53 protein-coding genes and 1 pseudogene (2 of these 54 running past the window's edge) are annotated in these 57,671 nt (G+C 63.6%); 31 read left to right on the top strand and 23 right to left on the bottom strand.

Annotated features, from left to right (window positions below):
- From IE307_RS21180 to IE307_RS21155, 7 genes are all read left to right on the top strand, one after another.
- On the top strand, positions 1–281 hold the 3' portion of the coding sequence (locus IE307_RS21180; RefSeq protein ID WP_191300202.1) for an NAD(P)-binding protein. Its footprint begins 100 nt before the window's first position; only the last 281 of its 381 coding nucleotides appear in the window; its start codon lies off the left edge, out of view; it ends in the stop codon at positions 279–281.
- A gap of 207 nt (positions 282–488) precedes the next feature.
- On the top strand, positions 489–665 hold the full coding sequence (locus IE307_RS21175; RefSeq protein ID WP_191300201.1) for a CsbD family protein: 177 nt from the start codon (positions 489–491) through the stop codon (positions 663–665).
- Between the two features lie 167 nt (positions 666–832).
- Positions 833–961, top strand: coding sequence for a hypothetical protein (locus tag IE307_RS47310; RefSeq protein WP_268250394.1), 129 nt, complete (start codon positions 833–835; stop codon positions 959–961).
- Between the two features lie 104 nt (positions 962–1,065).
- Complete coding sequence (locus tag IE307_RS21170; protein WP_191300200.1) at positions 1,066–1,548, top strand: hypothetical protein; 483 nt, start codon at positions 1,066–1,068, stop codon at positions 1,546–1,548.
- Between the two features lie 658 nt (positions 1,549–2,206).
- Positions 2,207–2,476 (top strand): hypothetical protein, encoded by a 270-nt coding sequence (locus tag IE307_RS21165; protein ID WP_191300199.1) that lies wholly within the window; start codon positions 2,207–2,209, stop codon positions 2,474–2,476.
- A 207-nt stretch (positions 2,477–2,683) separates the two neighbouring features.
- On the top strand, positions 2,684–2,908 hold the full coding sequence (locus IE307_RS21160; protein ID WP_191300198.1) for a hypothetical protein: 225 nt from the start codon (positions 2,684–2,686) through the stop codon (positions 2,906–2,908).
- Positions 2,905–3,537, top strand: coding sequence for a hypothetical protein (locus IE307_RS21155; protein ID WP_191300197.1), 633 nt, complete (start codon positions 2,905–2,907; stop codon positions 3,535–3,537). The genes IE307_RS21160 and IE307_RS21155 overlap by 4 nt, the downstream gene beginning before the upstream one ends.
- Before the next feature lie 1,040 nt (positions 3,538–4,577).
- Here IE307_RS21155 and IE307_RS21150 read toward each other — a convergent pair.
- The 9 genes from IE307_RS21150 to IE307_RS21110 all read right to left on the bottom strand — a co-directional run bounded on the left by IE307_RS21150 (position 4,578) and on the right by IE307_RS21110 (position 14,803).
- Positions 4,578–4,883, bottom strand: a complete 306-nt coding sequence (locus IE307_RS21150) for a hypothetical protein (RefSeq protein WP_191300196.1) — start codon at positions 4,881–4,883, stop codon at positions 4,578–4,580.
- 143 nt (positions 4,884–5,026) lie between these two features.
- A complete protein-coding gene (locus tag IE307_RS21145) occupies positions 5,027–5,707 on the bottom strand; it encodes a hypothetical protein (protein ID WP_191300195.1) in 681 nt (226 codons plus the stop codon).
- A 712-nt stretch (positions 5,708–6,419) separates the two neighbouring features.
- The gene (locus tag IE307_RS21140; protein WP_191300194.1) at positions 6,420–6,908 is read right to left on the bottom strand and encodes a hypothetical protein; all 489 of its coding nucleotides are present in this window, start codon (positions 6,906–6,908) and stop codon (positions 6,420–6,422) included.
- A 446-nt stretch (positions 6,909–7,354) separates the two neighbouring features.
- Positions 7,355–8,602: a pentapeptide repeat-containing protein gene (locus IE307_RS21135; protein ID WP_191300193.1), complete on the bottom strand. Its 1,248-nt coding sequence runs from the start codon at positions 8,600–8,602 to the stop codon at positions 7,355–7,357.
- 175 nt (positions 8,603–8,777) lie between these two features.
- On the bottom strand, positions 8,778–9,527 hold the full coding sequence (locus IE307_RS21130) for a hypothetical protein (protein ID WP_191300192.1): 750 nt from the start codon (positions 9,525–9,527) through the stop codon (positions 8,778–8,780).
- Positions 9,528–10,063: 536 nt separating this feature from the next.
- Complete coding sequence (locus IE307_RS21125) at positions 10,064–11,701, bottom strand: GmrSD restriction endonuclease domain-containing protein (RefSeq protein WP_191300190.1); 1,638 nt, start codon at positions 11,699–11,701, stop codon at positions 10,064–10,066.
- Positions 11,702–11,800: 99 nt separating this feature from the next.
- Positions 11,801–12,625 (bottom strand): pentapeptide repeat-containing protein, encoded by an 825-nt coding sequence (locus IE307_RS21120; RefSeq protein ID WP_268250399.1) that lies wholly within the window; start codon positions 12,623–12,625, stop codon positions 11,801–11,803.
- 728 nt (positions 12,626–13,353) lie between these two features.
- Positions 13,354–14,028 (bottom strand): YdcF family protein, encoded by a 675-nt coding sequence (locus IE307_RS21115; protein ID WP_191300186.1) that lies wholly within the window; start codon positions 14,026–14,028, stop codon positions 13,354–13,356.
- 13 nt (positions 14,029–14,041) lie between these two features.
- A complete protein-coding gene (locus IE307_RS21110) occupies positions 14,042–14,803 on the bottom strand; it encodes a GntR family transcriptional regulator (RefSeq protein WP_191300184.1) in 762 nt (253 codons plus the stop codon).
- A 152-nt stretch (positions 14,804–14,955) separates the two neighbouring features.
- Here IE307_RS21110 and IE307_RS21105 point away from each other — a divergent pair, with 152 nt between their 5' ends.
- The 19 genes from IE307_RS21105 (at position 14,956) to IE307_RS21015 (ending at position 30,039) form a co-directional block, all read left to right on the top strand.
- Positions 14,956–15,216 carry a hypothetical protein gene (locus tag IE307_RS21105; RefSeq protein ID WP_191300182.1) on the top strand — a complete coding sequence of 87 codons (261 nt, stop codon included), beginning with the start codon at positions 14,956–14,958 and terminating at the stop codon, positions 15,214–15,216.
- Complete coding sequence (locus IE307_RS21100) at positions 15,213–15,542, top strand: WhiB family transcriptional regulator (RefSeq protein WP_191300180.1); 330 nt, start codon at positions 15,213–15,215, stop codon at positions 15,540–15,542. Before IE307_RS21105 ends, IE307_RS21100 begins: the two co-directional genes overlap by 4 nt.
- Positions 15,542–15,928: a hypothetical protein gene (locus IE307_RS21095; protein ID WP_191300178.1), complete on the top strand. Its 387-nt coding sequence runs from the start codon at positions 15,542–15,544 to the stop codon at positions 15,926–15,928. Before IE307_RS21100 ends, IE307_RS21095 begins: the two co-directional genes overlap by 1 nt.
- Complete coding sequence (locus tag IE307_RS21090; protein WP_191300176.1) at positions 15,928–16,137, top strand: hypothetical protein; 210 nt, start codon at positions 15,928–15,930, stop codon at positions 16,135–16,137. The genes IE307_RS21095 and IE307_RS21090 overlap by 1 nt, the downstream gene beginning before the upstream one ends.
- A complete protein-coding gene (locus tag IE307_RS21085) occupies positions 16,137–17,492 on the top strand; it encodes a DUF2637 domain-containing protein (protein ID WP_191300173.1) in 1,356 nt (451 codons plus the stop codon). Before IE307_RS21090 ends, IE307_RS21085 begins: the two co-directional genes overlap by 1 nt.
- Before the next feature lie 27 nt (positions 17,493–17,519).
- Positions 17,520–17,939, top strand: a complete 420-nt coding sequence (traA, locus tag IE307_RS21080; protein ID WP_308436381.1) for a plasmid transfer protein TraA — start codon at positions 17,520–17,522, stop codon at positions 17,937–17,939.
- 52 nt (positions 17,940–17,991) lie between these two features.
- Entirely contained in the window at positions 17,992–19,971 is a 1,980-nt protein-coding gene (gene traB / locus IE307_RS21075; protein ID WP_191300169.1) for a plasmid transfer protein TraB, read from the top strand.
- Positions 19,972–20,161: 190 nt separating this feature from the next.
- A complete protein-coding gene (locus IE307_RS21070) occupies positions 20,162–20,650 on the top strand; it encodes a Pycsar system effector family protein (RefSeq protein WP_191300167.1) in 489 nt (162 codons plus the stop codon).
- 16 nt (positions 20,651–20,666) lie between these two features.
- Positions 20,667–21,137, top strand: a complete 471-nt coding sequence (locus tag IE307_RS21065) for a hypothetical protein (RefSeq protein ID WP_191300165.1) — start codon at positions 20,667–20,669, stop codon at positions 21,135–21,137.
- Between the two features lie 25 nt (positions 21,138–21,162).
- A complete protein-coding gene (gene ssb, locus IE307_RS21060; protein WP_191300163.1) occupies positions 21,163–21,615 on the top strand; it encodes a single-stranded DNA-binding protein in 453 nt (150 codons plus the stop codon).
- Positions 21,616–21,702: 87 nt separating this feature from the next.
- On the top strand, positions 21,703–22,332 hold the full coding sequence (locus tag IE307_RS21055; protein WP_191300161.1) for a GGDEF domain-containing protein: 630 nt from the start codon (positions 21,703–21,705) through the stop codon (positions 22,330–22,332).
- Positions 22,332–23,351 carry a DNA cytosine methyltransferase gene (locus IE307_RS21050; protein WP_191300159.1) on the top strand — a complete coding sequence of 340 codons (1,020 nt, stop codon included), beginning with the start codon at positions 22,332–22,334 and terminating at the stop codon, positions 23,349–23,351. Before IE307_RS21055 ends, IE307_RS21050 begins: the two co-directional genes overlap by 1 nt.
- Before the next feature lie 40 nt (positions 23,352–23,391).
- Entirely contained in the window at positions 23,392–24,288 is an 897-nt protein-coding gene (locus IE307_RS21045; protein ID WP_191300156.1) for a bifunctional DNA primase/polymerase, read from the top strand.
- A gap of 32 nt (positions 24,289–24,320) precedes the next feature.
- Positions 24,321–24,671, top strand: a complete 351-nt coding sequence (locus tag IE307_RS21040; protein WP_191300154.1) for a hypothetical protein — start codon at positions 24,321–24,323, stop codon at positions 24,669–24,671.
- A gap of 84 nt (positions 24,672–24,755) precedes the next feature.
- Positions 24,756–26,336 (top strand): YfjI family protein, encoded by a 1,581-nt coding sequence (locus tag IE307_RS21035; RefSeq protein WP_191300152.1) that lies wholly within the window; start codon positions 24,756–24,758, stop codon positions 26,334–26,336.
- 273 nt (positions 26,337–26,609) lie between these two features.
- Entirely contained in the window at positions 26,610–26,864 is a 255-nt protein-coding gene (locus tag IE307_RS21030; RefSeq protein WP_191300149.1) for an excisionase family DNA-binding protein, read from the top strand.
- Positions 26,865–26,932: 68 nt separating this feature from the next.
- The gene (locus IE307_RS21025) at positions 26,933–28,096 is read left to right on the top strand and encodes a tyrosine-type recombinase/integrase (RefSeq protein ID WP_229904930.1); all 1,164 of its coding nucleotides are present in this window, start codon (positions 26,933–26,935) and stop codon (positions 28,094–28,096) included.
- A gap of 557 nt (positions 28,097–28,653) precedes the next feature.
- Positions 28,654–29,454 carry a hypothetical protein gene (locus IE307_RS21020; RefSeq protein WP_191300145.1) on the top strand — a complete coding sequence of 267 codons (801 nt, stop codon included), beginning with the start codon at positions 28,654–28,656 and terminating at the stop codon, positions 29,452–29,454.
- A 324-nt stretch (positions 29,455–29,778) separates the two neighbouring features.
- Complete coding sequence (locus IE307_RS21015) at positions 29,779–30,039, top strand: DUF4333 domain-containing protein (RefSeq protein ID WP_191300143.1); 261 nt, start codon at positions 29,779–29,781, stop codon at positions 30,037–30,039.
- Between the two features lie 60 nt (positions 30,040–30,099).
- Here IE307_RS21015 and IE307_RS21010 read toward each other — a convergent pair whose 3' ends face one another.
- The 3 genes from IE307_RS21010 to IE307_RS21000 all read right to left on the bottom strand — a co-directional run bounded on the left by IE307_RS21010 (position 30,100) and on the right by IE307_RS21000 (position 33,886).
- The gene (locus IE307_RS21010) at positions 30,100–31,050 is read right to left on the bottom strand and encodes a DUF2726 domain-containing protein (protein ID WP_191300141.1); all 951 of its coding nucleotides are present in this window, start codon (positions 31,048–31,050) and stop codon (positions 30,100–30,102) included.
- 67 nt (positions 31,051–31,117) lie between these two features.
- A complete protein-coding gene (locus IE307_RS21005) occupies positions 31,118–32,740 on the bottom strand; it encodes a hypothetical protein (protein WP_191300138.1) in 1,623 nt (540 codons plus the stop codon).
- Positions 32,741–32,758: 18 nt separating this feature from the next.
- Positions 32,759–33,886: a hypothetical protein gene (locus IE307_RS21000; RefSeq protein ID WP_191300135.1), complete on the bottom strand. Its 1,128-nt coding sequence runs from the start codon at positions 33,884–33,886 to the stop codon at positions 32,759–32,761.
- Between the two features lie 717 nt (positions 33,887–34,603).
- On the opposite strand from IE307_RS21000, the gene IE307_RS20995 reads away from it, so the two are divergent.
- A complete protein-coding gene (locus IE307_RS20995) occupies positions 34,604–38,680 on the top strand; it encodes a hypothetical protein (protein ID WP_191300133.1) in 4,077 nt (1,358 codons plus the stop codon).
- Positions 38,681–38,717: 37 nt separating this feature from the next.
- Here the strand turns inward: IE307_RS20995 and IE307_RS20990 are convergent, their stop codons facing one another.
- The 4 genes from IE307_RS20990 to IE307_RS20975 all read right to left on the bottom strand — a co-directional run bounded on the left by IE307_RS20990 (position 38,718) and on the right by IE307_RS20975 (position 46,081).
- Complete coding sequence (locus IE307_RS20990) at positions 38,718–42,383, bottom strand: YobI family P-loop NTPase (RefSeq protein WP_191300131.1); 3,666 nt, start codon at positions 42,381–42,383, stop codon at positions 38,718–38,720.
- A 379-nt stretch (positions 42,384–42,762) separates the two neighbouring features.
- Positions 42,763–45,192, bottom strand: a complete 2,430-nt coding sequence (locus IE307_RS20985) for a hypothetical protein (protein WP_191300128.1) — start codon at positions 45,190–45,192, stop codon at positions 42,763–42,765.
- A gap of 152 nt (positions 45,193–45,344) precedes the next feature.
- Positions 45,345–45,557: a hypothetical protein gene (locus IE307_RS20980; protein ID WP_191300126.1), complete on the bottom strand. Its 213-nt coding sequence runs from the start codon at positions 45,555–45,557 to the stop codon at positions 45,345–45,347.
- Between the two features lie 218 nt (positions 45,558–45,775).
- A complete protein-coding gene (locus IE307_RS20975) occupies positions 45,776–46,081 on the bottom strand; it encodes a hypothetical protein (protein ID WP_191300124.1) in 306 nt (101 codons plus the stop codon).
- A gap of 159 nt (positions 46,082–46,240) precedes the next feature.
- On the opposite strand from IE307_RS20975, the gene IE307_RS20970 reads away from it, so the two are divergent.
- Entirely contained in the window at positions 46,241–47,260 is a 1,020-nt protein-coding gene (locus IE307_RS20970) for an aldo/keto reductase (RefSeq protein WP_191300122.1), read from the top strand.
- Positions 47,261–47,684: 424 nt separating this feature from the next.
- Here the strand turns inward: IE307_RS20970 and IE307_RS20965 are convergent, their stop codons facing one another.
- Positions 47,685–48,371: a hypothetical protein gene (locus IE307_RS20965; protein ID WP_191300120.1), complete on the bottom strand. Its 687-nt coding sequence runs from the start codon at positions 48,369–48,371 to the stop codon at positions 47,685–47,687.
- A gap of 184 nt (positions 48,372–48,555) precedes the next feature.
- Positions 48,556–49,638 carry an AbiJ-related protein gene (locus tag IE307_RS20960; protein ID WP_268250398.1) on the bottom strand — a complete coding sequence of 361 codons (1,083 nt, stop codon included), beginning with the start codon at positions 49,636–49,638 and terminating at the stop codon, positions 48,556–48,558.
- A gap of 520 nt (positions 49,639–50,158) precedes the next feature.
- Here IE307_RS20960 and IE307_RS20955 point away from each other — a divergent pair.
- Positions 50,159–50,371: pseudogene (locus IE307_RS20955) on the top strand (sporulation protein); the annotation flags it as partial.
- Positions 50,372–51,132: 761 nt separating this feature from the next.
- Positions 51,133–52,266 carry an NmrA family NAD(P)-binding protein gene (locus IE307_RS20950; RefSeq protein ID WP_191300118.1) on the top strand — a complete coding sequence of 378 codons (1,134 nt, stop codon included), beginning with the start codon at positions 51,133–51,135 and terminating at the stop codon, positions 52,264–52,266.
- A gap of 56 nt (positions 52,267–52,322) precedes the next feature.
- Here the strand turns inward: IE307_RS20950 and IE307_RS20945 are convergent, their stop codons facing one another.
- The 5 genes from IE307_RS20945 to IE307_RS20925 all read right to left on the bottom strand — a co-directional run bounded on the left by IE307_RS20945 (position 52,323) and on the right by IE307_RS20925 (position 57,197).
- The gene (locus tag IE307_RS20945; RefSeq protein WP_191300116.1) at positions 52,323–52,790 is read right to left on the bottom strand and encodes an SRPBCC domain-containing protein; all 468 of its coding nucleotides are present in this window, start codon (positions 52,788–52,790) and stop codon (positions 52,323–52,325) included.
- Positions 52,787–53,869 carry a saccharopine dehydrogenase family protein gene (locus tag IE307_RS20940; RefSeq protein WP_191300114.1) on the bottom strand — a complete coding sequence of 361 codons (1,083 nt, stop codon included), beginning with the start codon at positions 53,867–53,869 and terminating at the stop codon, positions 52,787–52,789. The genes IE307_RS20945 and IE307_RS20940 overlap by 4 nt, the downstream gene beginning before the upstream one ends.
- A gap of 34 nt (positions 53,870–53,903) precedes the next feature.
- Positions 53,904–54,758, bottom strand: coding sequence for an oxidoreductase (locus IE307_RS20935; protein ID WP_229904929.1), 855 nt, complete (start codon positions 54,756–54,758; stop codon positions 53,904–53,906).
- Entirely contained in the window at positions 54,755–55,318 is a 564-nt protein-coding gene (locus IE307_RS20930; RefSeq protein WP_191300112.1) for a TetR/AcrR family transcriptional regulator, read from the bottom strand. The genes IE307_RS20935 and IE307_RS20930 overlap by 4 nt, the downstream gene beginning before the upstream one ends.
- Before the next feature lie 115 nt (positions 55,319–55,433).
- Positions 55,434–57,197 (bottom strand): right-handed parallel beta-helix repeat-containing protein, encoded by a 1,764-nt coding sequence (locus IE307_RS20925; RefSeq protein WP_268250392.1) that lies wholly within the window; start codon positions 57,195–57,197, stop codon positions 55,434–55,436.
- 321 nt (positions 57,198–57,518) lie between these two features.
- On the opposite strand from IE307_RS20925, the gene IE307_RS20920 reads away from it, so the two are divergent.
- On the top strand, positions 57,519–57,671 hold the 5' end (the start) of the coding sequence (locus tag IE307_RS20920; RefSeq protein ID WP_191300107.1) for a LacI family DNA-binding transcriptional regulator. The gene runs 900 nt beyond the window's last position; the window shows 153 of its 1,053 coding nt (coding positions 1–153); the start codon lies at positions 57,519–57,521; its stop codon lies beyond the right edge, outside the window.

Here is a 57,671-nt window from a genome sequence, read left to right as displayed (position 1 = left end):
ACCCCGACCCGCTCGCCCTGATCGGCGCGATGGCCAACGGCGCCAGGGTCGCACGAGGCAACGGCAGAGACCTCGACGCGCTGCGGCGGGCAGACGTACCCTCCGCGACACGGGTCATCATCGCCGTTCCCATCGACTTGGACGGGCTGCTGATCACCATGGCCGTGCGCCAACTCAACAAGACCGCGACGATCGTCGCCGCGGCTCGCGACCGCGGCAGTCAAGGCCTGTTCACCAGACTGGGCGCCGACGAGGTCTTCGTGCACGCCGGTTCAGCCTGACAACGAGCGGCAGAACGCCGCGAACGGCCCCGCGACGGCGTCGTTCCACCTTCGTGCCGTGCTTCCTGTTGGTGCTCCATATGCAGAACGTCTGCGCGACAACGGCGACCTCATGCGGGCGGTGAGGTATTCGAGGATTGATGTTCGCCCGCCCTGGGCATCCGGGTGCTCGTAACACCTGCGAACACAGTCGTTGAGGGAGGACCCATGGGCACCGACGACAAGATCGACGCCAAGGCTGACCAGCTCAAGGGCAAGGTCAAGGAAGGCGTCGGCGCCGCGACCGACGACGAGGGCCTGGAGGCCGAGGGCCAGGGCGACCAGGCCAAGGGGCACCTGAAGGAATCCGTCGAGAAGGTCAAGGACATCTTCAAGAAGGACTGACCTCACTCATCACTTCGCATGGGCGCGCACTTTTTCGGTGCGCGCCCATGGCGATGTCTGAACAATGTCGTGCCAACGCCAGGCTTTGCCGGCGTAAGAAGAAAGTCGGAACCATGCAAACGCAGCACTCTTTGGCACATGGCGCACATGACCTTGGTGCAGACTCAGTGCACGGGCTGTTCAGCCACCTGAGCGCGGATCACGCCGAGACGAGGCCCGGTGTGCCCGTCGGCCAGCGGTCGTACACCGACCTCTTCCGCGAACCAGTCGCGTCGCCGCAGAGCATCAGCACCTGATCTCGTGGCTCGAGCAGTCCAGTCACCGGCGATCCCGATTCGCCGGGAACTCGTCGGTGGCTTGGTACAGGAGCAGGAACCTCGCGGAGTCGTCCCAGACGGTCATGATCGAGGTTCGAGCGGTGCACGTGAACCGATACCAGCTGATCGGATCCGCCGCGGCCGACACCCTACGTGCGACTGCCTTCGGCGACTTGCACCTCGTCTACTCGGTGGCGAACGGCGTTGAAGTTCTGAACTTGGACATCGTGTCTGCGCGGCCTGCCGACGGGTGGCATGGCGTGATTCTTGCGAGCGCGGCTGACCTGCCGGAAAGCTTGATCCAGCCGTGGGCCGAGGAGACCATGGCCGAAGGCGCCACCGATACGTGGAACGACTCACTAGGAATGCGTGCGGGAGAACGCGCCGTCGTGCGCATCAGTCGCGGTGACCGGAGACAAGTCGAGCGGAATCTGCGCCTGCTGGCCCTTGCCAGATTCGCATCGGACCTGCGCTTTCTGAAAGACCCCACGACCGGCTTGCGGTGCCTGAAGCGGTGTGGCACGGTCTGCTCTCCGATCACCAACTGCGCATCACGCCGTTCCTGAATCCAGGTGACGAAGGTCGACGTGGTCGTACCGGACTAGGCCTGCCCCTATCGGTGCTCGCCTCAGTGCAGCTCTACACGGCGAGCCTCGGTACGTTCGTAGGGAAGGGACATTCGCCGTATTGCAGCGACGCAGGACGCCGAGGGGGCGTCAGCGCGTCAGATGGCCTCTTCACCTTCGCCGACCTCGTCCGGATGCGTGGCCGCGATCACGAGTGCTGTCTCTCGCCTGGACGAGCTGGCGAAGAAGCAGCCGGACGACCAGGCACACAGATTCGCCTCCGACAACGAACGGTGGCATCAGGCGGTGGACAAAGCAAGAGACAGAGCCGTGCGTTTGTTGGAGTCCAACAGCGAGTGATCCGTAACGCGGTCACGTAATCGGTGAACAGCGGCTCACTGTCTGTCGGCCATCATGCACTGAGCAGCAGTCCTTCAGCGTGGGCAAGCCAACTCAGACGTCACCCAACGGTGCAGCGGACCCGATCCACTGTTCGCAAGGCTCGTCTCGTGTCGCCCGGTCGGGACGTTTGTCACTGACTCAGGTGCCTTTGGGCGCGGTCTTGCGATAACTCCGGTCTGGTTGCCGGTACTGCGCTAGCTTGACTGCTGCTGATGCCTGAGGAAGCCGCACGGTTCGGGCTGGACGGGGAGGGCCGATGACTGGTTATCAGGTGGTGACCTCGGCGGTGCGTGAGGAGGCCGCCAAGTGGGACGAGTTCGCCTCCGAAATGAGCACAGTACGTGGTGCGCTGTCCGGACTCACTCTGTCTCCGCTGGCGTTCTTCGCCGCCGACGCGATCACGTTTGCCGTTTTTCCGCTGAATCTCCCGACCCCTCCGGAAGAGCTGCAGCGTTCGTACGAGGACATGCGCTCCTACATCGAGAAGCTCGCTTCTGAGGCGGAAACCGAGTTCAGGGATCGTTGAAACCCTGATCAAGATAGCCGATACATATGAGCGGAACGAAGAGATCGTCGAGCTTGACCTGGATCAGGTCTACTAGGTTCGGGGAACCGGGGGCTATGAGCAGTCCAGCAGGAGCAGGCCGCCATCGGCCGGCAGCTGCGCGAAGCCCGCGAGAACGCGGACAAAGTGTCACACGAGGTGACGGCACTACGCAGCCCGTATGGCCTCGTGACACTGCAGATCCGCAACAACGCCCTGGTCGGCCTAACGGCGAACACCGCCGCGATCTCGCAGGCCGGCGTCGGACAGCTGCAGCAGGACCTGTGGGAAGTGTTCGGCGATGCCGAGCTCACCTCGGATCGAGGTACGGCCCCGGTGAACCCGTCCCGGCGTCGTCCGCGTGCCCAGGAGGATCCGGAGGAAGACTTGTGGAAGGGGTTGGGGGCGCAGTGAACCGATCCGCCGGGATCGTGGGTGCGGTTGTGTTCGCGTTGAGTGTGACGGCGTGCACCGGTGGCGGAACGGTGACCGGCAGGCCGGAAAGCATGTCGATCGCGCCGCCGACGTCCACCACAACGTCCACGCTCATGCAAGCCAAGTACAAAGCACTTCCGACCTGCCAGCAGGTGGCCGACAAAGTGACGGGCCTGCCGCCGTTCCGGTCAGGCAACGAGAAGCCTTCAGCGTCCGACATGCTCACTGGCTGCGAGTTCCAGCGCATTCCGGACTGGCCGCGGGTGAACCTGCAAGTGTCGGCGTGGCGAGACGACGTTGGGGACATCTCGTATCCGGCCGGTGCCGGCCGGGGCGCGCTCAAGGCGCGTGAAGCCTACGACGCGCTCTCCAAGCCGGGCTCCGACCCGGCCGACGACGGCACTGCCGAGGACGTGCGGGTCGGCGAGAAGGCGAAGTGGCTGACACCGAAGGACAACGGCAGCTGCACCCTGATGATCCTCGATCAGAACGCCGTGCTGCTTCTCGAGTACAAGCCCGCCGATAAGACGGCGCCGAGGTCGCTGGAGTGCAGGGAGCCGCTACGTGAACTCGCGAAGTCGTTCTACGACGTAGTCCAGACGCAGTAGGCGCCGCGAGGACCCCGGCCGAGATCACGGCCATCGTCTCCTCTGCCGTGGCAATCGACCTGGCGTGACGCATACAAGCGCTTGAGCTGCCAACGGTTCCTCCCGGCGACAGCCAACGCTGGCTTGTCGCTGCCCAGCGACGAACGCCGCAACTGGGCACATCATCCGGCCGACGGGGGGCCGTGGCGCTGGCAGGACAGCTCGCTCACCGGCTGGTGCCACGCCTTCGACACCGGACAGGTGTGGATCGGCTACTTCGGACGTGCATGGTTCCGTGTCCTGCCACCGACCAGCTGGACTCAGATTCGGTCCTCGGCTGCGCACTGGTCCATCGCCACCCGGAATCTCCTGATGGACCTCTCGAGAATGTCGGCAGTCTCGCACAGGTCAGATTTCTCATCCGTGATCGTGACGGCAAGTAGCCCAGTGCAGGCCTCAGGAACGCGTTCGACTCAGGTCGTGTTGGCCTGCTCGGTACACGTTCACGGCTTTGAAGCCGATGCTGCCAAGGCAGTGATTGGTCTGCTTCGGATGCCCGCGTCGACAGGGCTGATGTGACGTGCAGCGAGGCGGTTCTGCTACCACTTTTACTACCGAGGCTCCGAGAGTAGAGAGCGATGGGCACCGAGAGACCTTCGATCTAACCTAGTGACCTCTTCGGTAGTGGCGAATAGATCACGGGCTGGATGGGTGACAGGTCGCTGGCTTGCGGATTCGTAGTCCGCAGACCTGAGGTTGGCAGGGCAGTTCTGCCCTGCCAACGCAGACGGCCTGCCGATGGAATCCATCGGCAGGCCGTCTGACCAAGGTAAACACACTATGGGCGATACTGGGATCGAACCAGTGACCTCTTCGGTGTGAACGGCACCGGCCACGTCCCAGTACCCCAACTAGCGCTCAGGCGTGACGCGCTGAACTGGAGTTTTGTGTTAAAGCGTCTCGCTGTTTCTCGCTAAGCCCATCCTGGCGCCTGCTGTTCTGGCTACCGTTTCGGACGCAACTGTTGCCACGCGCAAGGTGGTTGGGAGACCGAGCATGGTCTAGCCGAGCTGTATCGGCTCGTTGGCGTCATAGCCCTGGAGGATCACGTACGCGACAGTTCCGGCTGCCTGCGTCCAGTGATGGATTACCTCGGCAGCCGGTGCGTGCAGGGTGTCTTCCATCCGCGCTGGTCTGTCGATCACGACGTGTTCGCCACCTGGGGCTTGATGCCACCACCTGGGGCTTGATGCCACCACCTGTGAGGGTTCATAGCTCAGTTCCCTGCTACCTCGGACTTCTTGCCAGACCGGTGTCACCGCCGTGCCTTCCGCCAGCAGCATCATGATGGACGCCTCCTCGGACATATCATCCGTCCTTCAAAGACACCGGCCACCGCTTACTAATTCTTCAGATCCTTAGGCGATCAGGTGAGTGCGGACTTTAACTCGCACACGAGCGGAGGGGATTCAAGATGCATACCGGCCGGATCAAATATTCCTTAGGTCGACTAATTGCATTTCTTTCGCGGGGTCGCACTGAGGAATCTCACTAATTCTTCCGATCTCAATGTCTTTGGCGTGTCCTTCATTGCCGCTAGCGACAGGCCGATTTCACGGTTTCGTTTTGCGTCGGCTAGTACATTTGAGTTACCGAGATCATATGGAGGTGGACTTGAAGGCTCGCCAAAAGTTTCGCTAGGTTCGTGGTTAGGGTTGGTCAAAAAAAGAAACGGCCCAGCCTCGACCGGGGCGATTTCGTCGCCGTGATAAATGCCAATCTTTGCTTCAACAACGCTTAGGATGCCAACGCCGCCCCTCAAGTTTCTTATGTTAGCTGTGACGGTGAACCGATCAAATTGTCCCGGTTCAACGCCTTGGTTAATCTGGTCGAAAAGGAAGTCATTCGGTACCTTCTCCAGATCGATCGCGACGTTATAGTTTCGGCTTACTTCTATTGGTCTGCCGGTGGCGCCCTTTCCGCCGCAGGTGGCCTTGAGGTGCCAGGTGTTGAGAATCGAGAGATGAATTCCCCTGATTGAACTCCATCCCTGCTCGTTGTTCTTGACTGTGACGTCGAATCTTACGCAACCCGAGCCTTCGGCGGAACTCGTTTCCTCAACTATCAACTTCTCCAATTGTAGCTTGCCTCCGGCGTTTGCCCGTTTTGAGAAATCTTGCGGAGAGCCCACGATCGATTGCCCAATTTTCCTGAGGCTAGCTGTGCAAACTTCCGTCGGCGGACCTGGTTGATTAAAGTGACTCCAAAGGCCAAAAATTGAGGCTGGAACAAAGACTAGGATAGCCGCAATAGATGCCAGTTGGCGTGAAAATGTTGAGGGCAGTAAGGCGAAGAGGAGATGGATGAGGCAAGGTAGTAGCACTAGTAGTACAATGGCAATTCCTAGTGGGCGCCACCACGTGGAGCTAGACCAAAGTATCGCGGCCACTGGGGTAAGAATGGCAAGCGTCGCTAAAGTGATAGTTCTACTATCTGTAGATGGAGCTCCTGAACTTGACTCCTGGTTCCCGGTCATCTGTCTCCTGCTTGCTTATAGAGAGCTTGAGGGTGTGTGTGAGCAGCAGATTCCCTGTAATCACGCCTCGCCGTGACTTTGATACGAATCTGCACGCCAGCATTGGGTCTAGTCGGTCACGATCGTTGGACCCTCGTTAGCCCGTCGCATTTCAAAGCGCAGAACATCGTTGATCAACGCGCGAAACTGATCCACTTGCTGTCTATATGCAGCAGGCGCTCCCTCGTTACATCCGGCTCTTTGTGGACTTTCGCCATCGTATGCGAGGATTATAGTGGGACCTCGATCTTGCTCGCTCGGCAACTGCCGTGCAACACTCTTGCCAGTGAAAAGATCGGCGGCGTACCTCAGGCGATGGTCTATTACCCTACCTATTGAGGTCTGCCAATAGGTAAGGCACGAGCTCTCGAAAATTCTTCCGGTGAGATGTTCCACCCAGCAGAGGCAGCGTCAGCGCTTCAAGCTGCCCCTCATAGCGCAGGGTGAGGACTGAATCAGCCGGCCACTCGGCTCCCCAGTCACGCGCCCAATCAGCGTCGGTGTTGACTCCCAATACTTCGCTGGAATCGATGCTGGCCATTACAAGCGCTCGACGTGACCACGTCTCAACAGTCACCGTCGATTGGCGTGCAACTCTTTGCCTTGGGGTTGACCACTGAGCGCGGATCACGCGCGTCGCTGTGATCACGACGCCAATTCCACCGACCGTGTCGTCGCCCCTCACGTGACGTACATCGACGAAGATTTCATCCTCGTGTCCGAGAAGAGCCTCAATCCTCCACACGACATCATTGGATGGTTGATCGACGCCAGTGGACAGGCCATACAGGATGCGGGTAGCTCGATCATCGCTCATGCCAGCTCCCTCGGTGACGCGGTCAACCTGTCGTGCGGATATGCCTGTCGAGCACAACCCATATCGCCGCACCCACGAAGATCGTCACGAGGTCACTTCGGTGTGAACTCTCGGCATGTTGGTCAACCGCAGTCTTTGTCGAGGTCAGACGCACACTGCTAGTCGCTCGTGGTTGCCCTGGATCAGCCTGGTTGCTGTACTTCGCTGCTGTACAGCTGCTGCGCAGCGCTTCCACCGACCATCGCACTGCCCGACAAGAGCAGGTTCACCGCTCACCGGTGTTCACCTCAGTGGTTCTTGTTTCACGTCTAGTCGCACCGCCCAAAATTCTTGTCTACCAAGGTAGTACACGTGGCTCTGTGACTTGCGGTCCGCACGTACAAGCCGTGTTGCTGCTTCCGTCGGAGGCTAGGCAACCGGCAAGACCTCACCCGGCTCCGGCGCCCTTATTCCTCGCTAGCTTGACGGATCACGTAGGCCCAACGTCCTTCAGTGCCGGAGTCTCGCGCATCGGGCGACTCCAGCTCGATGTATCCGGTTGGCCATTCTCGTTGAGTGTCAAGATCCACGCGTGCGCGAGCCTCACGGAACTTTGCTTCTCCAGCGATCCTGCAATCGCTGAAGGTGACTTCTGAGGCGAATTGTCCTCCCGAAAATGCGCAACCGAGGCTGAAGTGTGCGCCGCTGAATCGGGTTGGCCCATCGAACTCGGCATCTCCAAACATGGCGTATCGCTCAAAACTAGTCCGGCTAAATTCCGCCTCCCGACTAAACCGAACTGAACCGAACCCCGCATGGCCGTCAAACCTTGCATCCTTGAACCCGGCGTAGCCGCTGAACCACGCTCCATGGAACCGGCCAATCCCGATGCGACATCGCGTAAGATCGAAGTCAAGCAAGGTCGCGCCAATTAGCTCAAGATCTATATTTGACCAGAAATTCTCATTCGGGAAGCCATCCTCGCCTACGGGACGTAGGTGGTCTGAGAGAATGCGCTGCGCAGTCAGGCGGACTTGTCGTTCTTGGTGACACCGTTCGTCCTCGGCTTGATTCGTCTTACCTGACGGCTCTGTCTCGACGTTCCGACTTGCGCTCGGAGGTGGTGCGGGTACAGCCGCGTCCTTACCTGTCGAGCTGCGCAGAGCCGGAGGCAGGTATGGCATGCGCAGGTAGGCACACAACACATTGACGATAGTTTGCCGCTGCCCCGGCACGTTCTGCGCCAGGCGTTCCAGTGCATACATCCCGCCGAGCCGTATTGGAGCCTTTTCCGACCCAAGTTGCTCTACTGCCCTTGTGTAGAGTTCAGTGACACGCCGTTCGGCAGCGTCGTGTTCGCTCTGGAGCGCCACCCGTTCTTGGTGCGCTTGCGTCGCTGCGGCCACCGCCTCCGTGTGTGCCGCGACCCGCTCTTGGTGAGCTTGGTCTTTGTCCTTCTGGCGGAGCGCGATCTCTGATGTCTGTTGCCGGCGGGCTGCCAGCCACAGTGCGGCAGCTCCTCCGGTGCCGACAACGATCGTGCCCGCAGTCTTGATCGCTTCCAGGCGCGCTTTGTCAGCGTCCGTGCCACCGCCGTACGCCAGCAGGAGCCACGCCGCCAAGCCAACTCCGACGACCATCAAACCCACCGCGGCCCACACGATCGTGCGCGTCGACAACACCCGATAGGCCGGGAAATTCTGCTTATCGCTCACGAACCTCCAATCGCCGGCGCTGCGCTGCGAGTTACGCCATCACGTAACACCGCAGCGCTTGAGCTCCGCCGCGTAGCGATGCGAGAAGCGCCCTTGAGGTTGGAAGGGCGACTAGCCGCAGTGCGCACCCCACTGTCTCCGATGATGGGAGGATTTGGCGCTGGCAAGCACACCGTTATCGGCGCTCAGGGCCCACATCCTTGAACCCCGGCAGAGGGAGTTGACTGGGGTCCCCGGACGCTGGCGGCGCCTCATCGTCACAGTATCGGAATAAGGGCTCTTCCGGGAACTGCGCGCGGTTCTCCATCACCATTTCAGCCATTAGCATCATGCTTCTTGAGGATCGCGCATATACTGTCAGGAGAGCTGGTCGATGTGGGTCTATTGCAAACCCGCATCCTGCCTTTGAAGCAATTGGCTGTAGAACCTGAGCGCGCGCCTTGTCTGTTGCAAAGAACACCACCGGATACGTTGCCCACGCGTGTTCTGAGATGTGGCCCCGGCAGCTTGCGGCCGTGAGAAAGCCAGCGGCATTGAGTGCCAGAACTGCGCTGTAAACGCCGAGTTCAAGTCCCTCAAGTGGCGTGGGCTCCTCGTCTGACATTTCTGGTACCAGCTCTTGCAGGGTCGAGATGGTAGGCCGTGAGAGCATATGGCGAGGTAGCTCACTGATTGAGCATGATTCCACCGCTGCGGCGATCTCTTCGTACTCCTCGATATTGGCCGAAAGGCCGGATACTGCCTCTAGTAGCTCCCGTTCGGTCTGAAGGGCGGCTAGGGCTTCCTCATTCCAGACATCTGATATGAGCCAGGTATTTCTGAAGAAACCAAACCCTTCATCAGAGACATCGTCCTGAGTGGGTACCCAATACGCAGCTTGATCGGGAACCCTCGGGTCTATTTCCACTTCGAACTCAGGGATCATCCTTCCTCCTACTCTTTAGATGATCGTCTGCCCGCAGGTGCCCAAGAGCAATGCCTCATACGGGTGCTGCTGGGAAGCGCAGGTGCTGCCGGGGCGGTTGAACACGAGTCCGCCTGCGGGGCCAGGGTGGCGCAGTCGGGTCCCTGACTTACCAAGCAGGCTCAAGCACGGCTGGCTCATAGATGCCCCGACACGGCACAGTGATGAGAAGAAGAAGCTCTGAGCACCTGCTTCGGGGTGAACGGCACCGGCCGCGTGAGGCGTTCCACCTCCACCTTTCCTCGTTCCGTCTCGGCTGCTGCGCGACAGGTCGTGACTCGTCGGGGTGCGAAGCCCGAGAGCCTTCGGATCCTCGCAGGAATGAAGGCTCTCGGGTTTTAGGCGGTGCTGGGCCAGCCTCGCGTGGCTCCCGAGGCTTAGTCGACGTGATCACGAAGAGGAGTGCGAAGCGCACCTTGGGTAATACAATGCGCTAAGTTGGACTATCCAAAATGGAAATTCATCGAAGTTCCCAACGTTCAGTTAGTACTGGCATGCTAGCCACGTTGGCTTTCTTTATATCCTGAGTTGCAATACGGATGGGTAATCTGAGCGTTCGAGGGATTTCCTCCGCCTCCGTCTTCGCGGCGCACGATATGATCTACGGTCATTGCCCGGAGATGAAGTCGAGCTTTGCAGATAGGACATGTCGGAGCGCTATCTAGCGCGGTCTTGAGGGCAACGGAGTTCTTTGTTTCTCCAGAAAAATTTCTGCCGTGCTTTCTGTCCTCCTCGGTGATGATCTTAACGGGCAGACGCGGAGTGGAACTAGCCTGCAAGGTTTGGATCACTTCTTGTTCACTGAGTCCGTTTGTTGTGGACGCTAGGGCGATCCGGTAAAACTGAAGTATCGATGGAACCGATCTTTGGAGGCTTCCGTAGGCCTGGACAATTTGGTTCACGAAATGCTTGTACTTTACGAGGAAGTCTTCGAAGTCTTTGCGATGCTCGGTGAATTTTGGCAAGTGGCGCTTTTCGTTTAGTTCTTGGGTGAAGGCTACTGCCGCTAGAAAGGCGGCCGGTTGAAATCGTCCTGTGGCACTGTAGAAATAGACCGCAGGGTGCAGGCCCAATGACCCTGGTGAGTTTCCTGCGATTCTCTCTGCGGCTCGTTTGACCGCCCTCATGAAGTTTGTGGTTGTTGTTCCATTTGGGTCGTCAGACAGAACCTCGCCCGTAGGTTGTGCTGCTGCTTTAGGGCGGCGTGGCTTCTTGTCTTCGTGACGCCAGCTCTCGGGTTGAAGGCCGTTCACGAAATTCACTAACTCGAAAACCATCTTGAGGCTATCTGCCGAGTATCCTTTTCCTGCTACAGGTAAATCGGAAGACCTGATAGATAGGTCTAGGGTGGGTTTGAACAGGAGATTGTATACGTCTTCGGCTAGCTCTTGAATCGTGTTCTGCACGCTTTCATTGAACGAAGACCAGTACTTGTGTCCTGTTCCCGCTCGGATAAATGCGCGAGCTGCCATCGCGTTAGGCTTCCGGCGCGCCTTTATTATGTCTAGCTCTGTCGGATCGATGGGGGTGGCTTCTTGATTAATTCGATAGAAGGAGGTCTCGGCTTTCTCGGACTCACCATTAACCCATTGAAGCTGGAGCGCAAAGGCACTGAGATTACGAGCCAGGCGTAGTTGTTCTTTAGAGGCAGTGTCGGAGTTCTGCAGGGCAAGCTTCAGGTCGGCGAATGATCCAACTTTGCTCTGGATTAGGTCCCGCGTTGCCTTTGCGGCCTTCTTCTGGTCATCTGGTATTATGCCGTCGAAAAATTTTAAGGATTGATACTTGTCTCCGTAGTCATCATGCACCCAAGCGACCAACGCGCTTAGTCTGTGGGCGCCATCAATAGCGAAGATATTCCCACTCTTTGGTGAGCGCCACAGAATTATTGCAGGAATCAAGTCGCCTTCGAGGAAACTCTGTACGAGGGCGGCAACTTTCTCTGGAGTCCAGTTTGCCGTTTCGCGCTGAAAGTCAGGCTTCCGCAAAACGTTGTACATAAAGGCGTCCGGCGTTAGATCTTTAACGCCAAGATTGGCCATGAGTCCCGATGTCTGCGTTATCACGTCAGGACTGACGGACTCAAAGTCTTCGCGCGGAATCAGCGCATCTAGGTTGACCATATACTTCGGCACTGCAGCTCCAAGGTTCTTCTGCTCCGCCCTCTTGGTGGATCTGGGCCTGATCCCACCCGCGATGGCTCTTTTGTGACGATTGGACTAAGTCAAGCCGAATTACGTTGGATCGTATTCTTTCCAGTCAACGTTTCCTTCAGGCAGTCTGACTGGCGTTGTTGCTGGCGGTATGTCTATCTTGTCAATGAAGACCGCCTGGTGAATTTGCTCGGGTGATAGATTTGTCTCTTCTGTTTGTTTCGTTGTCATCCATGCATACGTCAAGTCCGCGCGATCGAACGTGACTCCAGAGAGGCTGGAATCGCGCAGGTCGGAATCTCTCAAATTTACCTGATCAAACTTTGTACCCTGCAGATGCGCTCGCCTAATGGAGGCGTGCTGCATCTGTGCGCCGAAAAACTGCGCGCGTTGCAGCTGGGCATCGACTAAGTTCGCATGCTGCAATTGTGCTCCCCATAGCTGCGCGTCCTGTAGATCTACGGAAGCCAAGTCGCCATGTTGAAGATGTGCGCCTACGAGTCTGGACGACTGCAGGCGTGCGTTGAAAAGTTTTGCGCCCTCCAAATGTGTACCTTCGAGGTTTGCTGATCTTAGTGTGGAATGGGCGAGATCTGCGTTGCGCAGTTGCGCGCCGGAAATATTTGCGAAGTCCAAATGCCCTGAACTGAAATCTGTGTCTTCTAGTTGCGCCTCGCTCAAATTGGCATAGGTCAGTCGCGTACTGCGCATGGTGGAATTCCGGAGATTCGCCCCCCTTAGATTTGCTCCGTCAAGTCGGCCGGAGCTAAGCATCGCTCCGCGAAGATGCAGATGTGAAAGGTCAATCTGAGGTTCTTGCTTAGTTGTTGGGGGGCGCTGTAGTAGGGCAGTGAGCGCTGCCTGAACGTCCGGAGTCGGCTCTGCGGGCGGTTCAACCGGCTCCATTCCAATGGGTGGATGGATCCATTGTTCATGTGCCTGGATATGAACTGAGTGCCGAGGCGCTTGATCGCGTATGAATGCGACGAGCACTTGGATTACGTCGGCGTGGTGTTCGGGTGAGTCGCGCATAATGCGTTCTAGGGCGAGCACTCCGCCTATTCGCACATATAGCTCCTCGGAGCCGAGTCTTTCTAGCGCCTTAGTGAATCGCTCCGTGGCCTGACCTCGGGAGGCAAGTTGATAGTTGCGCGCAGTGTAGAGGAGGCCAGCAAGAACGACCAGTGCGCCGCCAATGGATATTGCGACGAGTCGCGAGTTGTGTTCTGCGGTTAGCTGCTGCTCGACTGCGGCTCTTTTTAGAAGGTCTTGATTTACGAGGAATTCCGGGGCTTTCCAAATGATGATTGCGTACAGCGCGACTAAGGCGCTTCCGGCCAGTGAGAGCTGTATCTTTCTTGATCCTGCGACGTAAGTGCGAATCGCCCTGAAAGGCGCGGTTGCGCGGGTGCGTGCAGCTGACCACATGCCAGGGTGTCGTCCAGGAGGTCGCAACCGTTACAGTAGCGACTGCGGGTGTTCCCAGCATGGCTATATTTCGGTGGAGATTTGCTTAATTCTGAATCTTGATACTGGTTGAGGAGTGTCGTCTGGCGGTGCTTCGGGTGATCGCCGTATTGACTTTTGGTTCACTATTGCGCCCAGGTTCAGGTAGATATCCGAGTGGTCATAGACTAGGAATGTTTTGGTATGTGGATGAGGCGTTGGGTGTATCCAGCTTTAACGAGCTTGCTGAAGGCATCCCTAACCTCGGTCGGGACTTCCTGCGGAATCGCGTAGCCGGCCTCCGCGAAGAGCTCGATGCGCTGTGTATCGCCAACCAGCATGCTGATCACGAAAGCGGCATCGCCGATCCCCGTGACGTACTCATCGATTGGAGGCCGACATGAGGTGCAGACGATGTCCAGCTCGGGCCAGAGTTTCTTGCACGTCGCGTACGACCGCCGCTCCTGGTAAGGGCGTGAGACAAGCAGGGCAGATGAGACCTCGATTCCGTTCGAGGTCAGCACCGTCTTGCTCAGATTGAAGTTCTCTGCTGTGTTAGTCGCGTGCGTTTCGACCAGGATGCTCTCGTCCGGTACGCCGTGGTCTAGGGCGTACTCCCGGTAGTGCACAGCTTCGCCGCGGGGGAACCGCTTGATCGTTGTCGGCGCGTTGGCACCGGTGAACAGGAGTCGTGGAGCGAGGCCTGCGTGGTAGAGCTCAACCGCGCGCACGGCCACGCCGATGTCGTGACTGCCCAGTCCGATCGCGATGTCGGCCGGGCGGACCTCATGGCGCATGTTGTGGTAGTTCCACAGTGTCAGCACGTCGTCGCGGACGTCGGCGGGGATCGTCTGGGATGTCATCGATGTGGACACCTCACTCGGGCATTGGGAAGCTATATGACCATTCGAAGCGGCTGGCCGCGTGCACGCCGCGGGCGAACTCGATAGGCACGTCGTCCTTAGTGAACGTTCGCCGTTTGAGGATCATCACCGGCTCGCCGGCGGGCAGTTCTAGCGTCTGGACCTCGTCAGGCGTTGGCATCCGGGCGTGGAAGCTCTCGGTCATGTGGTCTGGTTCAAGGCCTTGCAACGTGAGCACCGCGAAGCCGCCGCCAGGTGTGGCTGGGCCTGGCTTCGGGTCGACCAGCGGCGTTCCCTCGACGTGGACCGGGTTGTAGTAGCTCGTGAGGGTGTGGGTCGGCTTATCGGCGTCTTTGACCAGCCGGGCTCGCTCGTACACCTTGGTGCCTGGCTCAAGGTTTAGGGCTGCGGCGATCTCTTTGTCGGCCTGCACTTCGCGGACGGTGTTCGTCTGGTCGCCGGGCTTCCACTGCCGTCCGGATGCTTCTCGGTCCGCGGCGAACGCGACGAGGCCGAACTTCCACTTGCTCTTGGCGTAGCGCTCGACTCCGAGGCGCTTCATCGGAGGGCGCTCGCGGACCACCGTGCCGCGCCGGCGGACGGAGTCGACGAGGCCCTCAGCTTCGAGCACGGCGACGGCCTTGCGGACGGTGTTGATGTTCACGCCGTGCTCGGTGGCGATGTACTCCTGCTTGGGCAGCGTGGCGCCAGGCGGGTAGTCGCCAGCGTGGATCGCTTCCCGCAGAACAGCGGCCAGCTCGCGGTAGCCGGACAAGCACACCTCCTCGGTGGGGACGGATAACTCTATCTCTACCTAACTCTGACCTGCGACTTCGTATATTAGAGCTATCTCTATTGACAAGACCTCGCGAGCCTGCCCTAATAGAGATAGTTCTAAGTGGTTCTGGTCAGTCTCAGGAGGTAGCCATGACGCTTCGGTCTCTCGCGGACGTACTGCGGGCCGATCAGCTGTCACTAATCCAGCCGGACTTCGACGGCAACGAGGGGTCGCTGTCGGACCTTGAGCTGCTGAGCGACGCGCTGGCGCAGGCCATCGCGGCGCACGAGAGCGGGCACATCGTCGGCCCCGGGGTTGACGAGTTGGCGTTGCGTCGGGCCGAGCGCCAGGCGCGCCGTGCGGACGCGCGTCGGATGCTCGCGGTTCACGTTGTTGGAGGTGCGGCATGACGACCGCCCGCAAAGTTCAGGTGCTCCGCGCGGCGCACTCGTTGGTCCGGTACGACGGGCTGTACCAGCTGCTGACGACGCTGCCGGGCACGAACTTCGGCGGGCACCCCGCGTGCGCCGACGAGGACCCCGAGCTGTTCTTCCCCGAGCCCGGCCAGGTGGGGCAGGCCCGCGAGGCGAAGAAGGTGTGCGCGGCCTGCCCGATCCGCATGCCGTGCGTGTCCTACGCGCTGCGGCACGGCGTGACGGGTGTGTGGGGCGGGACCACCGAGGACGAGCGTCGCGAGATGCACCGCGCGGACCGGACCCGGAAGGCGGCGGCCTGATGAGCGTGGAGGTCACTCCGGCGTTGCGGCAGGCCGCGCACCTCATGGTGTTGGCGCAGCACCTGACGAGGAACCCCGACCTGGCGCCGGTCAACGTCCACGAGCGTGGCGGCGACGAGGCGCAGCAGCTCCAGGTTCGTCGCGGGTCCGCCGCCCGCATGTTGGTGGAGTGGGCGGACAGCTTGATCGAGCCGCACGCGTGTGTCCGGCGCATCGAAGACGAGGCGTTCGTCTACGTGTCGGGCGGAGCGCCGGCGATGCAGGTGGAGGTGTGGACGACCGTGCCGGGACTGCTCGAACACCTCGGCTGGAAGCCCGACGAGAAGACCCGCCTGGTTGCGGTGGAGGAGCTGCGGATGTTCGCCGCGGTCGAGGGGGTGGCGTGATGAGGTTCTTCGCGACGTTGCCGTTGGGCGCGTTCTGGACGTTGGTCAAGCTCGTGTTCTGGGCCGTGGTGATCGGCCTGTTCTGCTACCTGGCGTTGCCGGAGTCGTTGCTGCCGTTGGCTTTCACGGGTCTGGGCGGTTTCGTGCTGGCGATGGCTCTGGTGCTCAAGGCGGTCACGAAGTCGCGCTCGGGGCGGGGTGAGCGGTGATGACGCTGCTGGACCGCAAGGCCGTGCGGATCGCGGCGAGTACCGAATCGGAGATCCGCCGTGCGGACGCCGCGGCGACGCGGTCGCTGGAGGCGCAGCGCGCGGAGATCGAGCTGGCCCGTGAGCGTGCGGCGGACGAGCGTGCGGAACGCCTGGCGCGCAACGAGGACCGGCGTGCGGACCGCGCTCGCAAGCACGCAGAGAGCCAGGAGCGCAAGGCCGAACGGCTGGTGCGGGCTGAACAGCGCCGGGTGCAGCGTGCGGCCTGGTCGGCTCGTGTGACCGGGTGGCTGGCGGACCGGGTGATCGTGGTCCCGATCGTGCTGGCCATGGTCGGCGCGTGGTGGGGGCAGTTCCAGCTGTTCAGCCAGCGACTCGGCTGGCCGGCGCCGCTGGCCGCCGCCGCAGCCACGGGTATCGAGTGCATCGGGTTCGTGTGCGGCCGGTTGGCACACGTCGCCCGGCAGCCCGTCGAGGTGGCGGGCGGGGTTGCGGTGACGCGGGATGACTCCGCGTGGGTGGAGCGCCTGGTGATGTGGCTGGTGGTCGGCTACGCGGCTGGGTCGAACTGGGCGCACTCGGGTGACCCGACGGTGGGCGTGCTGTCGATCGTGGGTGTGGCCGTGTGGGAGACCCGCGAACGCCGTGCGCACCGCCAGGCGCTCGCGGTGGCCGGTCGGCTGCCGGCGCGGCGCCCGCGGTTCGGCGCGGTGCGGTGGGTGCGCTATCCGATGTGGACGTGGCGGGCATGGTCGGTCGCCCTGCGGCACGGCCTGACCGACGCGACCGACGCTCTTGCCGCCGCTGACCGCGAGACGACCGAACAGCGCGCCCGCCGGACCGCGAACAAGGCACTTGGCTGGAGGGCACGGCGCCGGTTCGGCCGGGTCGTGGCCGCCCGGCTCAAGGCGACCGACGAGGAACGGCGCCGCGCGGCCGAACAGGTCATCCGCGAGGCGGAGCAGGTGACCGGGGCAGCGGCGCTGCTGTTCGGTCCGGAGACCCTTCGGCAGCGGGCGACCGACGCGGCCGGGCCGCGACCGACCAGCGACAACACCGCCGATGACCGCGAAGACGAGGGACGCGGCTGGTCGCGTCGGTTCGGGTGGCTGCGGGTGGCCGGTCGCGGCGACGGCGAGGCAGCCGAGAGCGCCGACAGTGAGCCGGTGGTGATCGACGGCGTGGACATCACTGACCTGATGCCCGCCGCCCGCCAGGCCGCGACCGAGCTGGGCGACCGGCTCTCCCGCGACGCCCTGTGCGACGCCCTGCGCGCGGCCGGGTTGTCGGTCGGGGGCAAGCGCCGCAAGGCCGTCTATGACGCGGTGCTGGCCGAACGCGACCGGGCTGCATGACCGGCAGGGTGCGACACCCACACCGCGGTGGGTGCCGTGCCCGGCAGGCCAGAGCAGTCGGCAGGCCACAGTCCCGAGAAGGGGAACGACATGAGCAAGCAACTGACCTTCGGTGAGCCGGAGTTCTTCGCCAGCTCCCACATCCACGACTACTGCAACAACGTGCGCGGCCTGATCCGCCCGCTGGTGAGCGAGCTGCACGTGAGCGCGGAGGAGCTGGAAGCGGCGCTCAAGCACGTGAAGTCGGTCAACCCCAAGGTGTTCGGGCTGGACTCGCGGGTGCGGGCCAAGCTCGTCGCCGCGCACATGCGCCGCGCGTCGGAGGCAGCGGAGGTGATCTGCGCGTCGGCGGTGCGCACCTACCTGAGCTTCCGCAAGCACTACGTGGAGGAGATCGACATGACCGCCGCGAAGCAGCGCGCCAAGAGCTTCCAGTTCGACAAGTAGGCGTCGCGTAACCGTTGGTACCGCGAGGAAACCGCACGGAAGGGAGAGATCAGTGGGAAGCAGGCGGATGGCAGGCGGCGACCTCGCGGCCAGTAACTCCGAGCAGGGCTACTACGTCCCGCGCAACTACGTGGGCAGCAAGGTCGCCCCGTACCTCGGGCAGTGGATGCTCATGCTGCTCGCGTGGCCGATCGGCGCGCTCACGCACTGGATGATGGCCGACTCCGCACAGCTGCCGTGGCTGACGCCGGGCCTGGCCGTGATGGGCGCGGTTCTCGCTGGTGTGGCGTGGAAAGCGGGCGGCACCCGGTCGCCGATCACGCAGACGCACGCCGCGGTGACGGTGCTGATCGGCACGGGCTGGATGGTCGCCTGCGCGATCACCGCGCCGTGGTCGAACCCACTGTTCGGACTGTGGCTCTACGGCGGTGCTGGTCTGGCGATCTCGTGGAACATCCGCCGGGCCATGCGCGGCGGCGGTGACGGGGACTCGTCGGGCGGGCTGTTCGAGAAGGTCAAGCTGGCCGGGGTGAGGACGAAGGCGATCGAGGTGGCCCCGAACAAGGTCACCGCCGCTCTCGCCCTGCCTGCCGGGGAGATCGCGGTGGAGGACGTGCAGGGCGCGGCGAACAAGCTGGCCGGCGCGCTGCGGCTGCACAAGGGCGCGGTGCGGATCAGCGGCGACCCGGACGACCTGTCGCAGGCCACGATGACGATCGTTCCGAACGACGTGCTGCGCCACCCGCAGGCCTGGCCTGGCCCATCGGCGCCGGGCGGGTCCATTGTGGAGCCGCTGGTTCCGGGGCTGTACGAGGACAACGAGCCGGTTCAGCTGTGGTTGCCCGGTGACAAGAAGACTGCCCGCCAGCTCACCCACGTGCAGGTCAACGGCATGAACGGCTCGGGTAAGTCGCACGGCGCGAAGATCGCGTGGACGGAGATCGCCACTAGGCGGGACGTGGTGCTGATCGTGCTCGACCCGTCCAAGGGGGAGCAGACCGTGGGGTTCCTCGGGGACAACGTGCACACCGTGACCGGGCACAAGGAGTGCGCGCAGTTCATCACCCGTGTTCCTGCGGTCATCACCGAGCAGGCCTCCCAGCTGGGCAAGTGGGGCTTTGACCAGTGGGTTCCGCAGGCCTACGACGAGCACGACCTGCCGTTCATCGTGCTGTGGATCGAAGAGGCCTCGCGGGTGCTGGAGGACGCCGCGACGCTCACGACGATCGCCGAAGAGGCCCGGTCCGCGGGCATCTCGGTTGTGTTGTCGCAGCAGAAGTCGAGCTTCCGCCGCATGAGCACAGACATCCGTTCGCAGCTGGGCGCGGGCTGGTGCTTCGGCGTCAACGAGGCCGCCGACGCCGGGTTCTGCCTGTCCGACGAGGTCATGGAGGCCGGCGCGGCGCCGGAGCGGTGGAAGAACCGCCGGGCCGGGGCGTTCTACCTGGAGGCGCCCGGTATCGAGGAGGACCGGATGGTCATGCCCGCCCGCACGTTCGCCACCACCGACGCCGACATGTCCGCCGCTATCAGCGACTGCCGCGACGTGCGCGCCGCGCTGTGGCCGCGCACCGCCGAACTGCTCGGACTGCCCACCCGCCCGGCCGGCGCTACCGCCGCGCCCGCGGGCATCCGCAAGAACTTCACCCCGCTGCACAGCCTGGAGGGCATGCCCGACATCACCGACGAGGAGGCATCCACCCCGCTCGCCCTGCCGTCCGACCCCGAGTCCGATCTGGACGGCGACATGGACACCGAACTGCCCGACGACATCGGTATGGACCTGCCGACCGGGCGCCCGCCGCGCCGCGTGGCACGCGATCGCCTGCGCCGCATCGTGGAGAAGCTCGTGGCCGATGGCAGCCAGGAGATCACCGTCCGGGACCTGCCCGACCCCGAGACCACCTTCGGCCGCGGCCGCTCGTGGGTCTCCGGTGAGCTGGCCGCCCTGGTCCGTGACGGGGTGCTGGACGAGGTCGGCACCGACGGCAAGGCCACCGTCTACCGCCCCGCACGCGACCACGCAGCGTGACACCTAGCGGGCACCTGACGTCGCAGCACGTCACCTGACGTCAGGCGCCCGCACTCCCGCCCAATGCGCGCGGGTGCACGCGTGCGCGCGAAAACCCATGCATAACACCGTTTCTGACAACAGCTGACGATACGTCGACCTGGTTCCGCACACCCAAAATCAGCTACGTAGAGTCACCCTGGAGGGCATCGTGAGCAGCACCGAGTTCATCGCAGTCCCCGTCGAACAGCACGACACCGCGGCCGTAGTCGCTGCGGAGGTGGAGGTGCGCGACGAGCTGCGCCGCACCGACACCAAGGCCATCGGCCTGCTCGGACTGTTCGGCGTCACGCTGGCCGGCCTGCTCGCGCTGATCGCCGCGAACCCCAGCACGTTCGCCACCGTCCTGCTGCGACTCGCGGCCGGACCCATCGGGGCATCGGTGGTGGTGTTGCTGCTCGTTCTGCGCCCGGTGATCCTGCGCGTTGGCGCCCACGGAGTCCCGCGCTGGTCGACCTACCGCAAGCAGCCGGAAGCGCTGCTCGAAGACCTGACCGCGCGCGGTTCCCTGCTCTGCCGGGTCGACGTCCTGGCCGACCTGTCCGCCGTCCTGATGGCCAAGTACCGGCGCATCCGCCTGGCGGTGCACCTGCTGCTCACTGGCCTCGCGCTGCTCTCGCTCGCGTCGTTCGCGGCCTGAGCACAGGGGAATGGCCATGACGACGACCACCGCACAGCAGGCCGTGTTCGAGATCGAGACCCTGGCGCACCACGAAGCCGCGCACGCCGTGATCGCCCTCGTCGGCGGCGGCACCGCTCCGAAGGTGCGGATCTGGCAGGCCAGCCCGACCCGCTGGCGGGGCTGGACCGACATGACGTTCGACGAGACCCCCGAGGGCGACCAGGCCGCCGCGCTCGCGCTGCTGGCCGGCGTCCCCGCCGAACAGTTCTGGCTCGAAGCCCACCACGTTCCGCGCGACCGCTGGCCGCACGACGTCGAGAGCAGCGGCGCCTACGACCGGCAGATGGTTCACGAGTGCCTGGCCCGCATCCCGCGCGACCAGCGCCCCGCCTTCCACGCCATGCAGAGCAAGGCCGAACGGCTCGTCATCGCGCATTGGGACCGCATCACCGACCTGGCCGCCCGCCTGGTCACCGACAACACGATCCACCACGTCACCCGCTGACAGCCCAACGAAAGGGAGCACGATCATGGCCGGTCTTCCCGAGGTCACCGTCGCCGGAACCCTCACCGCGGACCCCGAGTTGCGGTTCACGCAGTCCGGTATCGCGGTCGCGAACTTCACCGTGGCGTCCAACGAGCGCCGCCGCGACCCGCAGTCCGGGCAGTGGGTCGACGGCGATGCCACGTTCCTGCGTTGCACGCTGTGGCGCCAGCCCGCCGAGAACCTCGTCAACTCCGTCGGCAAGGGCGCGCGGGTCCTGGTCACCGGGACGCTGCGGCAGCGCAACTTCGAGCACGAGGGCCAGAAGCGCACCGTGCTGGAGCTGGACGTCACCGAGGTCGGTCCGTCGGTGCGCTGGGCTACCGCGAAGGTCACCAAGGTCACCCGCACCGACGCCGGGTCCGCCCCGGCTGCGGACGCCTGGGGCAGCGCCCCGCCCGCGAACGGGTCCGGGTTCGCCGACGAGCCGCCGTTCTGATCGGGCCGGTGTTGCGGGGCGACGCCGGCAAGCACCCGCCCCGCAACTCCGCTCTCCCACCGCGTCCACGGTTTCGAGGAGCCACCCATGAGTACCACCAACACGATCCTGCTCACCACCACCGTCACCGCGACCGCGGGCTACCTGGCCACCAGCGCCTACGCGGTCCACCTGTTCGGCCGCCTGCACATCGACGCCCTGACCGGCCTGGGCAACCGCGAGGCGCTCGGCATCCTGGCCCGCCGCACGGGCTCGCGCAGCCCCGGCGCGGTGGGCTTGCTGCTGCTGGACGTCGACAACTTCAAGGCCGTCAACGACACCCACGGCCACGAGGTCGGCGACCACGTGCTGAAGGTCATCGCCGCGCGCCTGGACTCCCTGCGGCTGCCGGGGGAGCGCGCGGTGCGGCTGCACGGCGACGAGTTCGTGCTGTGGCTGGGAAACGTGCCCTCCGACGAGCGTGGTCGCCAGGCCGCCGCTCACCGCGTCGCCGCCGTCCGAGCCGCGCTCACGAAACCGATTGTCGTGGACGGCTTGCCGTTGCACCTCGCGGTCAGCATCGGCGCGCAGACCCTGCCCCGGCGCGGCGTGCAGCTCTCCGCGCTGCTGGCCGGCGCGGACGCGGCGATGTACGCGGACAAGCACGGCCGCCGCCTGACCAGCCTGCCCACCGCCGGCCGTCTGCGCGACCACCGTCCTGGACGGGAGAGCGCCTGATGAGGACGGGCAGCCTGTTCACCGGCTTCGGCGGTCTCGATCGCGCCGCCCACAACGTGTTCGGTGGTCAGCTGGCGTGGGTCTCGGACAACCACCCGTCCGCCACCAAGCTGCTCGCCCACCGCCTCCCGCAGGTGCCCAACCTCGGGGACATCACCGCCATCGACTGGCACCAGGTCGAACCGGTCGGCCTGCTCGCCGCCGGTTTCCCGTGCCAGGACATCAGCCCCGCCGGCAAGCGCGCCGGTATCGAAGGAGCCCGAAGTGGACTGTGGACCCACGTCGCCGACGCCATTCGCGTACTACGGCCCCGACACGTCGTCCTGGAGAACGTCGCAGCCGTCCTTGTTCGAGGACATTCCCGAGTCGCAGCCGACCTGGCCGCGCTCGGGTATGACCTGCGGTGGCTATGCCTACGCGCTTCCGACGTCGGCGCACCCCACCGCCGCGACCGCTGGTTCGGATACGCCACACCTGCCCACCCCGACCACCTCGGACTCCAACGGCACCGGACGACACGGCAACGGAGCGCTGGACCTGCGCACCACGGTGGCGTTGCTGCCCACGCCGAAGGCCTCGGACGGCACCAAGGGCGGACCGAACCAACGAGGCTCGTCAGGGGATCTGAGCCCGCCGTCGGCGGCCACGCGGCTGCTGCCGACGCCGACCCGAGCCGACGCGGAGCGCAGCAGCGCGACGTACGCGCGGGGCAACCCGACGCTGTTCGGGGCGTTGAGTGGGGAGCCTTCGAACCCGCCGTCCGCCGATGGGAACACCTGCTCGGACGACCCGCCCCCGAGCCCACCCAGCCCGGAACCCGAGGCAACCACGTCCTGAGCCCGCGCTTCGTCGAATGGCTGATGGGCCTGGACGCCGGCTGGGTCACCGACGTCCCGGGCCTGTCGCGCACCGAGCAGCTGCGCCTGCTGGGCAACGGAGTCGTTCCCCAGCAAGGCACCGCCGCCCTGCGCCACCTGAGCCGGATCGACCTCGTCGACCACCGCGAGCGCGCCGCGTGAACCCGCCCACCCACGCCCAAGCCCGCGAGGGGAGCCGACCGTGAGCACCGAACCCGACCGCCTCACTGAGATCCTGCGCATCGCCGCCCGCGGCTGGCGCGTCTTCCCCGCCGTGCCCGGCGCCAAGCGCCCGTTCGTCGACCAGTGGGAAGCCCGCGCCACCAACGACACCGGCGTGATCACCGGCTTCTACAGCCGCTACCCGCGGCACAACGTCGCGATCGCCACCGGACCCTCCGGGCTGGTGGTGGTCGACTGCGACGTCGCCAAGCCCGACGAGGCGGCCCCAGATGGCTTCAACATGCTCGGAGTGGCCACGGGGCTCGATGTCCTGACGCTGCTGGCCGAACGCGCCAAGACCACGATCCCGGCGACCTACACGGCCCGGACCCCGTCCGGCGGCACGCACTTCTACTTCCGCGCCCCCAAAGGATCGGTGCTGCGCAACACCGCGGGCACGCTCGGGTGGCTCGTCGACACCCGCGCGCACGGCGGCTACGTCATCGCCCCGCCGTCGATCACTCCGACCGGCAGTTACGAGATCACCGACGATCGACCTCCTGTCGAACTGCCCGCCTGGTTGGTCCAGGCCCCCGCCGCCAAGCCGCCTACGGCCGTCTCAGCGCCCAACCAGAGCGTCCCTGCGCAGCGCTCCGCGTACTTGGACGCGATCGTGCGCGGCGAGTGTCAGAAGGTCGCAGCCGCGCAGAGAAGCCGCCACAACAAGACCCTCTTCCAGGCCGCGCTGACCCTTGGCCAGCTGGTCGGGGGCAACGAGATGAGCCACTCCGACGCTGCCCCCATGTTGGAGCAGTCCGCCGCCCACATGGTCGCCGGCGACTGCGACTGCACCCCGCACCAGATCACCGCCACCGTCCAGTCCGGACTCCGGCTGGGCGCCACCAATCCCCGACGGCTCGACAACCGCGCCGCCTGACACCGGTCCCACCGATCACCAGGGAGAGATCCATGTCGAAGTGCAGCACGTTCCTGTCCCACCTCGAAACCGCGGTCGAGGCGCTCAACGCCGCCAACGCCGCCAAGGGCTTCGAGTTCGCCAAGAAGGACCAGATCACCACGGCCGCGCACGCCGGTGACCAGATCGCGAAGGACCTCACCGACATCTTGCTGGCGATCGACTCCGCGCTGACCAAGCTCGCGGAGACGGCTCGGGAGCAGGGCGTCAAGGCCACCGGCTCGATCAGCGACGCCAGCGCGGCGTTCTTCACCGCCGGGCGCGCGACCAACGCGGCCCTGAAGCACACGGCCAAGGCGGTCGACGCCGCGCACGCCGTGAACTTCCCGGCCATCACCAAGTAACACCCCTCCGGCCCGGTACCGGCCGCGTGCCGGTACCGGGCACCCACTCCGTCCACTCCAGACACCGCCGTTGGAGGCACCCCGATGAACGCGACGAACATGCAGCCGCACGACAGCGGTGCTGCGCGCGTTCTGCGTGCAGTGCCGGACGAACCCGGCCAGTTCGGAGACGGCTGGGAACAGCCGGTTCCGCTCACGGCCGCACAGCGCGCGTTGCCGCCGTTCCCTGTCCATGTGCTGCCCGGCTGGATGGCCGACATGGTCAGCGCAGTCACCGAGTTCACCCAGACCCCGCCCGACCTCGCCGGATGCGTCGCACTCTCCGCGCTGTCCACGGCCGCCGGCGGGCGCATCACCACCCGCATCCGGCATGGCTGGACGCAGCCGGTCAACCTGTTCGTCATCGTCGCCCTGCCGCCCGGCTCGCGGAAGTCCGACGTGTTCGCCGCGATGGCCGGACCCATTCGCGCCGCGCAGGCCGAACTCGTCGACCTCGCGCTGCCCCGCATCGAAGAGGCCCGCGTTCAGAAGGCCGTCGCCGAACGCGAGGCGGAGAAGCTGGAGAAAAAGGCCAGCACCGCCGACGCCGTGTCCATCGGCATGGCCGGAGACGCCGCACTGCGCGCACAGGAGATCGTCATCCCGGCCAGGCCCCGTCTCGTAGTGGACGACGTCACGGCGGAGAAGGCCGCCAGCATCATGGCTGAGCAGGGCGGGCGTCTGGCCGTGCTCGCTCCCGAGGGCGGCATCGTCTCCAACATCGCCGGGCGCTACTCCGGCACCCCGAACTACGAGGTGTTCCTGCGCGGCCACGCCGGCGAGTACCTCGAAGTCGACCGCCAGGGCCGCGAATCCGACGTCATCGAACACGCCTACCTCACCCTTGGACTCGTTGTGCAGCCCCAGATCGTCCGCGACCTCGGACAGATCAAGGCCGCCAAGGAACGCGGCCTGCTCGGACGCTTCCTCTACTCGCTCCCGGTCAGCACGGTCGGGCACCGCGCGATCCGCGTCCCCGAGATCCCCGACCACGTGGCCGCGGACTACCGCGCCCGCATCGGCGGCCTGACTCTGCAACTGGCCATGTGGTCCGCGCCCGAGGTCGTCGACTTCAGCGCGGCAGCCGACGAGGCCATGTTCGAGTTGCAGACCGAGATCGAGCCGCGACTGGGACCGGGCGACGCCTGGCACCACATCGCCGACTGGGCAGGCAAATACGCCGGAACCGTTGCGCGCCTTGCCGGACTGCTCCACCTCGCCGACCGGCCTGCCGACGCCTGGCACCACGAGATCGGTGTCAGCACCTTCGCTCGCGCTCGGGAACTGGGCTCGTACTTCCTCGCGCACGCACTCGGGGCGTTCGACCACATGGGCAAGGACGAGTCCTACGACGACGCCCGCGCCCTGCTCACGTGGATAGCCAGCGACCGCGTTGCGCAGTTCACCCGCCGCGACGCGCACCGCGCCAACCGCAAGAGGTTCGCCTCCGCCAGCGAGGTCGGCTCGGCTCTCGAACTGCTCGAAGAGCACGGCCACATCCGCCAGCTCCCGCTCCCCGAACGGCAGGGAGTAGGCCGCAAACCCAGCCCGACCTACCTCGCCCATCCGGTTCACCTGTCCGCAGACCCGGGACAGTTTGGACAGAATGGACAGAATCATGAGTGAGCACGGTTTCCGCAGGTCAACAGTGTGTGAGCTGATCAAGGTAGCCGTGGACAGAATGGGACACAATCGGGACAGAATTCAGACCGCTCCCACGGCCCGAGGACCGCCCACCGGCCGCCCGGCAATTGTGTCCCGATTCTGTCCCATTCTGTCCCGGCAGACCAAGATCAACGGAAACGGCGCTGAGCAGCGCAAACGCACCTCGCGGTCAATTCTGTCAATTCTGTCCAAACTGTCCCGGCCCTGGCGCGCCCAGGTCTCTGAGGAGCACCCATGTCCGAGAGGCTCGCACTCATCACCGGCCAGCCTGCTGGCCCGCGTGACGCGCAAGACGTAGCGACCACCGTGATCCAGCCTCGCTGGCTCACCGTCAGGCAGGCAGCACAGCACCTCGGCTACAGCCTCTCGAAAACGAAGATGCTCGTTGCCACCCGGCAACTGCGATCGCTCAAGGACGGTGGCAGCCGGCGGATCCTGCCGGAGTGGGTCGAGGAGTACGTGCAGCGACGCGTTCAGGAGGCTGCCTGATGGCAGGCAAGGCACGCGAGAACGGCGAAGGCTCGATCTACCCGTACCGCAACGGCTACGCGGCCTACGTGTGGGTCACGACCCCGTCCGGGCAGAGGAAGCGGAAGTACGTCTACGGGCTTGATCGTGAGACGGTCCACACCAAGTGGATCAAGTTACAGAACGAGGCCAAGGACGGTCCGGTCAGCACCGCAGTGCCGAAGGTAGGACCGTACCTGTTCTGGTGGCTTGACGAGATCGTCAAGCCCAGCTTGGCGCCGCTCACGCACAAGACCTACGAGACGTTCGTCAGGGTGCACATCGAGCCATACCTGGGGGAGAAGGAGCTGAACTTCAGCGTCCGTGAGGGCCAGCTCTGGATGAACAAGCTCGCCCGGACCTGCCAGTGCTGCAATCAGGGCAAGGACGCGCGGCGACCCGAGGAGAAGCAGCGGTGCTGCGCGATAGGGAAGTGCTGCAGCGAGCTACTGACGTTGCGGTCGCTCAACGACATCAGGGCGTGCCTGCGTTCGGCCCTGACGTACGCGCTGGTCGAGGAGCTGATCAAGCGCAACGTCATGAAGCTGGTCAAGGTCAAGCGCTCTGGCGAGCGTCAGCAGAAGCGCAAGAAGAAGCGGAGGTGGACGACTGCGGAGGCCAAGACGTTCTTGGTGTCCGCGCGCGAGGACGATGACCCGTTCTATTCGGCCTACGTCCTGGTGATCGCGATGGCGATGCGGAAGGGCGAAGTGCTGGGCCTGCCGACCGGCGCCGCAGACGAGGTGGACCAGGTCCTCGATATCAGCTACCAGTTACAGCGGGTGGGCGGTCGGCTCCTGCACCGAGAGACCAAGACGGCCACCTCCGATGACGTGCTTCCGACACCGTCGATCGCCGCCACCGCGATTCGGCTTCGTCGGAAGCAACGTGAGGTCGACAGGAAGGAGGCTGACGTGTCGTGGCAGGAGAGCGGATTGCTCTTCACGACCCGGCACGGCACGCCGATCGAGCCGCGGAACTTCAACCGGTCATGGGACCGCCGGTGTGAGAAGGCGGGCGTTCCGAAAATCACGGTTCACGACGGCCGGCGGAGTTGCGCATCGCTGCTCGCGGAGCTGAACGTGCACCCGAGCGTGATCATGCGCATCCTGCGTCACGCGAATATGAGGGTCACGATGGAGATCTACACCGAGATCTCCGATGAGGAGACGAGGAAGGCGCTTCAGCAGCTGAGCGAAAGCCTCGATTTCTGACCCCGCTGCTGTACTTTGCTGCTTGCATCAACGTCAAAGGCCTGGAACCTCGTAAGGTTCCAGGCCTTTGACCTGCAATGGGCGATACTGGGATCGAACCAGTGACCTCTTCGGTGTGAACGGATCCTGCCGAGTGTCGGGCGGTCTGATTAGTCTCAGTACTTGTGTCCTGAGCTGCATGAATGACCAGACTGCGTCTCAGAGGGCTTCCAGTGTCTCGCTCGTGCCTGGCTGTTTCAGCTACCGGATTTACTACCGGCCTGAGGTGGACGCCGGTCGCGGTCGGCGCTCTTATTGGTCTAGCTTCACTGTTGTAGCAGGTCAGAGCACCTTGGGAGGTGCGCTCTGGGCAGGTCTGTGTTGCCTTGTCTTGGGGCGTCAGGCAGGTTCCCCCAGTGGTCGATTTACGAACTGTGCGATAAATCGGGCGGTTTCGGATTCCTGCGTGTCGCGCTGCGCGGTGCAACTTTGGTTGTTTCGGCTGGATGTTGCCGGAATTTTCATGAATAAAAGTGAGTGCTCGGCTTTGGAGTCGGACGGGTTCGGGGGTGAACCTGATGACTGCTTCGGAACCCTCGGCAACTTCTGAGTCGGACGTGGTTTTGCGAGCCGTGACCATCATCATGGTGACGGTTGTGGGACTGACTTTCTTGTTCGGGTTTGGCAATGTGTTCAGCCTTGGCCTCCGCTTGGGCGTGCCCATTTGGGTGGCTCCGCTCGTGGCGCCCGCGGTGGATCTTTCGATCCTCGGCCTGCTATTGGGCATAAGGCACCTCGCTTTGACCGGTGCACCTGCCGCGGTGCTACGTCCGGCACGGCGGTTGCTGATGTTCGCCAGCGCGGTCACTCTCGCGCTGAACACGGCTGACCCTGTGGTTGCTAACGAGTACGGCAAGGCGGCGTTCGACGCTGTCGGCCCGCTGCTGCTGATCGGCTGGGCTGAGGTAGGGCCCGGCTACCTGCAGGCGATCAGTACAAGCGCTACGACGCGACGAGCCGTAGCTGCGGACGTTGAGCAGGACGGCCTGGATCGCGCAGAGTCGGAGTCGGCACCGACTCGATCAGATTGCGAGCAAGGGGCGCCAGTCCTCTCTGCGGTTGCGCAGCAACTGGCACAGCAGGGCGTCCTGGGCGTAGTTGTCGGCCATCAGACGATGGCGGGTGCGCTTCACCGAGGAAGCCAAGGCGACCTGGAACGTGCGCGTCTTGCCGATGCACGCCACTGGGCGGTCCACAAGCAACCTATCTCGTCGGAATCTCTTCGTAAGGAGTTGGAGATCGGAGCCGAGCTCGCTCGTGAACTAGTCGCCGTGCTGCGAAGTGAGGTTGCGGCCAAGGTGTACTCGACGGTCGTCTGAGGTTCACAGCCAACTGGGCATCGCCGAAGTTCCTCGTCTCCTTGGTTGTGAGGGATCGGGTGGGTCGGGGTCGTCTGGAAGGTGTGACAGGAGGGGACCCGTGAGCTTGCGCTCGCGGGTCCTTTACGCATGCGGCCGCTGCAAGGATGACCTTGGGATGGATTGCTGTAGGGGCGTAACAGGTCGGCCGGTAGCCCCGATCTCGGCCACATGCGCTCTGGTGTGGTGGTCACCGGAATGACGATCGGTCTTGGTGTCGCCTGCGTGGGGTGTACCTCCACGACGGCCGGAACGCCTATGCCCGCGCCAGCTCCTGTCACCGTCGTGTCCACGGTGACGGTGCAACCGCCGACGCCCACGCGGAGGAAGGTGTTCAAAGCGGACGCTGTCGAACGTGGCGTGGTGCAGATCCTGAAGGACGAGTACAAGATTTCCGATGTCGGTGAGGCCACGTGTCCTGAGAATCAGCTGGTTGCGCCGGACGTTTCCTTCATCAGCATCGTTGAGGTTGGAGGCGTGGACAAGTCGGTGAAGATCACGGCGAAGTCCGAGGATGGCGAGTACGAGGTCGGTCAGCCTCACTGATCGGAAGCATCTGGACGCTCGGGGCGACGCGCTGCCGACAACCGTTCTCGCGGATCATGATCACCTGCCACGGCGCGTCAGTTTGATGGAGAACTCTTCCGAGCCCTCGATGATGCCGGTTCCGGCACCCACGCCGACGATCTGGCTGTCGTCGATCAGTCGCTGGATCTCCGCTGCTTTCTTGCGCATGGTGGTGCTGTTGCTCGCAACGGGCTTGCCGGCGAGCCAGTCGGCGGCCGCGTTGGCGATGTCCACGACGCAGATCTCTTCCGCCAGGTCGTAAGGGCTGATCCCCTGGAAGCGGAAGTCGCGTACGCGGGATTCGCTGATGAGGTATCTGTCCTTGGCGACTGGCAGGTACGCGATCGCTCGGACGCCGCCACCCTCATCAGGCCTCACCTTGAATGTGTTGGGTATGGGCCGCGGGATGAGTCCATTCCGGTGGAGGCTCCACAGGTCGCGGATCGCGAGGGCGTCGAACGTACCGGGCAGGAACCCGCTTTTGCCGTCTTGAAGGGGCGTAAGGACGTTACCGACGTAGAACGGTTCGTCCTGCGGCACGCTTCCGTTCTTTTGGGCTTCGAAGAACGCCTCTGACGAGTAGAAGGCGTTCACGGCGTACGACAGCAGCGGCCAGCGACCTGTTGTGTGGACGAAGTCGCTGGTGATTCTGATCAGGGGAAGGTCGGCGTGCTCGCAAATACGGTTCTTGGCCGCGTCCTTGCGCCTTTGCTCGAGGTCGGTCCAATGCTGTCGCCCGTCCAGCTCGACTGCGAACTTCGGCAGGCGGGTCTCGCCATCGAACACGACGTAGTCGAGTTCAGCCGACAGAGCGAACCACCGGCCGCCTGGAATATGGGCATCCAAGGTGTTGATGTCGACCACGCTGGCCAAACGCATCTTCAGCATGAGCCTGTCGCCCGTGTCGGCTGAGATCTTCCGCAGAAGCTCGTCCGCAGCCTCTTCGTACCTGTTGCTCAGCAGAGGCAGCAGTCTGCCGGTGTGCGCCATGCTCAGGTCATACCAGCATGCCCTGACAGTTGAGGTGCGGATGCGTTGGGGGCATTGGAAAATCTGATCACTGAGTGAACGCCTGCTGGTCGATCCCGTGCAGATCCCAGGCCCTGGCGTGCTGCGCCAGTTCATCTGGGGCTACAGAGCAGAAGTCGGTCGCCACGGCGAGGAAAAATTGCCCTGCCGGGGCGACAATCCGGAACATCCTGGCTTCCGCGCCGTGCTCGGGAGAAGGACCCATGTCCTGCGTCGAAACTTGGGGATGCCAAAGGACGAACGCCGGCATCGGAACCTCGACGCCGGCGACCGTGATCGTCTTCGGTTCCTCCCTGACGAAGCAGCTGTGTTCCTCTCGAGGAAGTTCTCCACTCGGCTCCACTCTCGGACCGATGGATCGGACGAACTTGACGACGCTGCCTTCGTACAGCATCCGCGTCACCCGCAGGAGAACGCGCTCCACGTCGTTGGTGACACCGGTGAACCGACCTAGGCATTGGTTAGTCAGGCGTTCCACGGCTTGGAGGTCTTCGAGTACCTCGACGGATGCGTGCGCGTGCCGCGACTGTTCATCGGTGAGATCGGGCGCGGTGAAAGTCAGGTGCGGCTCGTCGTCCTCCGTGCCGTAGAACTCCACCGTGGCGGCTTCGTCGGTCAACAACAGTAAGCGGTACCGAGCGAGATCCGCGCTGTTGCTCTCGCTCCGCTCCGCCAGCTCCAGCGACACCGGGCCCGGTGCGCCGGGCACTGCGGGTAGTTGAAGGTGGCACACGACGCCGTCGGTGACCAGCACGTCGACACGTCGCATCTCGCCGTTGGAAGGGCGCGGTACGAAGGCAGCGTCATACTCTGCCAGCGAGTTTCCGCCGGCATTGCGGAGCACCACTCGCAGCCGCCGTCTTGGGTCCTGCCTGACAGCCTCGATCATGGTGAACCTGGTCCACCGCTCACCCGGTTCCTCGCTGTAATCCTCGGTTACCGGCTCTGTTCCGACCGGTGCCATGTAGAGCACTGCTTCTTCGACGACCTGCGAACCCACCACGACCTCGCGCTCCCATATCGTGTGGTCGAGCTCGATCAATCCGGCGTCGCGCAGCTTTTCCACGTATCGCAACGTGCGGACCACGAGCTGAGCGATCCGGCAGTAGTAACGCACGGAAGCCACGTAGCGCGTTCGCATCGGGTAATCCAGGGCAGCGCGCCGTGTTTGATCCGGATCGACGTGAACGAGGTCGATGTACATCCACGCCTCTGCCAGCAGCACGTTGGACACTGGTGTGGCGCTCTGCGGATCGTCCGATCGGGCCCACTGGACGAGACTGTACGTCTCACCGTTGGTAGCGGCCGACCACGCGTTCCTCAGATCTGCGAGCTCATCCCGGTACTCGTCCGCAGCCGCGTCCGGCGTGGCGTCCAGCGAGCGCCTCAGCGCCTTCGTCACTTTGTTGTGATAGATCGATTCCTTTCCCAGCAGGAGGGGACGGACCCTTGCGGCCAGCGACTCGAACACCTCTTCGTCCGGCGGGAGCCGGTGGGTGAGACGGGCGGTCCCGTCCACGAGCAGGTTCATCTCGAATCGATCTTCGGCATGGCTCGCGAGAACGACAGGATCCCTGATGAGCGAGTGGGCCTCGATTCGACGAGCGCGGACGACGAAGCCTTCGATGACTTCCTGGCGGCTTGGCGGCATCTGACTGTCCTTCGAGGTTCAAGAACTCGTGCGCACGAGCGGATGGGGTACGACCATGTCCGGCGCGATGTAGGCCGGCAGCTGATCCAGCCAGCTCACGAGTTCGTCCACGCGACGAGGCACGAACGTGCCCATGAGGCGGAGTTCCGGCGAGTCGAGCAGAGCGCTGCGCACCTCCTTGTCGGTGAACACGGCCTCGCAGTACGCGTAAGCGATCGATATGGCGTCGATGTCGGTGACGTGGTTCGACTTCCACACGTGTGCAGGGTTCTTGTGAAACCGTGTCTTCACGCTGATGGCTACCTGGGCGTGTGGCATCGCGGCCATGAGGGCTCGCATCTGATCATCGGTCGGGTCGAACGTCGGCTGGCCGGACTCGAGACGTTCGACTTGAACGCGGTTGAACATGTCGAGCCACTCGTGGACGAACTCGCGACCTGCGATGAGGTCGCGCAGGCGACCTCGGCGTAGCTTCGGATTCTCGTCGAGAATGCGGCTGGTTGCCCGCTCGAAGTCGACACGACTCTCGTGAGTCGCTAACGCGACCTCGGGGCGATATCCGTGTTGACTGCGAAGATCCTCGATCTCGTCGTCGGCAGGGCCACGCAGCGCGTCGCGCTCGAACTTGTAGTTGAGCTCGGCCATCGTGCGATCGAACTCCGCCGTGCCGGTGGCCCGGCGGGTGTCCTCGGTCTTGTCGTTGCCCTGCTCGTCAACGATCTTCAAGCCGCCGACCAGACCGAACGCGTGGCCGATGGTCGACCTGATGAGCGGGTAGCCGAGCTCATCAGGCAGCGGCTCACCGGTGACCGCGGCGATGCCGGCGATGAACTCGAGTTGGGCGAGAGTCGTGCGGCCCAGCATGTACTGATAGCCGGTGAGCAACTCGAGGACATCAGCCAAGGCACCCCGTTGCTTCGGGTCGGCGATCTTGTGGATCTCCCAGATATGGGAGTCGCTCAGCGGGAAGATCGCACGACGTTCGCCCGCCGCACGGCGAGCTGATTCGAACAGGCGGCCGTATGCAGGGTCGGCCTTCGGATGGCCGGTTCGCACCCTCGCCATCGCGACGACGTGATTCAGGTCGAGGTACACCAGGGGAATCCTTGGGCGCATGACCTGAGCCCAATTCAGCTTGTCGGCCATGGGTACCTTCAGTTGGCCCGCCAACGCGCCGCTCCTTCCCGCTCCTCAGGATCAGGGACAGTACCTGTGGTCAGACCTGGTGGCGCTTCATTTAACGAAGGGCGGAAGTGAAAACGCTCCGACTTCAGTGCCGTTCCACCGCCTGATCTCTGCTCGGCACGCTGACGAGTGCGCGCCGTGGACGAGCCTGTCCGCGGCGTCTAAGATCATGTGACCTCGTTGGTTGAGGGAGGCGGCAGAGTTCGCCTTGGAGACAGCAGATCCCAGCTCGTTACCGCAGATCGTCACCGCCATCGCTCTCTGGTTCGCTGCACACCTAGTCGGAAAGCAAGCTCTTCGAAAGCTTCAGCAGCAGAAGAAGATCGACGAAGTGCACGACGAAACGAAGAGGGAGGAGGTGGTCGGCGATGACCAAACTCAAGCGCAAGTTCACAGCTGTAGCGTGGATCAGTGCGAGCGTGGCGCGTGCGATCACGAGTGATGAAGTGAAGGATCTGCTGCTTTCCTGAGCCAACGAGCCGGTGGGCTTGGGCCAGATCTGGTGCCAAGCCCACCGGGATCTCGGGGTGAGTCCGCGTTTGACGTGGATTCGTACGCGCGGCACAGGGCGCCTGCCCAGGCGGTCGTCCGGCTGGTGCTGGGACAACAGCTTGGCCGGCGAGCCGTAACCGCGTCGTACCGTCGGTCGAACGGGTGTTCGTCGTACGCTTCGTTTCAATGAGAGACGACGAGTACCGGAAGGCAGCAGAGCTCGGGCTGGCGAACAAGCGAGCCGAGCAGTTGCTTGCTAACCACTGCCGCCACGCGCGCGTCCATCTGTTGTTCGGCACGAGCGAGCTCGGGCGACGCCTGGGTCTGCCGATCGGTCAGGCTCAGGTGCGGTGCCAGCACGTGGACGAACCGCGGCACAGCTCCATGCACGTAACCGACCTGGCGGTCGCGTTCTACGAAAACAATTGCGTGGGTTGTGAACACCGGGCTCCGAACGGGCTCGTGCCCACGATTGCGACGGCCGTGGCTGATCGCGCGGCCGCTCGCGTTGAGGCGGAAGCACGCGCGGCGGCGGCACGTGTGCGGGCAGTGGAGGAGTGGGAGACGCGTCGGGCAGCCAGGCGTGTCGCCGTTGCGTCGGAGGGCTATCCAGCCCGAGATGTGGCTGACGGCCTGGACCTTCTTGATCCACACCCCGAAGGCGACTCGTCGGGTCGGGTCGAAGCCAAGAGAGTACGCAGGCTGCTCGTGGAGACCGCGCGTCGTGCGCCCGAAGTGTTCACCAGCCACCTGGTGGACACGATCGTCGATTTCGGGCTCAAACGTCGCGATGGGACCGCCTGCACGGTCTTGAGGTTGCTTGCACGGTCCGGCGTCGTGACGCCCGAGAGAGCTGCCAACCTGGCGGCACAAGTGCTGGCAGAAGCCACTGTCCCAGAGGCCGGTCAGGTTGTCGCAGAACTTGCTGCAGCCGCTGATCGAGATCTCCTTCGTCTGGCACTGCCGAACATCATCGCTCTGTCGGCGGAACGCGATGCACTCCTGGGAAGAACACGGCCGGCCGAACCGGCAGCACTGCTGGCCGCTGCGGCACTGGACACCGTCTTGGTCACGGGCGAAGTGATAGCGGAGCTCGCGGCAGATGATGATGCGCGACGAGCAGACGCGGCATATGCGGCAATGGTTCTGCTTCAAGCGGATGTGCGGCACCTGGCTGTTCTGGGACGCCCACTTGTCATGAGCATCCGAGGAGCGGACCAGATCTACGCCGGTGAGCCGAAACCCTCAAACAACGCGGCACGCGCGCTCGCTGAGGCGTGGCGTGGCGAGCCTGCGGGTACGGCAGCTCTCGTGGAGAACAGCGCGGCCGAGGTTGATGATGAGACTCGGTCCGCTTTGTACAAAGTGATCTTCTTCCTCCATCGGTGGCGCGATGACAGCCCGGTACCCGACGAGGCTGTGCGGGTGGCCACAGCTTTTCTCTTGCGCCGCATCGGTGGCGACTGGGGAAGCAAGATCTCACATGGCGCCGCGAGGGATCTCGTGGACTTCGCGAAGCGTTATCCCCACGTCGTCCTGGACAAGGTCGAAGCGTTGCTGGCGGCTTTGCTCGCTCTGAGCACTGGGACGTCGCGGTCGTCCTCGTTGATCGTTCCTGATGCGCCAGTTCCTGATCCGATGTACCAGGAACTGACCGTCATGGATGAGATGCTTGAACGTCAACGACGCAGTGGCAAGATCAGATGCGTGGCGGAGGCGCTCGGCCACCTCGCCAAGTCGGTCCCTAGCAGAGTTATTCCTTCTGTCACGTCATTGCTGAGTGCGACTACTGGCGATGACGAAGTTGACAGCCGGACTCGGGCGTCGTTGCTTCAGGTGCTCGCGCAGTCGGTCACCGCGGCCAACGTCGCGGGGATGCTTCCTGTGCTCTACACCCACTTGCTCTCGACGGACCAGGTCGTGAGGTCAGCTTCGATCGACCTGTGGAAGGGGTGCGCACAGTCCGCGGAGGAACTGCCTGTCGAGCTAGCCGAGCTTGCTCCTGCCTTGGCTGTCGACGAGTACGTCGTCGTGCACAAGAAAATGCTCCGTGCATTGCCGGCGCTCGGGCTGGGCGACAAGATCGCGGCCGGGCTTGTAGACCACTTCGCTGCATGGGCGCACGTGTACGCAGAATCCGATCCTCAGGCTCTTGAGGATGCTCTGTACGGCGTGCTGTGGGCAGCGCATCGAAGGCATGACGAAGGATTCCTGAGGGGAGCAGCGCTCTGGGTGGCTGAGCGGTCTGCCGGTTTGTATTGCAGCGACAGGGAACGACTGCTGCTCGACTTCTCACTTCGCGGTGTCCGGTCAACTGAGGTCTGGGCCAAAGCGGCGCTTGAAACAATGGCGGATCCTGAACGGCCGAGCGTCAACATCCGTGAGGACCCCCTGCTCGCGGCCATGCTCGACGAGCCCAGGGGTCTTGTCTCGCTTCCGATCGAGATGTTCGGCTCTCTTGCTCAGGATCTCTTGCCGAGATTTGTCGGGCTCGCGGTTGAACCGCTCGAGCTGCTCCAGGCAGCCGGCCGCTTCCCCGAAGCCGCCGTGCTCGCGGCCAAGTTGGTGGATTTGGTGCCCGACACTCGCGAGTTCCGCGCCATACGTTGGTACTTGTCCGCAGTCGAGTCTGCGAGCAGGGCAGAGGTCGAAGCACATGACGGGGTTCGGCACGTCGCTACGACCGAGGTCGACCACGAGAACGAGATCGACGACGAAGACAAGCCTCCTTTTGTGGTGCATGCTCGTCACCGCGCTCGGGTTCGAGACTGTTTGGCTGACGTTCCGGTAGCGGACCCGAGCAGCGCTGCCACCGTGATTGAGGACGCCGTTGCGCTGATCAAGGGTGCAAACGTGTCGCGGGCGGTACAACACTATGGATCGGCACTTGCGCTCGGCGCGAAACTGTTGCGCTACGACGCGGCCTTGCGTTGCGCCGATGGCTCAGACGTCACTTGGCTCGCGAGCGTCAAACGAGAAGCCGCGGTCTTCCTCAAAACCATTGATGAAGAGAAGAGCTCCTTCACCACGGTCGCTGCGAAGAAGTTCGCTGTCGCAGTAGGAGGTGCCGAGCCTGACACCGTTGATCAGCTGCTCAACGACCTCCGCAGGATCTCGGCCCCGCTGCCGCTTGCTCAGCCCGTGACATACCGGATGTTTCGAACCGAAAGCTTTGCGGCACAAAACGTTTCCGCGCGACAACAGTCCGAACAGGACGAGTTGCCGCCGCTCGTCGTTGCCGTGCTGAGCTTGGACGACCACCCTGTCGTGGACGCGGCCGTACTGAGAACCGACTACGTCTACGACCTCGGAATGGACCTGCGGCTTGAAAAGTGGCCGGACTGGGCCGACGAGTGCCATGTTTCGTTGCTCACTGTGCTTCCGCCAGATGTGCTCACCGCCCCAACCTTCACCTTCACTCGCGCGGACATCGATCGCGACCAACAAGGGGTCCTGATCCAAGCGAAGGGCACCCTGCGATGCGCCGCCGAGCGGCAAGTCGGACAACCTCCGCTTGATCTTCCCGTCCACATCCAGTTCGTCGCAGGAGTATCCGGAACGAGCGGCCCTGCGCGACTGGAGGTTGCGGAGGTCGGGGGCCATCGAAGGCTCCGGCTCCGTCCATACGATCCCACTCGGGACATCGTGACACCCGAACAGCTGTCGCCGAGGCTTCTGGAGTTCTACGAGCCGCTGCACGACGACCACAGCCTCGATCAAGACGACGTACACGCGTTCTGCCGTTTGTTCACAGCTTGCGTGCGCGCGGCGCACTCGATCATGTTCAACCGAGTCTTCCGCGCCGGCCAACGGGTCACCGAGCAGCAGTTCCACGACGACCTGGAGCAACGGCTGCTCGGAGACCCGACGCTCGGAGGACGCGTCGCACGGCGGGATCCGCTAGCCGGTGGATTCGATGATCTTCGGCACGACAACATCGTCGCCGAACTCAAGGTCGAGAAGGTCACCCCGCGCACCGTCGAGACCTGCACCAAGTTCCTTGGCCAGCCGACGCAGTACGGCGTTGGCCAAGGAAGCAGATTGTCGATGTTGGTCGTACTGGACCATGCGAGAAAGACAGCGCCGCCAGCGGTTCTGGAGAACTACATCGGTTGGCTTCTGCCCGCACACCACGGACTCGCGGACCCGAGCCACCCTTCGCGTGTCAGGGTCTTGATCATTCCGACGGGCTGGCCCGTCCCGAGCGCATGGTCGCGCCGTCGTGCCGCGGTCCGAGGCGACGGGACCACAGGGGGCGTCTAGCGGGACTCGCAAATCAGGCCGACGGTGAGCCTCCGGGCTAAGTCGCGAGCTTCACATCGAACTTGCCGTTCCGCTTCCGCGGGAAATTGGTGACCACACCAGCCTTTCTGAGATGGCTGAGGATCGTTTGGTGGTCATCGTCCACCTGTAGGTCGAACCTGACCTTGTTGCGGTTCGCGAAGTTGCTGTAGGGCTCTCCAAGCGGTGCCAACACATCGACGGTCTCTGACGCCGGCGGCAACGGTGACATGGTGGCCAGCAAGCGAAGTGTGAGGGAGCGATCTCGGGTGCTGGCGGCAATCCGGTACAGCTGGTCGACAGTGACGGTTCGCTGTCCAGCAACTGCGTAGTGCCCGGCGATGGAGAGAACCTCCGCGTCGTCGTGCGGCAGGTAATGCTGGAGCTCGTCGATGATCTTGTCGCCGATGGGGCGAGGTATCACCTTGCTGCCGAGTAGTTCGCCGATGAAGCCAGCGAGCAGCTCGGGGCTCACGAACTCGGGGAACGCTTTGGATTTCACGATCGCGGCTTCCACGGCCGGCCAACCCGCGCTCCGGAAGTGGGCGAACGCCGCCGCTGAGTCTTCGATCAGTTCGTTCTCAAGCAGGAGCGCGAAAAGGCTGCCGGCAACAGGGTCGACCTCGTTGGGGGCGATGTCTTCCTGGAGGTTCAGGCTCACGGCCAAAGTGACCCGCTGCCGGGGGTCGGGGATCACGTCAGCGGCGTTCAACACCTTGACGGCGACGGTGGCTGCGAGGTCCGGGGTGGTGTCGTTGGTGATCCTTCTGGCCTCCACGAGCAAGCGTGAGAGGGCACCGTCGATCGTGCCGATCGAGGTGCTGTAGGTCTGCACGTTCGTCGAGGTGGATTCGAAGAGGCGGTGAGCGGCGAGGTCTGGCCAGCACTGTTCGGGAGCGGCGTCCAGCTGCTTCAGCCGGCTTTCAGGTGCGGCCATGGAGATGAAGGTCTTGAGTTCGTCGGCCGTCCAACTGTTGACGACGGTGGTGAGAACCTCGACGACCGCGGCTTCGGTAAGAGCGACATAGGGTGTGAGGTCATCGTGTTTGACCGCTTCGAGGTACTCCTGCTGGCTTGTCAAGCAGTAGTCGGACACCGGCGAGTTGTCGCGTACGGAGTCGAAGCTGACGTCTCCAGCGGTGCCGAGGGCGGCCCGCAGGTTGTCCGCCGTGAGTGTGTAGAGATGCCAGCCGACGAGCGTGTCTCGCATTGCACTGTCCAGTCCGGATAGGCGAGAGATGACGACGTTCGCCTTCGCGATCAGCCTCACGACCTCGTTCGTGACGGCCTGGGGCTGAGGAGCCGTAAAGGCCTCCATCTCGAGGTAGTGCTCGGCGATGTAGTCGCGGACTTCGGGCCCGAGCTCGTACTTGGTGCTGCTTTTGCACCCGCGGAGTGCGGCATCGACGAGCGATGGGCGGATGTCTGCCGGGATGCTGTCGTCGCTGACGAGATGTGTGAACACCTGCAGCCACGGACGTTGACTCAGCAGGGTTGCGAACGCTGATCGCTGAGCGCCGGAGTTGAGGTACGCCTTCAGGAACTCTTGCGCCTCGGCGCCGAAAGCAGATGCGACGGTGGTGGCGATGTCCGCGGCGCCGGGATGCTTTCGCTGGAGGAGGTCGTCGAGTACGGCGATGTTGTAGGCGCTGACCGTGTGCAGGAAATCGGGTGGTGCCTCGGTCAGCAGGTTCGCGATGGCCGCAGGGCTGTTAAACGAGTGGTCGATGCTCATCTTGTTGGGTTGCACGGTCTGTACGAGGAAGTTGGCCACGTCGACGCCGGTGAAGTCGCCGTAGAACTGTGCCGCGTAGAGGGCGAAGTTGCGGTCGAGGTACCCGCGGCCAACGAGCTCGCGGGCCAGCTCTGACTGCATGACCTCATCCACCATCTGAGAGAAAGTCCGTTCACCGTCCTCCGAAGACGACGTGAACCGGTTCTTGCCGACGAGGTCCTGGAAGTCCGCTCCTCGGAGAAGAGCGATGTCGGCGTTGAGCGTCTCGAGTAGATCCTGGCCTGCTCGTCGGTCGAACTGGGGCCAGTCTTCTGGTTCGGCGAATTCGGGAAAGACCTCTGCGATCTGATCGCGGTTGAGCCGTGTCACGTCGACCGGTTGGTACCCCTGATGGGTGGCTTGGACTGTGATCTGGCCGGTTTCGGCTACCTGCGTCCAGAACGCTCGCGAGCTCACGTTGTTCTGTTCGTATAGATCTGAACCGACAACGAATCGAATGCCTGACCAGCCTGCGCTACCGGAGGCGCCTTTGGCGGCCAGGCCAAGGGCGACGAGGCGCCTACCTAGCTTAGCGGCCGCCCTTTCCACTACCTTGGGCATCGCGGCCCTCGAAAGGATGTCGCGCTTGTGCTTTTCGCGCACGTCAATCGCGTGGCGCACCAGGCGTTTGTGGTGTTCGTAGAGGGCGTCGAGGTTGCTCTCACGTCGTGCGATCTTCTCGAAGTCTCGCAGGTGGAAGTTCTTGTAGGCGACCAGCGCGAAGAGGTTGGTCGCCGTCAGGCCTGGGGCGAGCTTGGCCGTGTTGAGCAGGCGCTCGGCGAACACCGCGTACTCGTTGCAGATGTTCTTCAGCAAGCGCATGTCGGTGCCGTACTGGGCGACCAACGCGATGAGGGCTCGGTTGATGTTCTCCTGCACGCCGTGCTCCTTGAGCAGGCCGTCCAGCAGTTCCCGAGCGTTGCGGTGCGAGATGAACGGCACGACAGGGATGACGACGTCGAAGAACTTCGTGCGGTTGGCGCGGATGGTCTCGGCCGCAGCGGTGTCGCCGGTTGCCTCCTCCGTGTCGGATCCCAGCTCCTCGAAGAGGCTGTCCTTGATCGCGTAGACGAACCGCAAGGGTACGTCCTTCTTCTGCCGCTTGGCCGTGGCGTTGAGCAGGGTGTTCAGCTCGCGTAGCGCCTCGAAGATGTGGGGGTCGTCGAACCGGTCGAGATCTTCGAAGAGGACGACGTCGTGTGGAGCGGTGTCGAAGAAGTAGACGATCTCTTCCAGGTACTCGTCGAAGTACGTCGCGGTCTGCTGGGTCAACTTGACCGTGGCGCCGGCTGCTGAGACGTCGGAAACCGACCAACGGCCGTAGATGAGCCGGCGCAGCGTGGCCAGCACCAGCACGGCCAGGAGAGCGAAGCCCATCCATGCCAGCACACGGATCGCTGTGGGCTGACTAGCTCCCGTGGCCGCGACCTTCGGGAGTAGGTTCAGAAACGCCAGGATTCCGCCGACGACGGCGACCACCGCCACGGCTTCCGCAAGGGCGCGCTTCCAGGACAACGGGCTGATGCGCTTGAAACGGGAGAAGGGAAAGTCACGAGGTGCTGCGCGGTACAGCAGCTGCTTGACGAGCTCCTTCTGGATCCTGTTGGTGAGGGTGGTGGTCTCCGAAGTCGGTCCGAGCGTGGAGATCGCCACCCGCAGAGTCTTGTCCTTCTCGCGCTTGTCAACGAACTCATCGAGCACGCTGGACTTGCCCGTTCCGTACCTGCCGGTGAGGGCGATGTTCAGGTTTCTCTTGTTCTGCACTGCTTCTTGGAGAAGGCGAAGATACGTCCCGTGCTGCTCGGCGACGTACCGCGAGGTCAACGATTCGAGCGAAGCCTGCTTGGCCGGTGCGACAGGCGTCGTCGAGGTGGAACCGTCCAGTGACTTCCCGCCGACCTCGTTGCTCATTCTGGCTCCACCTCGACACGACCCGTCGCCGACCTGCTGATCTATGAGTGTGATCCGCCGGTTCTGATTCGTCGTCCGACTCGCCGATACGTTTCAGACGCCGCTCGTCAGCCAGTCTGACGCGAGTCCACGTCGGTCATGGGCCGATCAGCCTCGACATAGCCTGATCACAGACACCTCACGTCACCAGAGAGCTTCTTGTCTCCTGGGCGGCGGGGCATCGGTTGGGGCAGAGCCCGGCGAGCTGTGACAGGACGGGCTCGTGAGCGTGTGCTCGCGGACCCGTCCTGAGCACGACTGCTCCGAGGATGAGCTTGGAATCCAAGTAGCTGCAGATCAGAACAGCACAGCCGCGGTCCTGCCGGCCAAGGCCGACTAGCTACTTCCGCCTCTTCTTCTTGCCCTTCAAGCGACGGGTGGTGCGCCGCGTAGACGGCGAAGCTGCTGGCCGAGTGCCATCCACGGGCCTCAAACCAGACTCTCTTACGAGCGCATCGAGTTCGGCGTCTTCACCAGTCGGAAGGTTGTAGTACATGACGACCTCAAGGTTGCCGGCTTCGTTGAACAGGAGACCGTAGGCCCGGTCCGACTTCATCTGGTGGTGCTTGAGGTTCATGTACGTCTGGAGACGCTGTCGAACTGGTTCCAGCGGGATCGCGTCGGGGCAGGAGCCGATGAACACGATTGGGTGTCCCCAGGCTCCTGCCAGCGAGAACATGCCGTGGTGTGGCTGACCGTCTTTACGCGTCCTGCGAATGCACGTATCGATGGTGTCGAGGAGACGTTGCTGGCCATCGCCGGACAGGGCAAGAACGTCAGCGCCGAAGCGGATCATGCCGTCGCGGTAATCGTCGATCACGTCGATCAGCTCAAGGATGCGCGGCAGCGCGCTGTAGGTCGGCTTCACCGGCTGCACATCATCGGTGGCGTCTTGGTCTTGTTCGCGGGCCATCCAGGCGTTGAGGCCTTGACACTGTTCGCCAACCCTTGTGGGGATGGCACTTCGGGCGCGCTCTTTCCGATCCCGTTTGGTGACCCGACCGATTGTCGGGTGGTTCGCGCGGACTTCGTCTGGGTCGGGCTCGACGTAGAGGTCGGCGTTCATAAAGAGCATGAAGAGGTCTAGTTCATCAGCCGCCTTGTAGTAGGTCGCGACGTCGGAGTCAGTGCGGCGGCGTAGGTACAGGAGGAACTCGGAGGGGCGGTCGCAGACCAGGGCGATGGTTTCAAGGTCGTGCAGGGACGTGACCCAGGGTGTGCGTTCGACGGGCAGTAGTCCGGTTTGGCGATGGTCGCCAAGGCTGGTGCCGAGGGGACCAACATCATCGAGGAGTGCGACGACGGATCTCACTTCGCGAATGCCGGACAAGTCGAGCCAGGTGCCATCTTCGAGCCAGAGGCCGGCGTTGGTCTCAATGAGTGCTTGGAGGCGGGCCGCTTGTTTGCAGCCGTCGCCGATGGTGGCCTTGAGGTCGCGCCAGAGCCGCCGGACATCGCCTCGGCGTGCGGCCAAGGCGATGGACTTGCCTTTGACTTCGACGCAGATGGCGACGTCGCCGACGATGAACAGGCCGTCTCCTTCTACCGGCTTCCCCACAGCCTTCAGGCTTGCGCAGTCGCGGCTGAGGAGATTGTGGGATTCGTTGTCGTCGGGTGCGTAGTACGTGAAGCCAATAAACCGCGGTGGGGTCCGCAGCACCTTTTCGAGCGCGGAGGTTGCGAGTCGTTCGCTGACGACCTGACGGACCTTCTTGTCGTAGCGGTGGAACTCCTTCGTACCCGACAGAGCGGTTTCCACGATCCGCCGGAGCGAGTCGAGTCCTACGCCGGTCGTGGTTTCCACGTAGTTGCCGGCACCGTCTGAAACAAGAGGCGTGATCAGAAACGGGTTGCTGCTCGTGAGAAGGTCGTAGACTCGGCGAGAAGGCGGGATGCTGTCGTCGAACGTCTGCGCGTAGGACTTTAGGACTGCTCGGACCACCTCTTCGTCGGTGCCGGAATCAGCGGCGACGTCCTCGGCGGTGATGACGGCTCTATCGGCGGGCAGGAACATGAAAGAGACCATGGCTTTCACGAACTCTCGCATCTCCTCCTCGGGGACCTGGTCTGGCGGCGCCTCGCTGTGCCGCATCACGATCGCGCCGGTGTCGTCACGCAGCCTGGTCATCCGGTCGCCTCCGAGCCGGCCCATGGAGTTGCGAACGGTGACTACGTCGGTATAGGTGTAGCCGAGATGCTCGGCCATGAGCGGAGCGACGATGGCGTTGTCGAACAGTTGGCTCTCGTGAGACTCGCGGATCGTGTCGTACTGAAGGTTTCGAATGTGGAGAACCGCACCTTGGTACTCCGCTGCCAGCGGTGCGAGCGGGTCCTCGCTGAGTCGCGCCTCGCACTGCTGCCGGTAGATGGACAGCCGCCCGAGCCGTTGGGCACGGTTGTGGAGTTCGGTGACGGCTTCGTGCGGCCGCGTGTCCAGCCGGGGAGTGTCTGTGGGCTTGCGAGACCCGCGACCGAGCAACATCGCAACGATGATCTCAACATTGAGTGCCGACCCTTCCCAATCGAGCCGCGGGTCTGGGACCGACGGGAACTCCCGCATCCGCATCAGCTCGATGATGTCGAACGCGTCGGCATCCTCGACAAGGCTGAGCATCTGGTCGATCTCGGCGACGACCTCACTGTGAAGTGCCCCGCGAGCGTCGGCGACGGTCAAGCAATGGCGGAACAGGCCGATCTCATCCAGCGGGTCACCAAAGTGTGCAGGATCGACGTCGCCCAGAAACCGGGCAACGGGATTACGTCGTGCCATCCCTCACCTCTTCCTGTTGTGACGAGATCGGGGCTACCGGCGGACTCGTTACGAACCTCTGCAGCGACCAGTTGTTCGCGGCCACCGGATGTTGATGCGGGTCGGTCCACTGCCACGCGAACGTCAGGGCGTGCCTGTTGGTGGTGACGCTCCTACAGGGACTTCGTCAGTCGCGGGCGATCGATCGCGACGCCCAAGTGGGTGTGCGCGTCGGCGATGGCGATGGCGAGTACGGGGTGCTTCAAGAGATCGTTGATCGTGAGCGTGGCCTGGATCAGCGAGACCGCGACGATCGTCAGATCGGCCTCGGAGTCATCCCGAGTTGGATAGGCCGCGAGGTGAAAGTCCTCGGTGGTGTAGTCCATGGCGCCTGACCCTGTGGGATAAACGTTCGAAGAGAGCATCCGGTATGGGACGTAGAGACTCCGCGCACCGTAAGCGATGCAGAGCTCCTGGAAGTTCTCGACCGTTGGCTGCAACGGATGAGCAACCCGCGGTAGGGCAGTGACTCCGGCCGGGACAGGCCATCCGGCGGCCGTGAGTTCACCGATGAACTTGCGTCGCCGTTCGCTGTCCAGCGCGATCAGCGTGGCGATCGCGTCCCGCCGACGTCGGCTACCCACTGCATCACGAGAGTGTGTTCAAGGATCGTGCGCACGTTCGGAGCGGCTTCGTGTCCGAGATCAGCTTCGTGTGCGAGCAGGACAAGCCTGCTGGAGCGACAGACCCATGCCCACCAGCCGTACACCGCGATGAAAACGTCCGCATGCTCGTTCGGGACGGTGACCTCGCCGGCACCGGTCACATCGCCGAATGCACTCACCAGAATTCGAATGGTCCCGACCGCGCGCCCTCGCGCTGACTGGTCGGCATTGGCCTCACCTCTCACCGCTTCAGTGTTGCCCAGGGGCGCAACGTCTTTTCAGGTGATGCACATCGTGATCGATCCGAAGCGGCGCAGCGTGCTGCTGCTTGCTCCAGCAGGGTCGATAACCTGAGTCAGGTGGAGGGACACCGGATTCCTTTGCGTCCAACGAAGGGAACTTCAATGGCACGGCTCGGTCGCTCCGGCATCGAGGTGTTTCCGCTGGTGCTCGGTGGGAACACGTTCGGCTGGACCAGTGACGAGAAGGGTTCGCATCGGGTGTTGGATGCCTTCGTCGCGGGGGGTGGGAACTTCATCGACACCGCGGACAGCTACATCGCGGACGTGCCGGGCAACTCCGGTGGTGAGTCGGAGACGATCATCGGTTCCTGGCTGGCCGCACGTGGGAACCGCGACAGCCTGGTCATCGGTACCAAGGTGAGCCAGCATCCCGCGTTCAAGGGCCTGGCCGCCGGCAACGTCAGGGCGGCCTTGGACGCTTCGCTGGTCCGCTTGGGGATCGATCACGTCGATGTCTACTACGCGCACTTCGACGATCCGAAGACTCCGCTCGCTGAGACCGCCGGTGCGTTCGACGCGTTGCACAAGGCGGGCAAGATCCGTGTGGTGGCCGTGTCGAACTACACCGCTGCGAGGATCAAGGAGTGGCTTGACATCGCCCGCCGTGAGGGGTACGAGCCGCCGACGGTCGTGCAGCCGGACTACAACCTCGTGACGCGTCACCGCTACGAGCGCGAGATTGCCCCCATGTTGGCCGAAGAGGGGATCGTGGCGGTGCCGTACTTCGCCCTGGCAAGCGGTTTCCTCACAGGCAAGTACCGCCAGGTCGGCCCGTATCGCAAGGCGATGCCCTACTTCGAGCTGATCGGCGCGTTCCTCACCGGCAAGAACCGCAGGAACAGGCAGGAGTTCGGCGAGATCGTCCGTCGTGTTGTCGCCAGCCGGTACTTCACCGAGGCGGGCCTCGCCGTGGTGAAGGCGGTCGAGGACATCGCGTCCGCCAGGGCGGTGGAGATGTCGACGGTGGCGATCGCCTGGTTGCGCGCGCGTCCTGGTGTCGTCGCTCCGATCGCGAGCGCACGTACTGTTGAACAACTCTCTGCTCTGTTGGCGTCGGCGGAGTTCGAGCTCACCGCGGACGAGACGACCGCACTGGACGAGGTTTCCGCACGAGTCAAGTAAAGCCGCGCCTTGACGCGCTCGCCCTGAACGTGGCCGATCCCATCATCGCTGGCGAGTACGGCAAAGCCGCATTCGATGTGGTCGGCCACTCCTGTTTCCCGAGATTCAGTCTTAGTGGGAGCGCATGATTCTCACGCCAATCATGATCTTCCTGTTGCCAGTCAACCTGTAGTCGATCAGTAAGGCGACATCCGCTAGCTGCGACCAAGTTTTCATGACCAGCGGACAAGCTGAAGAAGCTTCCTGCTTGCGAGTCTCAACGCGCTCGGCGGGAACGAGTTGGAACCACTACGACTTAGGGCTCGTCTGTACCGCTAGCCCGGAGGTGGCCATGAGCTTTTGCAGTCCGGAAGTTCACTCCTGAACTAGCGGTCTTGAAGCGATGATCGAGTATCCAACGTTGGGACCTGTCTCAAACCTCGCGTTACCATTCCTGCCTGGGCTGGTTGGAAAGGATGTCAGCAGCATTCAGCAGATCGCGTGCCGTGCGCTCCAGGTTGAGATCTGCCAAAATGTCGGCGGCGGACGCTAGGTTGCTGGCGACGCGGGAATTGACGCCCGCATCAGAGTCTTGCATCGCCGTGATGATCTGCTTGAGTTCAGCTAGGCTATCGGCGTTCAGTTCGCCCGTCTTCTGTAAGTGATTGGCTAGCGCCTCCAGTCGTTGAACTGGGGGCGTGAATACGGATTCCAGGTACTCCGTGATGGCGTCCAAATTGTTTGCAGGTATCTGGAGCTCGCTCAGCGTGGCATGATTCGCGCCCTCACGAGTGCGTTTCCATTTAACAAGCAATTCGGGTGGATAATCGAGGGTTCCGGTCTTTGAGTCGTCAACGGCGCTGTGGTGTGCAAGGCATAGCAAGATAATGTGCTTGAAGGAGTCGCGCTCGTCTGATGTCATCTCAATTTTGTGGCGCGCTGCCTTGCCTCGCACCCCGTAGATGTGGGCGGCCTGGACATTCTTCTTGTAGACGCCAGGACGAACCTCAACCACGACTGGGACAAGGCAGCCAGGCGCGTAGCAGGTGCCACCACTGAGCGCCCATAGCGCTGCCTCATGCGCGGCAGATAGCCGACGGCGAGGTTGGATCCCTTCGTTGTCTTCACTCATAATCGACTCTCCCCAGATGGTGAGTTTGGATAGCCTGTCAGAAGATGAGCGGCGCCGTCGAGGTTTGGCGACGGTTGCCTAACTCGGTCGCTTCGCGAGGAGTTCGGCGACAGCGACAGTCTGGCCACGATGGCCACCCGTGGGCCTGCAGGAAAACTGCGCGCTTCGTCGCAAGACATGTGGTCTAGCTTCCATAGCGCTCGGCGAGTTGGTCGAAGAACTTGGTAAGTCGCGCTCCTGTGGCTTCGCCTTCCACCAGTTCGGCACCGCCGAAGCGGAAGACCTCGTAGCCGCGCAGCCGCAGCTCACGATCTTCGGAGACCATCTCGGCGTATCGCTGAGAGTCTGCCCGCCCGGCCTCGTCAGCGTAGTGCTGCCGACCGTCGCACTCGATCACGACACGAATTCCTTGTGGGAAGAGCAGGAGGAAGTCCATTCGCTGGCGAGCCAGAGGAGTGACTCTGTCGGCATGATGTGCTCGGACATACGGATCGTAGTGCAGGTACACCTGAGGTATCAGTGCTGGGATGCCATCGCCCAATCGGCGGTAACGGTCAGCATAGTTGCGCAGTATTCGCCTTTCGGCGTCGTTGTTGTTCAGTGATCTGCTTAGTCGTTGATACAAGCTCCTTGATACTTCGACTGGAGGTGCTCCTACCAGGTTCTTGCGATCTGCCCACCAGTTCGCCAAGTCGAACCACGTGAGTCCGCGTGCGCTCAGCGGTCGGTCATAGACAAGGCAGAACTCCTCGTTCCTGACCACGCGGACATCGTTGTTCAGGGCGTCGCTGAAGACGATCTCTGGCTTGGGGCCATCAGCTGCGAAGATCAGGTTCTTCATTGCGCCTGGCACACCTGCGCCGATCCGTCGGCCAGCAAAGATCGGGGCGCCGCTGACAGCGTCGATCTGGACGAGTTCGTAGCCGTCGTGAACCAGAGTTTGGTTAAGGAAGGTTCGGAGCTTCTCGACGTCGTTTATGTCTGTCCGGACCGCTGGGTGCAGCATCTCTGCGAGGAAGCTGAGGAGTGCACCGTCGCTGTTCGTCAAACCGAATCGATCATCGTTGAAGACCCAGTCGTCCGGCCAGTCATAGTTGGCGATGCGGTGTATCCCGACGTCCTGGCGTGCGGTGGAGTAGCGAGAGTCGGTGCTGGGTAACGCGTCGAGGTCGTAGAGACGGTCTAGGAACTCGATGTCGTTGAGCTGTCCGCTCCACCCCCAGGTATCGATTCCTTCGACGAGTCGGCGTCGAGTGACGTCTGTGATGCGGCTGGCGACAGGGATGGTTCACCTCCACAAGACCCATGCAGGTCATCGTGCACGTACCGCTCGCGTGTTGCGCCGCGCAACTGTTCGAGCCGTCTGGGAGCGCGTTCTGTTGTGCATGGCGGCCCAGCGCCCTTCCCTTGCGCCGCGTGAATCAAGATGCCGAGCTACTGATAAGCGACAGTAACGAAGACTGCTTCCATCGCGCTGCTGCCGTTGGCCTGGTAGCGGATGGTCCACAGTGGGTCGGTGCAACTGCACCGGCGCAGAGTGAAAGCTCGTGCTGCGGCGTCAGCGCCTGCTGTACCCCTTATGAGTAGCCGGTCTGCCCGACCGTCATAGTGACTGGCCGAACTGCGGGGAGGGGACGACGCGAAGCGAGCCGAGCTGGAAATCGAGTACGCGCCGCACCCGCCGTTCCGCACGGGCAGCTCCGAACCTGCCGGACCGGAGCTGACCAGTCCGCGATCGACGCGTTCGTCCCGATGGTCGACTCATCCGGGGCGATGCTGGATGAGAGGGCGTGCGCGTGCCGGCCGGTGAGCTTCTCGCGATCCCGTTTCAGCTGCCGCTGCCCTGGGAGACCCCGATCACCGCGGTCGGCGGCCAGCCGCTGCCGCGGATGACCGTCGGCGTGCGCGCCGAGCTCGTGATCGCGGGCGCCCCGGACAAGGGCGACCTCGACCCGATTCTGGTCGGTCCGCTGCCCTCGCAGGACGCGGTGCTCACCGCCGTCGACGGTCGGCACGACGTCGGACAGCCACAAACCGCGAACGCGAGCCCGACCACGATCAAGAACCAGCCGACGCCGACGTGTGCGTCCAGAGGCACCTTTCGCACATCGATGCGAGCGATGCCGTCGATGAGAGCGGCGATCGACAACGACAGTGCGGCGATGTAGAGCAGGAATGCGGAGTTGTGCGGCACGCCGAATGCATAGATCAAGTACGTGTACGCGACGTAGCCGAGCAATCCGAGCCACAACAGATGCCCACGCACCGATCCCGCCTTGCTGCGGCGCCCTGCCCAGATCAGAACCGGCACGATCGCTAACGTCAGGACGTCCTGCGCCATCGAATCGAGGTGCGTCGTGCGGTCCAGCCGGTACGCACGGTCGGAGAACAGGCCGTACAGAGTCGCAGCCACGAGAACGGGCGCCTGGAACTACGTGATCCCGTTCGTCCACCATGCCCGCAACGGGCGCGCTGGGCTGGCGCTGGGTGCTTTGAGGGTGCTCATCTCTCAACGCTGCGCTGTCATTGGTCGGGCGTGGAGGGGCTGAAGGCCTCGCTCGACCGTGCCATGTGCGCGAGGCGGCCGCGATGACGGATCTGCTGTACGGGCACCGGTCGGCCTCGCGCGTGTTGCCGGTTGGAACATCGACTGAACTCCTCACACCGAGTTCTTCGGATACGCCGAGACGGAGTGAGTCTCCGTCGGTGTGTCCTGACGAGACCCAGGCATGGACCGGCCAGTCAGTCCGATGCTCGATGGATGAACGTCCCGGCGCTCGTCCTCGGAGCGATCCTGGGAGCGGTGATCGGCGCGCCACTCAGAGCTCTGGTGCGCCCGCACATCGCGTGGCTCGAGAAGCGGTCCAGACGAACCTGGAAAGTCGATCCGCTGATCCAGCACTGCGAGTGCGTGCTACACGCGCCGAACATCGCGGTCGGCTACATCGGGACCCTAGTCACAGCTTGCATGATGGTGCTGTCGAAGGTGGCCTGCGGAGTGGAGAGACGGATGCTTGTGGTGACCGGTCCTTCGGGCAACGTCGGCGCTGAGCTGACCGACCTTTTGTGTTCGCGAACCATGGGCTCCTGGCGAGTGGCCAGTCGTCGTCCGGAGTTGATGGCCGATCGTGTCGCAGCGAGCGGTGGGCAGTCGGTGCGGTTCGACTTCTTCGACTCCTCCACCTGGTCGGCGGCGCTTGAGGGAATCCGAGAGCTGTTCCTTCTCTTCCCCCTGCCTGGCAACAAGGCCGCACGGACCGCGATACTGCCGTTCCTCCAAGCTGCGGAGAAGGCCGGTTGCCGGCATGTCGTCTACGTGTCGGTGTTCGGTGCGGACAAGGCCGGGTTCATCCCTCACCACAAGATCGAGCAGGCCCTGTTCAAGTCGTCGATGACGTGGACGGTGTTGCGGTGCAGCTTCTTCATGCAGAACCTGTTCCGGTCGATCTCGACACACGGCGAGGACATCGCGCGACGTGGCGAACTGTTCATCCCGGCCGGGAACGGCAGGACCACGTTCATCGATGCTCGCGACGCTGCTGCGGTAGCCGTCGAAGCGTTGCTCCACCCAGGCCGCCACCACAACACGGTGCACCACCTGACCGGCCCAGCGGCGTTGACGATGAACGAGGTCGCCGAGTCCCTGAGCGTCCATCTCGGGTCAGCGGTGAGCTACACCAAGCCGAGTCTGCCCCGATTCGCCGGGCGGCTGCGCAGGCGCGGAGTGGGTTGGGACAGCATCGGATTCATGTCGGCGGTGTACAGCTTGACCCGTCTGGGGCTCAACCAGCCGATCACCGGCGACGTGGAGCGCCTTCTCGGCCGGCCACCGCGCACCTTGGACGACTTCCTGGCCGACCAGTCCTGGCGGTTCGCGGGACGGTCCTGGACCTGAGCCGCAAGCGCCGCCCGGTGATCAACTGGAATCCGATCGCCGACGACCGACTGCTGTCAGGGGCGCACAGATCCTCTGAGGTCCAATCCCTCGAGCCATCGCTGGTGCCAGTGCAGCAAGCAAGGGCGCAGCCATCGGCCCGCGATGGCGGGAAGCAACCCCCGCTGGGTTTCCTCCGTGACCACGTGCGTTCGCCCGTCGGGGCGTGGTGTGAGCAGCCAACGGTGGTGGCCCTGCGTGCCGAACGCGGTCCCCGTCCAGCCGAGTTCGCGGTGCGGGTCGAAGAAGGTGACGATGCAGTCGACGCGGACGTTGAACGTGGTCCAGCGGAACCGTGTACCTGGACCGAGTTCGGTCACGTCGTCGAGCTGGATCCTGCGTGCGTTGCGGTACCAGTCGGGCCAGGAGCGTGCGTCGACGAGCATCTTCCAGATGACGTCGACATCGGTGTCGACCACGAGTTCGTTGCGGGTGTGCACCACGGTTTCCTCTGGTGACAAGCCCTGTGGCCAGTGGATGGTCATGACGCTCTCCTGGCGAGATCACGCAGGCTGGTACCGGGCACGGTGAGTGCGAGGTCGGGTCCGTGCACCTGGGCTGGTGTCCGATACCCCGGCACCGCCGCTCCGGCTCCGGTCCGGGCGAGTAGTTCGGCCGCGGCGTGGGCGGTGAACAGGTAGGCCTCCGGCCCGATGAGCACCGCTTCGGCAACCGACCCGTCCAGTGCCGTCGCCCTCCCGTGCACGACAGTGCGTCCAGCCGCCAGCTGCTGCTCGGAAGGTCCCGGCGGGAGCCTGCGGATGAGAGCCGCGAGCGCGCTTCGAGTCGGGCGGCTGGTGAACAGCCACGGCACCTTGGGGGCGATCCGCGCCAGCGCGGTGACCGGGCCTGGCATGGCGGTGAACGTGGAGATGTCCGAGATGCCCGTCGACTCGGCGGCGCTCACGACGTCCGCGCGCCACGGGTTCGTCGCCACGGTGAGGTGACCACCCATGCCGTCGGGAATCGTTCTGCGCTGTTCGGCGCCTCTTGCCGGGACCAGCGCTCCGCCCCGCCGTTGCCATCCTGCTGTCGGGAGCCCAGCCACCAGTGTGGTTGCTGTACCGCGGGACACCCCGCCCACCGTCTGGAAGGAGAGTTCGAGACTTTTCGCGCCGGGAAGCACCCTCGAGAGGTGCACCGCGATGGCGTCGGTCGGAACAACACCGAATCCTCCTCCCGGCATGGCCATGACGTCGGCCTCGATCAGTTCGGCGTGGCGTTCCCGCACGGCTTCGAAGTCGACCGCTTCACCGGAGAGGTCCAGGTAGTGGGTTCTCGTCCGGATGCAGGCGTCCAGCAACGGACCGGCGGTCGTGCTGAAGGGGCCCGCGGCGTTCAGCACGACGGACACGTCTCGCAGTGCTTCGTCCAGGGCTTCTGGGTCGTCCAGCGCGCCGATCCGCCACGGTAAGCCCAGTCTTCGCGCAACCTCCTCGACGTGCCTCTTTCCTCGTCCGATCAGAACGGGCTCGAGGTCCCTCTCGACCGCGATCCGCGCGGTCAGCTCACCGATGTAGCCGGTGGCGCCGTAAATCGCGATCCTGCTGCCGTGCATCGTCATCATCAGGTCCAGTGGTGGTGTCGTTGTGGTGAGTTCACATACCGAAGACGCCGTGCACGACCCGGTCCCATGCTCGTCCGGGAGTCAGGGCACGGATCGTGATCAGGCTCCGGGCCGCCGGGGTGATCACGTAGCGGGTGCGTGGGCGTCGCGCGCTGACTGCGTGCTCGATCGCCTTGGCCACAGCGTCGGGGCCGGCGGTCATGAGCCGGTTCTCATAAGACTTGGCCATGGACTTGTCGAGTGCTGCGGTAGCCGCGCGGTAAGGGGATCCGTCCGGTGTGGACGTCGAGAGCGTCGTCGCCGCGGTGCCGCCGAAGCGAGTGGTGATCAAACCAGGCTCCACAATGGACACACTGACTCCAAACGGTTTCACCTCGAAGCGCAAAGCGTCGGACATCGCTTCCACCGCGTGCTTGGAGGCGTGGTAATAGCCACCGAACGGAAAGGTGAGCCGGCCGCCCATCGAAGAGATGTTGACGATCCGTCCACGTCCGGCCAAGCGCATCGAGGGGAGTGCGAGCTGGATCATCCTGGCCATGCCGAAGACGTTGGTGTCGAACTGCTTGCGCACCGCGTGCATGGGGGTGTCCTCGACCGCGCCGTAAGCGCCGTAGCCCGCGTTGTTCACCAGTGCGCCGATGCGGCAGTGCTCGGTGACGATCTCGTCCACCACGGCACGCATGGACTCCTCATCGGTGACGTCGAGGTCTCTCGTGATCGCTCCCGCCTGCGCCAGTGCGGTGAGTGTCGAGGATTTCCTGGCGGTGGCGTAGACGGTGTGACCCGCTCGCACGAGGCGCAGTGCGGTCGCCTCACCGATGCCGGACGAGCAGCCGGTGATCAGGATCGGATCGTTGTGGTTCATGGTCTTCTCCGGTTCCTTCATGATCGGGTGAGGCCTGCAACGGTGGTGCCCACGAGCGCCGCGAGCAGCTTTCGTGCCCGTGGCGCGTCGTCGAGTTCGGTTTCGAGGCCCTGCACGGTGCGCACCAGCGCTGTCGCGATGTCGGCGCAGCGACCCGCGTCAGCTCCGGACGTGGCGAGGACCCGCGCGGTGAGCTGTTCCACCTCGGCGGTGTACTGCGCCGCTTCGGCGGTGGCGACTCGCCCGTACTCGACGAGCAGTTCCAAGGCGTGCTCGGAGCGCTCGGCCAAGCCCAGAGTCAGGCCGAGCTTCGCCTCCAGAACCGCTACGACGCGTGCGGAGATGTCTCCTGTCTCGTCCGCGGCAGTTCGCGCGCGGACGATCGACTCGGCGAGGAGGGCGGCACCCACCGCCCGCAACACGTCCTCCTTGCCTTTCACCCGCAGGTACAGCGCCGGCCTGGACATGCCCGCACCCGCCGCGATGTCCGCCATCGTCGCCCGCTTGAAGCCGTGCCGGGCGAAGGCGTCGAAGCCTGCGGCCAGCAGAGGATCGGCCGCCACCACGTCTCTCACTGACATGCTGACACAATATGCATAATATGTCAGCATGTCAGTGAGGTCTGAATCACTTCGCTTCTACACGCTCGGCACGGGGGTGATCCCGCTCGCCGGTCGATGCATCACGGGCTGACGGTCAACTGTTGGCGCGCTTGCGTCGCGCCAGCCACACGGTCGCACCGCCTGCTGCCAGCACGACAACGCCCCCGATGACCATCGCGACCACGCTGGCTCCGGTGCTGGCAAGCCCGCCGGAATCGGCGGCGGCAGCCTCCGTCGTCGTCTCCGTCGCAGGGGAGTCGCTGGTCGTCGGGCTGGTCGGTGCAGCGGCCGGAGCCGCTACGGCGTTGTCCTTGGTCGGCGTCGTGACCGGTTCTGCGGAGTCACCGCCCACCGAGAACTCGAAAGCCCCGCGGTCCGGTGCGGTTCCCGCCTTCCGCGCCTTGCCCGTGATGTCACGTGCGGGCAGGTCGAACGCCTTGCCGGAGTCGATCGCGGGTGAGCCCTCGACGGGACGGAAGTCCGCAGCCGTGGGGTCGATGCCCGGCTTGGTCAGCTTGGGGTCGGTGACCAGGTCGTTCGGTCCCGTGGCCTCCGGCTTCTTGCCGCCGAAGTAGATGTTGTGGTCGTAGGTGACGTTGGTGTTGCGGTGCGTGGAGTTGGTCGGCTTGCCTTCGCGCACGACGGAGATGTTGTTCAGGATGCGCACGTCGTCGCTCATGGAGGCGAAGATGTTGGCGTAAGGATCCATGTTGACGCTGCGTGCGTTCAGATACGCGGTGTTGTTGATGATGTCGACGTGCTGTGACTTGTACGAGTGGATGCCTGATCCGCCGTTGTCGAGCGAGAGGTTGTTCGCGACGAGGACGCGCCCCTTGTAGGCGGGATCGGAGTTGTCCTTGTCCTTCAGGGTGTCGATGATGATGCCGTTGCCGTCCGAGTGCTTGCCGACCTGGGTCCAGATGACCTTGGTCTCGTTGTCGTAGACGACGTTGCCGGTGATGCGGATCTTGTACTGCGACGGGTCGCCGGGGCCGTTGTCCAGCGCGCGCAGGATGGAGATGCCGCTGGTGGCGTACTCGGTGTACCAGGACGTGGAGTGCACCCGGTTGCCGTCGATCGTCACGTGGTCGGCGTCGATGGCCGAGATGCCACCGCCGGGGCAGTGGTGGACGTGGTTGCCGGTGATCTCCAGGTGGTGCGAGGCCTTGCCGGACTTCTCGTCCTTGTAGGCGCCGATGCAGTTGGTGTTGAAGACCGGCTTCTTCTGGCCGGCCTGCTTCCTCGCCTCGTCGAGGTTGATGGACGTGGAGTCGCCCGCCACCTCGAGACCGCTGACCTTGATGTGGGAAGCGCCGGTGATCCTGATGCCGTGCCACCCGGTGACCGGGTTGAGCACCGGCTTGTGACCGGGGAACGCCTGGTAGGTGATGGGCGCGTCGGCCGTGCCCGAGCGGGTGATGTTCAGGACGTCGCGACCCGTCCCCGTCTCCCGATAGGTGCCGTTCATCAACTGCACCACGTCGCCGGGATTGGTGGAGTCGGAAGCCTTCTGAATCGTTTTGAACGGTTGAGCGGCTGAGGTTCCCGCGTTGTTGTCCGATCCGGACGGACTGACGAAATAGGTGGTGGCCGCGGCATTCGCGGTGCCACCCAAGACCAGCAGTCCCAACGGTGCGGAGCCAAGACTCACCGCGACAGCAAGTCGCAAGAGGCGAAAGGGTTTCACGTGTTTCCTTCCAGAACTACGACAGGGCTCGCGTCCTCGCCCGTTCGGCTGCGCGGCGCGAGTGTGTCGAACGGTCGGTGCTCCCGCAACCCTCCGGTCGGAGGGTGTCGATGGCGGCACCAGCAGGGGCAAGTTCGTTGCGGTGGTGGAAAAACAGCAGGTGGAGAACATCGATGTGCGGCGAGGCCCAGGGGTCGCCACCGTTCATGGGAAAAGCTTTTCCCAGGAGACGCGAGGGATCGTAGCTGATGCTCTCCGAGTTGTGCGGGGGGTGTGCGTCTGCGTTGGTCTGCAACCGCTCCCATGTGGACTGACGTGCTTCTTGTGTCAGAAGTCAAGTCCTGTCTTGAAATCGACGCTTCGCCATCGTTAGGGTGATGCGTCGGAAAACATTTTCCCGCGAGCCGTCCGCGACGCGCCGCCGAATGGTCCAGTGCTCCAGGTCCGGGGTGGACCGGAAGGTTCGCGGGATGGTCCGTAGGATCAGCAGGCGTGGAGGGAAACGCGACGCTGTTCGACGTGGCACGGGTGGCAGGGGTGTCCTTGGCGACCGCGTCGCGGGCGATCAACGGCAGTGCTCGGACGGTGGGCGCCGAACTGCGCGAGAAGGTGCTGCGAGCTGCGCAGGAGCTGGACTACTCCCCG

The organism is Lentzea cavernae, assembly GCF_014653695.1.
Lineage (GTDB): Bacteria > Actinomycetota > Actinomycetes > Mycobacteriales > Pseudonocardiaceae > Lentzea > Lentzea cavernae.
The sequence above is the reverse complement of the archived record's forward strand: the minus strand, read 5'-3'. Positions and strand labels throughout refer to the sequence as shown.

Bases quoted from the DNA above. Each gene is read 5' to 3' on its own strand.
- IE307_RS21175 (WP_191300201.1), top strand. From the start codon at position 489: ATGGGCACCGACGACAAGATCGACGCCAAGGCTGACCAGCTCAAGGGC.
- IE307_RS21170 (WP_191300200.1), top strand. From the start codon at position 1,066: ATGATCGAGGTTCGAGCGGTGCACGTGAACCGATACCAGCTGATCGGA.
- IE307_RS21165 (WP_191300199.1), top strand. From the start codon at position 2,207: ATGACTGGTTATCAGGTGGTGACCTCGGCGGTGCGTGAGGAGGCCGCC.
- IE307_RS21150 (WP_191300196.1), bottom strand. From the start codon at position 4,883: ATGTCCGAGGAGGCGTCCATCATGATGCTGCTGGCGGAAGGCACGGCG.
- IE307_RS21140 (WP_191300194.1), bottom strand. From the start codon at position 6,908: ATGAGCGATGATCGAGCTACCCGCATCCTGTATGGCCTGTCCACTGGC.
- IE307_RS21130 (WP_191300192.1), bottom strand. From the start codon at position 9,527: ATGATCCCTGAGTTCGAAGTGGAAATAGACCCGAGGGTTCCCGATCAA.
- IE307_RS21120 (WP_268250399.1), bottom strand. From the start codon at position 12,625: ATGGAGCCGGTTGAACCGCCCGCAGAGCCGACTCCGGACGTTCAGGCA.
- IE307_RS21115 (WP_191300186.1), bottom strand. From the start codon at position 14,028: ATGACATCCCAGACGATCCCCGCCGACGTCCGCGACGACGTGCTGACA.
- IE307_RS21105 (WP_191300182.1), top strand. From the start codon at position 14,956: ATGACGCTTCGGTCTCTCGCGGACGTACTGCGGGCCGATCAGCTGTCA.
- IE307_RS21100 (WP_191300180.1), top strand. From the start codon at position 15,213: ATGACGACCGCCCGCAAAGTTCAGGTGCTCCGCGCGGCGCACTCGTTG.
- IE307_RS21095 (WP_191300178.1), top strand. From the start codon at position 15,542: ATGAGCGTGGAGGTCACTCCGGCGTTGCGGCAGGCCGCGCACCTCATG.
- IE307_RS21090 (WP_191300176.1), top strand. From the start codon at position 15,928: ATGAGGTTCTTCGCGACGTTGCCGTTGGGCGCGTTCTGGACGTTGGTC.
- IE307_RS21085 (WP_191300173.1), top strand. From the start codon at position 16,137: ATGACGCTGCTGGACCGCAAGGCCGTGCGGATCGCGGCGAGTACCGAA.
- IE307_RS21065 (WP_191300165.1), top strand. From the start codon at position 20,667: ATGACGACGACCACCGCACAGCAGGCCGTGTTCGAGATCGAGACCCTG.
- ssb (WP_191300163.1), top strand. From the start codon at position 21,163: ATGGCCGGTCTTCCCGAGGTCACCGTCGCCGGAACCCTCACCGCGGAC.
- IE307_RS21055 (WP_191300161.1), top strand. From the start codon at position 21,703: ATGAGTACCACCAACACGATCCTGCTCACCACCACCGTCACCGCGACC.
- IE307_RS21050 (WP_191300159.1), top strand. From the start codon at position 22,332: ATGAGGACGGGCAGCCTGTTCACCGGCTTCGGCGGTCTCGATCGCGCC.
- IE307_RS21040 (WP_191300154.1), top strand. From the start codon at position 24,321: ATGTCGAAGTGCAGCACGTTCCTGTCCCACCTCGAAACCGCGGTCGAG.
- IE307_RS21035 (WP_191300152.1), top strand. From the start codon at position 24,756: ATGAACGCGACGAACATGCAGCCGCACGACAGCGGTGCTGCGCGCGTT.
- IE307_RS21030 (WP_191300149.1), top strand. From the start codon at position 26,610: ATGTCCGAGAGGCTCGCACTCATCACCGGCCAGCCTGCTGGCCCGCGT.
- IE307_RS21020 (WP_191300145.1), top strand. From the start codon at position 28,654: ATGACTGCTTCGGAACCCTCGGCAACTTCTGAGTCGGACGTGGTTTTG.
- IE307_RS21010 (WP_191300141.1), bottom strand. From the start codon at position 31,050: ATGGCGCACACCGGCAGACTGCTGCCTCTGCTGAGCAACAGGTACGAA.
- IE307_RS21005 (WP_191300138.1), bottom strand. From the start codon at position 32,740: ATGCCGCCAAGCCGCCAGGAAGTCATCGAAGGCTTCGTCGTCCGCGCT.
- IE307_RS21000 (WP_191300135.1), bottom strand. From the start codon at position 33,886: ATGGCCGACAAGCTGAATTGGGCTCAGGTCATGCGCCCAAGGATTCCC.
- IE307_RS20995 (WP_191300133.1), top strand. From the start codon at position 34,604: ATGAGAGACGACGAGTACCGGAAGGCAGCAGAGCTCGGGCTGGCGAAC.
- IE307_RS20990 (WP_191300131.1), bottom strand. From the start codon at position 42,383: ATGAGCAACGAGGTCGGCGGGAAGTCACTGGACGGTTCCACCTCGACG.
- IE307_RS20985 (WP_191300128.1), bottom strand. From the start codon at position 45,192: ATGGCACGACGTAATCCCGTTGCCCGGTTTCTGGGCGACGTCGATCCT.
- IE307_RS20980 (WP_191300126.1), bottom strand. From the start codon at position 45,557: ATGGACTACACCACCGAGGACTTTCACCTCGCGGCCTATCCAACTCGG.
- IE307_RS20970 (WP_191300122.1), top strand. From the start codon at position 46,241: ATGGCACGGCTCGGTCGCTCCGGCATCGAGGTGTTTCCGCTGGTGCTC.
- IE307_RS20965 (WP_191300120.1), bottom strand. From the start codon at position 48,371: ATGAGTGAAGACAACGAAGGGATCCAACCTCGCCGTCGGCTATCTGCC.
- IE307_RS20950 (WP_191300118.1), top strand. From the start codon at position 51,133: ATGAACGTCCCGGCGCTCGTCCTCGGAGCGATCCTGGGAGCGGTGATC.
- IE307_RS20945 (WP_191300116.1), bottom strand. From the start codon at position 52,790: ATGACCATCCACTGGCCACAGGGCTTGTCACCAGAGGAAACCGTGGTG.
- IE307_RS20940 (WP_191300114.1), bottom strand. From the start codon at position 53,869: ATGACGATGCACGGCAGCAGGATCGCGATTTACGGCGCCACCGGCTAC.
- IE307_RS20935 (WP_229904929.1), bottom strand. From the start codon at position 54,758: ATGAAGGAACCGGAGAAGACCATGAACCACAACGATCCGATCCTGATC.
- IE307_RS20930 (WP_191300112.1), bottom strand. From the start codon at position 55,318: ATGTCAGTGAGAGACGTGGTGGCGGCCGATCCTCTGCTGGCCGCAGGC.
- IE307_RS20925 (WP_268250392.1), bottom strand. From the start codon at position 57,197: ATGTTCTCCACCTGCTGTTTTTCCACCACCGCAACGAACTTGCCCCTG.